Source organism: Pseudomonas sp. NUPR-001, assembly GCF_052147955.1.
GTDB lineage: Bacteria > Pseudomonadota > Gammaproteobacteria > Pseudomonadales > Pseudomonadaceae > Aquipseudomonas.
The window spans coordinates 56,505-112,038 of sequence record NZ_CP197353.1; the positions used below are offsets into that span (position 1 = coordinate 56,505).

Here is a 55,534-nt window from a genome sequence, read left to right on the forward strand (position 1 = left end):
CAGCCCCCAAGGCGCGGCTACGGGCCATCCGGGTGTTGAGTGAGGCTGGTATTCCCGTCGGTGTTCTGTGCTCGCCGATGATCCCGATGATCAACGACAGCGAGTTGGAGCACTTGCTGGAGGCCGCCAAGGCCAATGGCGCCAGAACTGCGGCGTACATGTTGTTGCGCTTGCCGCTGGAAGTCGCGCCGTTGTTTGAACAGTGGCTGCAGGATCACTATCCGCAACGGGCTGGTCATGTAGTGAGCCTGATCCGCCAGAGCCGCGGCGGTGAGCTGTATGACAGCCGCTTTGGTGCGCGGATGCGCGGTGAAGGTGTTTTTGCCGAGTTGCTGGCGCAGCGCTTCAGCCGCGCCATTCGTCGTTTCGGGCTGAACCTGCGTGAAGGCTACGCGCTTGATTGCACTGCATTTTGTCCGCCGGGCCGACAAATGTCGTTGCTCTGATTTCCATAATGGGTATTGGCCACTGATGCTTTTTTGATACTATTTTGGCATCGCTTTGAATCGCTGAAATGCCCGTGCTAGAGCCTCGCAATTCAGTTTGAGTTAAGTTTTCCCGGGTAGCGTAGGAATTCAGTCAACAACTGATGTGATTGTTGGTGCGCGCAGGTCATCCAAGTGACATGCGCTGTTTGAATCATCAACCCGGTAGAATGGACTTAACCTAAAAACGTCAAAGAGGATGAATCATGCCCATCAAGGACCCATCCAAGGCCGTACCGGATGTACCCGCCGAAAGCGCTGATGCTGCCCTGAAGCATATCGTCGATGGCTTTCTGCGGTTTCACCACGACGTATTTCCTGAGCAGCAAGAGCTGTTCAAGAAACTGGCCACTGCACAAAAGCCTCGGGCAATGTTCATCACCTGTGCCGACTCGCGCATCGTGCCCGAGTTGATTACCCAGAGTTCTCCTGGCGACTTGTTCGTCACCCGTAACGTCGGCAACGTTGTGCCGCCCTACGGGCAAATGAACGGTGGTGTATCCACCGCCATCGAATATGCCGTGCTGGCCCTGGGCGTTCATCACATCATCGTTTGCGGCCACTCTGACTGTGGCGCCATGCGTGCAGTGCTCAACCCTCAGAGCCTGGAAAAGATGCCGACGGTCAAGGCCTGGCTGCGTCACGCCGAGGTTGCGCGCACGGTGGTTGAAGACAACTGCTCTTGCGGCAGCGAGCATGAAAGCATGCAAGTGCTGACCAAAGAAAACGTCATCGCGCAGTTGCAGCACCTGCGCACGCATCCTTCGGTTGCTTCGCGTCTGGCTGCTGGCCAGCTCCACATTCACGGCTGGATCTACGACATCGAAACCAGCCAGATCGAAGCCTATGACGCCGCGAGCGACAGCTTCCTGCCGCTGACTGCCGGTCAGCCAATCCCCAGCGCTACCCCGAAAGGCCGCTACTAAGCGTCCCTGAAACTCCCGCGACACGCTGATTGACGGCTGCACCCTCCGGGTGTGGCCTGGTCATCGGCTGCCTTGAATTTCCCTGACTGCCCTGCCGGCTCGCTGGCGGCCTGCGCCTGCGCGCGCGTCAGGGGTGTGTTATCGGCCATCGGAATGGCTGTGAACGTGAGAGAAGGAGTGACACGGTGAACAAAACACAGATCAAAGCGGCACTGCCGCGTGAATTACTGGCATCGGTAGTGGTTTTTCTGGTCGCCCTGCCCTTGTGCATGGGCATCGCCATTGCCTCGGGGATGCCACCGGCCAAAGGCCTGATCACCGGGATTATTGGCGGCATCGTGGTCGGCTGGCTGGCCGGCTCGCCACTGCAGGTCAGTGGCCCGGCGGCGGGGTTGGCCGTCTTGGTGTTCGAGTTGGTGCGCCAGCATGGCGTGGCGATGCTTGGCCCGATCCTGTTGCTCGCGGGCTTGCTGCAATTGCTGGCCGGGCGTTTGCGGCTGGGGTGCTGGTTCCGGGTGACGGCACCGGCCGTGGTGTACGGCATGCTGGCGGGGATCGGCGTGTTGATTGTCTTGTCTCAGGTGCATGTGCTGTTCGACAGCGCACCGCAGCCGTCCGGGTTGGCCAACTTGATAGCGTTTCCGGAAACGGTCAGTCAGGCGCTGCCAGTGGAGCACCAGGGCAACGGCTGGAAAGCCGCACTACTGGGGTTTGGCACCATTGCGCTGATGTGGGGCTGGGAGCGTTGGCGGCCGCAGTCGTTGCGTTTTGTGCCCGGTGCCTTGCTCGGCGTCGCGCTGATGACTGCCGTCAGTATCTGGCTGGCGCTGCCGGTCAATCGCGTTCAGGTACCAGCCGACCTGAGCGAGGCAATCGACTGGCTGCGCCCGGCCGACTTGCTCAACCTCGCTGACCCGAACCTGCTGGTTGCAGCCTTTGCCCTGGCCTTTATCGCCAGTGCTGAAACCTTGCTGTCGGCTGCCGCGGTAGACCGCATGCACAATGGTCAGCGTTCGGATTTCGATCGTGAGCTGTCGGCCCAAGGCTTGGGCAATATGCTTTGCGGAGTACTCGGCGCGCTACCGATGACCGGGGTGATCGTACGCAGCTCGGCCAACGTTCAGGCGGGTGCGCGGACGCGCCTGTCGGCGATCCTGCATGGCGTCTGGTTGCTGGCCTTTGTGGTGATGCTCAGCAGCGTGTTGCAACAGATTCCGGTGGCAAGCCTGGCGGGCGTGTTGGTGTATACCGGTATCAAGTTGGTGGATTTCAAAGCGTTCAAGGGCTTGGGCCGTTATGGCCGGATGCCGATGTTCACCTATGCCGCTACTGCGTTGGCGATCATCTTCACTGATCTGTTGACCGGGGTGCTGCTGGGCTTTGCCCTGACCCTGTTGAAGCTGGCGCTCAAGGCGGCGAGATTGAAGATCAGTGTGGTCAGTCGAGACGAGCCGGATCACTTGGAACTGCGCATGAGTGGTGCGGCGACCTTTCTCAAGGTTCCGGCGCTGGCACAGGCTCTGGAGGGGATCCCGGTGGGCACCACGCTGCATGTGCCGTTGGCCAACCTAAGCTATATCGACCATTCCTGTCTTGAGTTGCTTGAGGATTGGGGGCGAGCTAATGCGGGCAACGGCTCCCGTCTGGTGATCGAGCAGCACCGGCTAAAACGCCGGGTTGAAGGGCGGGTGCGTACGACGGTTGGTTTGGGGGCTTAGTGTTATCGCGGGGCAAGCCCGCTCCTACAGGGAATGTGTGATTCCGGTGGGAGCGGGCTTGCCCGCGATGTGTTTACTGTCAGGCCGGCTGATCCAGCCCCACGCCTAGTTGGCGCGACAGGCACGGCCAGCGCTTCCAGGCTGCGCCAGTGTCCGGGCTGCTGAGTTTTTCCCGGTATTGCTCTACCGACTCCAGGGCAAAGCTCTCGTCATTGAGCATCTCATCGACCGAGTGGTGCACCACTTCATCCAGCTGGTTGGCAAATTCTTCGCCGATCAGTTGGTGAGCAATCAAGTTGGCCACGGTGGTGTCCAGCGGGATCAGTGGCTGATTGAAGTGCTTGATGTACAGGTCATTCACTTCTTCCACCAGGCGGTGTGCCAGGTAGGCTTCGTCCAGCAGGCAACCCAGGCCCAGATGAGCGTTGGTGATGGCGGGTGGTTGCAGGAAATACTGTTCGGCGATTTTCAGCACCGGCTTGATCTGCGATTCGATGCCAGCTTCGCGGGCCACTTCATTGGCCGCCTCGAGCATTTCCGGAACCTGTTCAATGTAAGCGCCGACGAAGCGGGCCAAGGCATCTTCGGCGTTGATTGCCGGCAACTGGATCGATGGATGCAGGTGCGGTAGTTGCTTGGTGAGTTGTTCTTTCAGTTGGCCGGTTTCGGTCTCATGTTGATGGGCACGGCTAATCTGCGCGCGCAAAGCGGCGATGTTCATGACAACTCCAGGGTAAAGACGTGACAAACGGAAGACATAAGGTAGCTTGGTTCTGAAAAGCGCTAAGACGCATTTTGCATAACCCTGATCCGTTTATAGTTACTAATTATATCGAAATGCCATCATTGTGCTTCTATCCTAGTTAAACCGGGGCTTTGCGCGCAAACGTTCAACTGTCAGGCGGTTGAATTTTTTATCGCGTTGCGTGGTCGAGGTCGCTGTCTATACTCCGGTTTGAAGGTGATTCGCTGATGAGGCCCGACTGCAGTTCGCAGGGGCTCGGTCGTCGAAGTTCGCAGTCTTGGCCGCCGTACCCTTAGCCGTAGGTCCACGCCTCCGGGATAACAAGAACGATAAGGGGAACCCGCAATGATGCGACATCCACACGTCTGGATGGGCCTCCTGTTGTGGTCGGTATTCGGTCAGGCCAACGCCGCCTGGACCGTGAACATGGCGCCAGGGGCGACTGAAGTCAGCAACGCAGTGTTCGACCTGCACATGACCATCTTCTGGATCTGCGTGATCATTGGCCTGGTGGTCTTTGGCGCAATGTTCTGGTCGATGATCATCCACCGTCGTTCCACCGGGCAGCAGCCTGCGCATTTCCACGAGCACACCTGGGTCGAGATCATGTGGACGGTGGTGCCGTTCCTGATCCTGGTGGCGATGGCCATTCCCGCAACCAAAACCCTGATCGACATCTACGATGCCAGTGAGTCGGACGTCGATATCCAGGTCACCGGTTACCAGTGGAAGTGGCACTACAAATACCTGGGCCAGGACGTTGAGTTCTTCAGCAACCTGGCCACGCCCGCCGATCAGATCCACAACAAAGCCCCGAAAGACGAGCATTACCTGCTCGAAGTCGACCAGCCATTGGTGCTGCCGGTCGGGGCTAAAGTGCGCTTTCTGGTGACCGCCGCCGACGTCATTCACTCCTGGTGGGTGCCGGCCTTTGCGGTCAAGCGCGATGCCATCCCCGGCTTCGTCAACGAAGCCTGGACCCGGGTCGAGAAGCCGGGCATCTACCGCGGTCAGTGCACTGAGCTGTGCGGCAAAGATCACGGCTTCATGCCTGTGGTGGTCGAGGTCAAATCGAAGGCCGACTACGAAACCTGGCTGGCCGAGCGCAAAGCCGAAGCGGCCAAGCTCAAAGAGCTGACCAGCAAGGAATGGACGCTGCAAGAGCTGGTGGAGCGTGGCGACAAGGTTTACCACACCACCTGCGTGGCCTGTCACCAGGCTGAGGGTCAGGGCCTGCCGCCGATGTTCCCGGCACTCAAAGGTTCGAAAATTGCCACCGGTCCCAAGGAAGATCACCTGAGCATTGTCTTCCACGGCAAGCCTGGCACGGCCATGGCGGCGTTCGGCAAGCAACTGTCGGAAGTCGATATCGCTGCGGTAGTGACCTACGAGCGCAACGCCTGGGGCAACAACAAGGGCGACATGGTCACGCCAAAAGATGTGCTGGCGATGAAGCAGGCAGAAAGCAAATGAGCCGGCCTGACCGCAATTCCCGCACCAGTCACCGGACTGCAGGAGACAGGACATGAGCGCAGTGATCGACGACCACAGCCACGGTCATGAGCACGCCCACGGACCGGCCAAGGGCCTGATGCGCTGGGTGCTGACCACCAACCACAAAGACATCGGCACCATGTACCTGTGGTTCAGCTTTATCGCCTTCCTGCTCGGTGGCTCTTTTGCCATGGTGATCCGCGCCGAGCTGTTCCAGCCCGGGTTGCAGATTGTCCAGCCGGAGTTCTTCAACCAGATGACCACCATGCATGGCCTGGTGATGGTCTTCGGTGCGGTGATGCCGGCCTTCGTTGGCCTGGCCAACTGGATGATCCCGCTGATGATCGGCGCGCCAGACATGGCCCTGCCACGGATGAACAACTTCAGTTTCTGGCTGTTGCCAGCGGCATTCCTGTTGCTGGTTTCAACCCTGTTCATGCCCGGCGGCGGGCCGAACTTCGGCTGGACCTTCTATGCCCCGCTCTCGACCACCTACGCCCCGGAAAGCGTGACGTTCTTCATTTTCGCCATCCACCTCATGGGTATCAGCTCGATCATGGGCGCGATCAACGTGATCGCTACCATTCTTAACCTGCGTGCGCCGGGCATGACCCTGATGAAGATGCCGTTGTTTGTCTGGACCTGGCTGATCACCGCCTTCCTGCTGATCGCGGTGATGCCGGTACTGGCAGGTGTGGTCACCATGATGCTGATGGACATTCACTTCGGCACCAGCTTTTTCAGCGCTGCCGGTGGCGGTGACCCGGTGCTGTTCCAGCATGTGTTCTGGTTCTTCGGGCATCCTGAGGTGTACATCATGATCCTGCCGGCGTTCGGCGCGGTCAGCTCGATCATTCCGGCGTTCTCGCGCAAGCCGCTGTTCGGCTACACCTCGATGGTTTACGCCACCGGGGCGATTGCCTTTCTGTCCTTTATTGTCTGGGCACACCACATGTTCGTGGTTGGCATTCCAGTGGTCGGCGAGCTGTTCTTCATGTACGCCACCATGCTGATCGCCGTGCCGACCGGGGTGAAGGTGTTCAACTGGGTCAGCACCATGTGGGAGGGTTCGCTGACCTTCGAAACGCCGATGCTGTTCGCCATCGCCTTCGTCATTCTATTTACCATCGGCGGCTTTTCCGGGCTGATGCTGGCCATCGCCCCGGCCGACTTCCAGTACCACGATACCTATTTCGTGGTGGCCCACTTCCATTACGTGCTGGTGCCGGGGGCGATCTTCGGGATCTTTGCATCGGCCTATTACTGGCTGCCGAAATGGACCGGGCACATGTATGACGAAACCCTCGGCAAGCTGCATTTCTGGCTGTCGTTCGTTGGTATGAACATGGCCTTCTTCCCGATGCATTTCGTGGGCCTTGCTGGCATGCCGCGGCGGATTCCCGACTACAACCTGCAGTTTGCCGACTTCAACATGGTCTCCTCGATCGGGGCGTTTACCTTCGGTGCTACGCAGATCTTCTTCCTGTTCATTGTCATCAAGTGCATTCGTGGTGGAGCCCCGGCTCCGGCCAAACCCTGGGATGGCGCTGAAGGGCTGGAGTGGTCCGTGCCGTCGCCAGCGCCCTATCACACCTTCCAGACACCACCGGAAGTGAAATGAACCCGCAACGCCGGAGGATGAGCCATGAGTGAAGGGACCTCGCTCAAACGCCTGGTAGTGAGGCTGATGCTGCTGACCGTGGTGATGTTCGCCTTCGGCTTTGCCCTGGTGCCGATTTACGACGTGATGTGCAAAGCCTTCGGTATCAACGGCAAGACCGGCGGGCAGTATGCCGGTACCCAGGTCAGCGACCCGAACCGCAGTGTGAAAGTGCAGTTCATGTCGACCAATGCCAGTGACATGGTCTGGGAGTTCTATTCCACTGCCGATCAGATCGACGTCAATCCCGGTGCGGTCAATCAGATGGTGTTCATTGCCCGCAACCCGACCGACAAGCCGATGAGTGCCCAGGCCATTCCCAGCATTACCCCGGCCGAAGCGGCGGCGTACTTCCACAAGACCGAATGCTTTTGCTTTACCCAGCAGGTGCTGCAGCCGGGTGAGCGCATCGAAATGCCAGTGCGTTTCATCGTTGACCGTGACCTGCCCAAGGATGTGAAACACCTGACGCTGGCTTACACGCTGTTCGATATCACCGCTCGCCACCCGCCGGTTGCACACCTGGCGGGCCCGGCCACACAGGGCGCCCGATAAGGAGAACACTCCATGGCTTCGCATGAGCACTACTACGTACCGGCGCAAAGCAAGTGGCCGATCATTGCCACGGTCGGCATGTTCATCACGGTGTTCGGCCTGGGCACCTGGTTCAACGACCTCAAGGCCGGGCGCCCGGAATCTCATGGGCCATGGATCTTTTTCTTCGGTGCGCTGTGCCTGGTCTACATGTTCTTCGGCTGGTTCGGGGCGGTGGTCAAGGAAAGCCGGGCCGGGCTCTACAGCCCACAACTGGATCGCTCATTCCGTTGGGGCATGTCCTGGTTCATTTTTTCCGAGGTGATGTTCTTCATCGCCTTCTTCGGCGCCCTGTTTTATGTGCGTAACCTGGCTGGGCCCTGGCTCGGAGGGGAAGGCGCCAAAGGCGTAGCGCACATGCTGTGGCCGAATTTCGAATTTTCCTGGCCCCTGCTGAACACACCTGATCCCAAGTTGTTTCCGCCCCCCAGAGACATTATCGACCCCTGGCACTTGCCGTTGATCAACACCATTTTGCTGGTGAGTTCCAGTGTCACCGTGACCATCGCGCACCATGCCTTGCGCAAGGATCACCGCGGTGCCCTGAAGTTCTGGCTGGGGCTGACCATTGCGCTGGGCATCGCCTTTCTGATCCTGCAAGCCTACGAGTATCACGAGGCCTATACCCAACTGGGCCTGACCCTCGGCTCGGGCATCTATGGCGCCACCTTCTTCATGCTCACCGGGTTTCATGGCGCCCACGTGACCATGGGCACAATCATTCTGATTGTGATGCTGGTGCGGATCATGCGCGGGCATTTCAACGCCGATAAACACTTCGGCTTCGAGGCCGCCAGTTGGTACTGGCACTTCGTCGATGTGGTGTGGGTGGGGCTGTTTATCTTCGTTTACGTGCTGTGAGCCGGCTCAGAACGGCGCATGGGAGACCAGTTGGCCGCTGTAGAAGCCCCAGGTGATTAGCGCCAGGGTTAGCGCAGCGAGTGTGACCCGAACGGTCAGGGCTTTGAGCAGACGCGTGGAGTGTCCGTCGTCCTTGACCAGAAAGATCAGGCCACTGAACAGGCTAGCGATGGTGGCCAGCAGCATCAGGACAATCGCGGCTTTGAGCATGGCGAAACTCCGGGGGGATGCATCGATGACTTTAAGTATAGCGACTGACCATGGGGTGATCGGGTGAAGCCATTTCGCCCAGGCTGGGTGCCGACCCTGGTGGTACTGCTGCTGTTGCCCGGGCTGATTGCCCTGGGCTGCTGGCAGCTCACGCGTGCCCAGGAAAAGCGCGAGCTGCTTGCCCGCTACGCTGAGCGCCAGGCCGGTGAAGCCATCGCCGCCGGGCAACTGCCGCAGCTGCCGGATCCGGCGTATCAGCGGGTGCACCTGTACGGTCATTTCGATGCCGCGCACAGCCTGTTGCTCGACAATCGCCTGCGTGATGGTCGGGTCGGCGTCGAACTGCTGCAACCGTTTCTCGACCAGAACAGCGGCCTCTGGCTGCTGATCAATCGTGGCTGGTTGCCTTGGCCAGACCGGCGCACCCCCGTGCAGTTCACTACCCCGGAGCAGCCGCTGAGCCTGGATGCCTGGGTGTATGTCGCCCCCGGCGCGGCCTTTCAGCTGCATGCCGACCCGCAAGGCGGCAGTTGGCCGCGGCTGCTGACGGCGATTGATGCCCGTCACCTCTGGCCACAGCTGGCTCGCGAAGGCTTCCCTTACGAATTACGTCTGCAAGCAGGCCCGGCCAGCTACCGCCTGGACTGGCCGGTGGTTGCCATGGGCCCGGAAAAACACCTGGGCTATGCCGTGCAGTGGTTTGCCCTGGCCTTGGCGTTGGTTCTGCTCTACCTCTACTTCGGCTGGCATAACAACAAGGAGAAACAGCATGGGAGCCGTCACGAGTCCACTCAACATGTCTGAAGGCAAGACGCCGTCTAGTCGCGCCCGTGGACGCCTGCAACTGATCTTGATCCTGCTGGTGGTCATCGGCCCGATGCTGCTGGCCACGGCCATGTACAAACTGCAGTTCTGGGTGCCCGACAGCCGCAGCTATCACGGCGAAATGATCGGCAACGGGCAAAGCCGTGCCGACCTTGGCGTCAACGCTGATGTGCAGCGCTGGCAGTTGCTGGTCAGTGCCCCCAAAGAATGCGGGCTGGACTGCCAGCAGTTGGTGTACCTGGCCCGGCAGATCCAGATCGGCCTGGGGCGTGATGCCAGCCGTGCCAGTCATGCGCTGGCCGTGACCCAGCCACTGAGTGCGGACTTCCAGGCTCGACTGGAACGTGAATACCCACAGCTGCAACGCTACCCACTGGACCTGAGCAAGTACGAGACGGTCAGCCAGGGCAAGCAGGATGCCCAGCTGTGGATCGTCGACCCACACGGCAACCTGGTGCTGCGCTACGACGCCAGGGTCAAGGGCAAGGATTTGCTCAATGACCTGCGCCACCTGCTGAAGCTGTCCAACATCGGCTAGGACACCCTCATGGCCAGACCCGGATTCCGCCTCGCTGTGTTCGCCACCCTGCTGGCACTGGTTGTTGTCTTGCTCGGTGCCTATACCCGTCTCACCCACGCCGGCCTTGGCTGTCCGGACTGGCCAGGCTGTTACGGTTTCATCAGCGTGCCGAAAACCGAAGCGCAGTTGGCGCACGCCGAGCGACATTTTCCGGATACGCCGGTGGAGCACCATAAAGGCCGCAACGAGATGGTCCATCGCTACTTTGCCGGCACCCTGGCCTTGGTGATCACCCTGCTCGCAGTGCAAGCCTGGCGGCGTCATGGGCGTGATGGTCAGCCTTATCGTTTGCCGTTGCTGCTGCTCGGCGTGGTGTTCGCCCAAGCTGCCTTTGGCATGTGGACGGTGACCCTCAAGCTGTGGCCGCAGGTGGTGACCGCGCACCTGCTCGGCGGTTTCGCTACTTTGAGCCTGTTGTTCTTGCTGAGCCTGCGCTTGTCGCGCGCGTTCGCGCCGTTGCCCAAGCTGCCGTTGAGTGTGCGGCGGGTAGCGGCCCTGGCGTTGCTGGTGGTAATCGGCCAAATCGCCCTGGGCGGCTGGGTCAGTGCCAACTACGCGGCGGTGGCCTGTGTTGATTTGCCCACCTGTCATGGCCAGTGGTGGCCGCAGGCGGACTTCGCCAATGGCTTTCATCTCACCCAGCACATCGGCCCCAACTACCTCGGCGGGCAGTTGGACAGTGATGCCCGCACCGCTATCCATCTCAGTCACCGACTGGGCGCGTTGCTGGTCACCGGCGTGCTGTTACTGCTGAGCTGGAAGCTCTACCGCCACGGACTTGCCAGGCTCGCACGCCTGGTGCTGCTGGCGTTGGCGGTGCAGGTCGGCCTGGGCATCAGCAACGTTCTGTTCCACCTGCCACTGCCAGTGGCTGTAGCCCACAACGCTGGCGGGGCCATGCTGTTGCTGTGCATGGTGCTGGTCAATTACCGCATTCGCCTGGTGGCCAAGGCTCGCCGGGTCAGCCAGGGCTGGCGCCTGACACCGTTGAGCAGTGGCGGTGTCGTACATTATCTGGGAGACAACTCATGGCGACGCTTCTGAGCGAACGCAAACTCCAGGCGGGTTGGCGCGACTACCTGGAATTGACCAAGCCGAAGGTCGTTGTGCTGATGCTGATCACGTCGCTGGTGGGGATGTTTCTCGCCACGCGCGCAGGCGTGCCGTGGACGGTGCTGTTATTTGGCAACCTCGGAATCGCCTGCTGTGCCGGTGGCGCCGCGGCGATTAACCATGTACTCGACCGACGCATCGATGCGCTGATGGCCCGCACCCACAAACGCCCGGTGGTTGAAGGGCGGGTAGCACCGTCCGCTGCGGTGACCTTTGCCCTGTTACTGTCGCTGTTGGGCATGGCCTTGCTGCTGGTGTTCACCAACGCCCTCACCGCCTGGCTGACCCTGGCCTCGCTGCTGGGGTACGCGGTGATTTACACCGGCTTTCTCAAACGCGCGACACCGCAGAACATCGTGATCGGCGGGTTGGCAGGTGCAGCGCCGCCGCTGTTGGGCTGGGTCGCGGTGAGCGGCCACATCAGCGCTGAACCGCTGCTGCTGGTGCTGATCATTTTTGCCTGGACCCCGCCGCACTTCTGGGCCTTGGCCATTCACCGCAAGCAAGAGTACGCCAAGGCGGATATTCCGATGTTGCCGGTGACCCATGGCGAGCAGTACACCAAGGTGCACATCCTGCTTTACACCTTGGTATTGCTGGCGGTCAGCCTGCTGCCGTATGTCATTCACATGAGTGGGCCGCTGTACCTGCTGAGCGCCGTGCTGCTGGGCGCGCGCTTCCTGCAATGGGCCTGGGTGTTGTACCGTGGCAGTCGGCCGCACGCGGCGATCAAGACCTTCAAGTACTCTGTCTGGTACCTGTTGCTGCTGTTCATCGCGCTGCTTGTAGACCACTACTTACTGTTGAACTTATGACTCGAACCCAGAAAACCGTCTTTATCCTCGTTGCCCTGGTCGCCGTGTTTCTTGGGCTGGCTGTCAACAAGGTGCTCAATGGCCGCAGCGAAGGCAACCCGACCGAGCTGATCGATGCCGGCATTATTCTGTTGCCGCAAAGCCGTACCGTGCCGGCGCTGGAGATGACCGACGAGAACGGCCAGACGCTGCAAATGGATGAGCTCAAAGGTAAGTGGTCGCTGCTGTTCTTCGGCTACACCTTCTGCCCGGACATCTGTCCGACCACCCTGGCGCAACTGCGTCAGGTGAAAAGCGAGCTGCCTAAAGAAGCTGTGGAGCGGCTGCAGGTGGTGTTGGTCAGCGTTGACCCGAACCGCGACACGCCGGCGCAGCTGAAACAGTATCTGGGGTACTTCGACAAAGACTTCCGCGGCGTGACCGGCTCACTGGATAACCTGCAGAAGCTGGCCAATGCGGTGAGCATTCCGTTCATTCCAGCCGATACCAGCAAGCCGAATTACACGGTGGATCACAGCGGCAACCTGGCGCTGCTGGGGCCGGATGGCAAGCAGCGTGGTTTTATTCGTGCGCCGTTCAACAACCAAAAGCTGGTGGCGCAGTTGCCGGGGTTGGTTAAGCGGGACTGAAATGCATCGCGGGGCAAGCCCGCTCCCACAGGCGATCTCCTGTAGGAGCGGGCTTGCCCCGCGATAGATTACCGAATCAGAACGCTGGCTTAACCGCGCCCTTGTACTTCTCTTCGATGAACTTCTTCACTTCCGGGGTGTGCAGGGCTGCAACCAGCTTCTTCACCGCGTCGGCGTCTTTGTTGTCTTCACGGGTCACCAGGATATTCACGTAAGGCGAGTCAGCACCCTCGATAACCAGGGCATCGCTTTCCGGGTTCAGCTTGGCTTCCAGCGCGTAGTTGGTGTTGATCAGCGCCAGGTCGACCTGGGTCAGCACACGCGGAATGGTGGCCGCTTCCAGTTCACGGAACTTCAGGTTCTTGCTGTTCTCGGCAATGTCTTTGACGGTCGAGAGGATGTTGGTGTTGTCCTTGAGCTTGATCACACCGGCCTTGTCCAGCAGCAGCAAGGCACGGCCGCCGTTAGTGGCGTCGTTAGGGATAACCACGGTGGCAGTCGATGGCAGCTCGTCGAGCTTCTTGTACTTGCTGGAATAAGCGCCCAGTGGCTCCAGGTGCACACCGGCAACGCTGACCAGTTTGGTGCCCTTGGCCTTGTTGAATTCATCCAGGTACGGCTGGTGCTGGAAGAAGTTGGCGTCCAGGCGCTTTTCGGCCACCTGAACGTTCGGCTGGATGTAGTCGGTGAAGACCTTCACTTTCAGGTCCACACCTTCTTTGGCCAGCGCCGGTTTGACGAACTCGAGGATTTCGGCGTGCGGCACCGGGGTGGCGGCGACGGTCAGGGTCTCGGCCTGGGCGGAGAAGGCCGCAACGGCGGCAACAACAGCAAGCAGCTTTTTCATCAAATCACTCCTTGTGAGGGCCGAGCCGGCCCCCGGTGCGTCGGCAGCGCCGACCCATGGGGTTACTTACGGGAAAAATGCACAACCAGTTTGTCGCCCACACTCTGCAGCACTTGAACCAGTATCAGCAGCAGGACCACGGTGACGACCATCACATCGGTCTGGAAACGCTGGTAACCGAAGCGGATCGCCAGGTCACCGAGGCCGCCAGCACCCACCACACCAGCCATCGCGGTGTACGACACCAGGGTAATGGCGGTCACGGTGATGGCCGCGAAGATGCCCGGACGGGCCTCAGGCAGCAAGGCGTTCATGATGATCTGCCGGGTCGTGGCGCCCATCGACTGGGTGGCTTCGATAATGCCGCGATCGACCTCGCGCAGCGCAGTTTCCACCAGGCGTGCGAAGAACGGCGTTGCCCCCACCACCAGTGGTGGAATGGCCCCGGCGACGCCCAGCGAAGTGCCGGTGATCAGCACCGTGAACGGAATCATCACAATCAGCAAGATGATGAACGGCAGCGAACGCAGCACGTTAACCACGAACGACAGCAGCGCATACACGCCTTTCTGCTCGAACATCTGCCGCGGGCCGCAGAGGAACAGCAGCACGCCCAAGGGCAGGCCCAGCAGCACGGTGAACAGCAGCGAGCCGAACAGCATGACCATGGTGTCGATGGTGGCGAGCCAGATTTCGGCCCAGTCGACGTTGGCAAAGAAACTCAAAGCGTCCATTAACGCAGTACCTCCATATGAACATCAGCCGCCGTGAAGCGGGCAAAGGCCGCCTCCATGTCGCCGCCAGTGACGGCCAGGGTCAGCTGCCCATACGGGGTGTCTTTGATGCGGTCGATGCGACCGGCAAGGATGCTGTAGTCCACGCCTGTTTCGCGGGCTACTGTGCCCAGCAGCGGCGCGTAGGTGGAATCGCCCTGGAAGGTCAGGCGCACGATGCGGCCCGGCACATGGGCGAAGTCGTCGCGCTGCTCGTCTTCGTCGATCTGCTCGTCTTCCTGGACGAAGCGCTTGGTGGTCGGGTGCTGCGGATGCAGGAACACATCGGCCACCGGCCCGTGCTCGACGATCTGCCCGGCGTCCATCACCGCAACCCGGTCACAGACCCGGCGGATCACGTCCATTTCATGGGTGATCAGCACGATGGTCAGCTTCAGTTCGCGGTTGATCTCGGCCAGCAGTTGCAGCACCGAGGCTGTGGTTTGCGGGTCGAGCGCACTGGTGGCTTCATCGCAGAGCAGAATTTTCGGCTTGGTGGCCAGGGCGCGGGCAATCCCGACGCGCTGCTTCTGGCCGCCGGACAGCTGTGCCGGATACTTCTTCGCGTGCTCTGACAGCCCGACACGGGCCAGCAGCTCGCTGACACGGGCGTCGATGTCCTTGCGCGACAGCTCGCCGGCCAGGGTCAGTGGCAGCGCGACGTTGTCGGCTACGGTCTTGGATGCCAGCAGGTTGAAGTGCTGGAAGATCATCCCGACTTGCTGGCGGAAGCGCCGCAGGTCGTTGGCGTTGAACGCGGTGACATCTTCACCGTCAACGATGATCTTGCCGCCGCTTGGCGCTTCCAGACGGTTGATCAGGCGCAGCAGGGTACTTTTGCCGGCGCCGGAATGGCCGATCAGTCCGAACACCTGGCCGTTTTCAACGCTCAGGCTGGTCGGGTGCAGCGCGGGGATGTCCCTACCGGCAACGCGGTAGGTTTTATGCACATTTTGAAACTCGATCACGTAGCGAACCTTGTGGGGCGCATGGAATTTGGGTCAGCGGTTAGCCGGGGCGCGCATTTTAGCCTGTTCGTATAGAGGTTCTTAGCATTTATTTCGCAATTGACCAATGCTACGGGAATAACGCGATCAGTGGTCAATCCGAATGAACGCTCGCCGAGCCCGGCCAGTCACTACTGAAAGGGCCCGCCGTGGGGCCGAACCAAGACTGATCGAGGAGAGCGTTCCAATGCCCAGCAAGAAGAATCCGCCCAAGGAAAGTCAACTGGCCGGCACCCAGACACCGGACCGGGCCAATACCAACGCCAAGCTGCAAAGCCTGGAAACCTTCCGCAGTGATGCCACCGGCCAGGCCTTGCGTACCAACCAAGGGGTGAAGATAGCTGACAATCAGAACACCTTGCGCGCAGGTGCACGCGGGCCGTCATTGCTGGAAGACTTCATCATGCGTGAAAAAATCACGCACTTTGACCACGAGCGCATCCCTGAGCGTATTGTCCATGCCCGTGGCTGCGGTGCCCATGGCTACTTCCAGGCATACGAATGCCATGCCGCGCTGAGCAAAGCCGGATTTCTCCAGGACCCGGAGAAAATCACCCCGGTCTTCGTACGCTTCTCCACCGTACAAGGGCCGCGTGGTTCGGGTGACACGGTGCGCGACGTGCGGGGCTTTGCGGTGAAATTTTTCACCGACGAGGGCAATTTCGATCTGGTTGGCAACAACATGCCGGTGTTCTTCATCCAGGACGCCATCAAGTTTCCTGACTTCGTCCATGCCGTCAAACCCGAACCGCACAACGAGATGCCCACCGGCGGCTCCGCGCACGACACCTTCTGGGACTTTGTTTCACTGGTGCCGGAGTCGGCGCACATGGTGATCTGGGCGATGTCTGACCGGGCGATTCCGAAGAGTTTGCGCAGCATGCAAGGCTTTGGCGTGCATACCTTCAGATTGATCAACGCCGAAGGCAAATCGAGCCTGGTGAAATTCCACTGGAAGCCTAAAGCGGGTGTGTGTTCGCTGCTGTGGGACGAAGCGCAGAAGCTGGCAGGCAAAGACACCGACTTCCATCGCCGTGACCTCTGGGAGGCGATTGAAACCGGGAATTATCCCGAGTGGGAGTTCGGTGTGCAGATCGTTGCTGAAGAGGATGAACATAACTTCGATTTCGACCTGCTCGACCCGACCAAGCTCATCCCCGAGGAACTGGTGCCGGTGACACCGCTGGGCAAGATGGTGCTCAACCGCAACCCGGACAACTTTTTCGCCGAAACCGAACAGGTCGCGTTCTGCCCGGGGCACATCGTCCCGGGTATCGATTTTTCCAATGATCCGCTGCTGCAGGGGCGATTGTTTTCCTACACCGATACCCAGATCAGCCGTCTGGGTGGGCCGAACTTCCACGAAATCCCGATCAACCGGCCGTTGGCGTCCAACCATAACGGCCAACGCGATGCCCAGCATCGCGTCACGCTGGATAAAGGCCGGGCCTCGTATGAGCCAAACTCCATCGACGGCGGCTGGCCGCAGGAAACGCCGCCAGCCGCCAGCGAGGGTGGCTTCGAGTCGTATCCGGAGCGGATCGAAGCGCACAAAGTGCGCCAGCGCAGCCCGTCGTTTGCTGATCATTTCTCCCAGGCGCGGTTGTTCTTCCACAGCATGAGCCCGACCGAGCAAGCGCACATCATCAGCGCCTACAGCTTCGAGCTGGGCAAGGTTGAGCGGGCTGAGATCCGCACGCGCGTAGTCAACGAGATCCTCGCCAACATCGACCTCAAGCTGGCCGCGCAGGTGGCGGCGAACCTTGGTTTGCCAGCGCCGAAAAAAGGCACGGCCGAGGTGCCTGAACTTGGCCTCAAGCATTCACCCGCCCTTAGCCAGATGAACCTGTTGGGCGAAGGCATCCGCGGCCACAAAGTGGCGGTGCTGGTGGCCAATGGTGTGGATGGAGAACGTGTCGATGCGCTGGTCAAGGCGCTGGAGGCAGAAAGCGCGCAGATCAACCTGTTGGGGCCGACCTCGGCACCGGTGAAGACGGCTCAAGGCAAGTCGCTGGCGGTGGATGCTTCGCTGGATGGCATGCCGTCGGTGATGTTCGATGCCGTGTGGGTCGCTGCTGGCAAAGCGTCTACCCAAGCCTTGCTGGCAAGTGGCGCAGCCCTGCATTTTTTGCTGGAAGCCTACAAGCACCTCAAGCCCATGGGGCTGGCCAGCGAGGCACAGCCGTTGCTCGACAGCACGGGCCTGAAGGTCGATGAAGGCTTGCTGGTGGGCGACGACGGGAAAACCTACCAGGCCTTTATCACGGCCATCGGCAAGCATCGGGTGTGGGCGCGGGAGGCTGCGGCCCAGGCGATTCCCGCGTAGGCGCAGCAGGCGGGTGCTCGTTCGAGCACCCGCTCAGTCAAGGACGGCGGGGAATCAGAACCGCCTGGGCGGGCTGATTACGGTGGATCTCGTGGGACTGCTGCAGGGCGAATTCGCTGTCGAGCTTCTGCACGCGTTTGCCCAGCAGGGTTTTCAGCCACGGGGCGTCATCTTTGCGCGGCACCTGGAACACCACGTCGCACTGGTAATTCACTACGTCGGTGGCAATGTCATCCAGTTGCCGGCGCATTTCCCGAATATTCGTGGTTTTCAACGCCACGACGGTGCTCGGCGCGGTCGGGTCGATGAGCTTGGCCGCAGGGCGCGCTTCGGCTGCCTTGAGGGCGGCCTCGGCCTTTTCCAGTTCGGCTTTGCGTGCCTGGGCGATGGCGCCGTTGACCCCGCCAGTCAGTGCCGGTGCCTTGGGCATCAGCGCGCGGGCGCGGCTCAGGGCCGTAGCCGCCGCATTGACGTCACCCTTTTGCAGCACGATCTGGCTGCGTTGCAAGTAGGCTTCGGCCAACTGTCGTTGGTACTGCTCGACGCGAGGGTCGTTGGGCGCCTGGGCTTGCAGTGCGGTCAGCTGGTCTTCGGCGGTGGCCAGCTCGCTGCTGGCGATGCTTTGCTCCAGTTGCTGCCAGGCATCGGCCTGTGCAGGCGTACCGGCGTTATCGGTCGGGGTGCTGGAGCACGCAGCCAGGAACAGCGAAAACGCGGCAAGGAGCAGATAACGGGAGGCGAACGGCTTCATTCCTGCGTCTCTCTAAGTTTGCGCAAAAAGCGAGCAAGTCTACACCCAGTCCGCAGACTCGAAAATAAATCTTCAGGGCCCGGCGTGATTTAAATGTCGCAGGGTGCAACCTCGGGGCTGCACCCTGTGAGTCAGCGCCGCGGCAAGGCCAGGCTCAGCAAGAATAGCACTGCGGCGCAGACCACGATCGAGGGACCGGCCGGGGTGTCTTTGAACCAGGACAGTGCCAGGCCTGCGCACACCGCCGTAACCCCCAGCAGACTGGCACCCAGCGCCATTTGCTCAGGCGAACGCGCGTGACGTTGCGCCGCAGCCGCCGGGATGATCAGCAGCGAGGTGATCAGCAACACACCGACGATTTTCATCGCCACGGCAATCACCACGGCAATCAACAGCATCAAGGCCATGCGCAGCGCTGCTACCGGCAGGCCTTCGACCATCGCCAGCTCTTCATGTACCGTCACTGCCAACAACGGGCGCCAGAGCATGACCAGCAACAGCAATACCACGGCGCTGCCGCCGAGAATCCAGGCGAGGTCGCCCGGGCTGATAGCCAGTAGGTCGCCGAACAGATAGGCCATCAGGTCGATGCGCACATCGTGCATGAAGCTCAGCACCACCAAGCCGAGTGACAGGGTACTCGGCGCAAGAATCCCCAACAGCGTGTCGGAGGCCAGCGGTTGGCGCTGTTGCAGGGTCACCAGGAGCATCGCCAGCAACAGACAGCCGACAGTGACCGCCAGCGCCGGGCTGATGTCCAGCACAAAGCCTAGGGCTACTCCCAACAGCGCCGCGTGAGACAGGGTGTCACCGAAGTAGGCCATGCGCCGCCACACCACGAATGACCCCAGAGGGCCGGCAACCACCGCCAGGGCCAGGCCTGCGAGCAGGGCGTAAAGCAGAAAATCAGCCATGCTTGCAGTGTTCTCCGTGTACATGCCCGCCTTGGGCGGGTGCAACCACCGAACCATGCAGGTCATGGGCGTGGTCGTGATGATGGTGATAGATCGCCAGGCTTGGCGCATTGCTGCCGAACAGTTCGACGAAGGCCGGATCGCCGCTGACCTGCTCCGGATGGCCGGAACAGCAGACATGACGATTCAGGCAGACCACCTGATCGGTGGTGCTCATGACCAGGTGCAGGTCGTGAGAGACCATCAGTACGCCGCAACCGTGGCGGTCGCGCAGTCGGGTGATCAGGCTGTACAGCTCGGCCTGGCCAGCCACATCGACGCCTTGCACCGGCTCATCCAGTACCAGCAGCTCAGGCTCGCGCAACAGTGCCCGCGCCAGCAGCACGCGCTGCATTTCGCCGCCGGAAATCGTCTGGATCGGGCTATCGATCACTTGCTCTGCACCGACTTCGTTCAGCGCACTCAGGGCCGCCGCACGGTCAACGCCCGGCACCAGGCGCAGAAAACGCAGTACCGAGAGCGGCAAGGTGGCGTCTACCTGCAGCTTTTGCGGCATGTAGCCCACTCGCAGGCGCGGCTTGCGCCACACCTTGCCGGTATGCGGTTTGAGCAAGCCAAGCACGGCACGCACCAGGGTGGTTTTGCCAGCGCCGTTGGGGCCGATCAGGGTGACGATTTGCCCAGGCTCGACGGCCAGGTCGATGCTGTCGAGCACCGCTTGCCCAGAGAACGTTACGCCTACTTGTTCGAGGCGAATCAGCGTATTGCTCATCAGGCGCTCCGGCAGTTGCCGCACAAGCCGACCACTTCGACGGTTTGCGCTTCGACGCTGAAGCCGACGTCATTGGCACTGGCGACAATGGCATTGCTGATGCTGGTTTGTTCCAGCTCGATCGCCACGTGGCACGCCCGGCAGATCAGGAACTGGCCTTGGTGGGTATGCTCAGGGTGACTGCAGCCGATGAACGCGTTGAGCGACGCAATGCGGTGCACCAGACCATTCTCCAGCAGGAAGTCCAGGGCCCGATACACGGTTGGAGGCGCGGCCCGACGACCATCCTGCTCGCTCAAAACGGCCAGGATGTCATAGGCACCCAGAGGCTTATGGCTCTGCCAGACCAGCTCCAGCACGCGTCGGCGCAAGGCGGTCAGGCGCAGGCCCTTGCGTGCACACAGCACGTCGGCCTCGGCCAGGGCGCTGTGTACGCAATGGGAGTGATCGTGGGGACGGTTGGCCAGCGGGGTTTTAGGCATGAGCGGCGACGGTTCCGATTAGAGACGTTATTATGTTACCTGTTCCTGCCCCTGTGAGTGGTCATCGTGTCCCGATTTTTTGCCCTTTTTGTCGCTTTTATCGCCACCATGGTGATGGCCCAGGCACAGGCCGAGGTGCGTGTCCTGACCAGCATCAAGCCCCTGCAACTGATCGCTGCTGCAGTGCAGGACGGTGTGGGTAGCCCCGAAGTGTTGCTGCCACCGGGTGCTTCGCCGCACCACTACGCCCTGCGTCCTTCCGATGTGCGCCGCGTCGGTGATGTCGAGCTGCTGTACTGGATCGGACCCGATATGGAAGGTTTCCTGCCGCGAGTGCTCAAGGGCCGTAGCAAGCCCACAGTGGCCATTCAGGACTTGCCTGGCCTGCACCTGCGTCACTTCGGTGAGGACAGCCATTCCCATGACCATGACGATGATGCCGACGAACATGATCACGACCATCGTCCCGGCAGCCTCGATGCGCATTTGTGGCTATCGTCGGCCAATGCCCGGGTGATCGCGGCGAAAATGGCGGCTGACCTCAGCGCTGCCGACCCTGCCAATGCCGCACGCTACCAGAGCAACCTCAAGGCCTTTGGCGAGCGTTTGGATGCGCTGGATGCACGCTTGAAGAAACGTCTGGCTGGGATTAGCGGCAAGCCGTTCTTTGTGTTCCATGAGGCGTTCGACTATTTCGAGTCGGCGTATGGCCTTAAGCACACTGGCGTGTTCAGTGTGGCTGCCGAAGTGCAGCCGGGCGCCCAGCATGTAGCAGCGATGCGCAAGCGCCTGCAGGATGTCGGCAAGACTTGTGTGTTCAGTGAGCCGCCATTGCGTCCGCGCCTGGCCGAGACCCTGACGGCAGGGTTGCCGGTTACCTTGGCGGAGCTGGATGCGTTGGGCGGGACTACGCCGGCCGGTGCTCAGGGGTATGAGCAACTGCTGGAGAAGCTGGGAAATGATTTGGCGGGGTGTCTGGAGAAGCTTTAGGGACTTTATCGCGGGGCAAGCCCGCTCCTACAGGTAGGAGCGGGCTTGCCCCGCGATCACTCACAAAGCAAACGGCAAAGCAATTTCTACCTGCTGACGCGCAACCAGGCGCACCTCAAAATCCGCCGGATCGTGAATCAACACGTCCATCCCGGCAAACGACTCGGCGGCGATCAGGCGCGACAGCCAGAAGCGCACACAGGCGATGCGCAGCATCACCGGCCACAGATGCGCCTCTGCCGAGGTGAACGGCCGCAGCGCGGCGTAAGCACCCAGGAATGCCCGTGCCCGCGGGCCATCGATCTGCCCGGCGTCATCACAGCACCAGTCGTTGAGGGTAATCGCCAGGTCGTAGAGCATTGGCCCTGAGCAGGCGTTGTAGAAGTCGATCAGGCCGGTCAGGTGGGTGCCTTCGAACAGCACGTTGTCACGGAACAGGTCGGCGTGCAGGTTGGCGCGCGGCAGGGCCATGATCTGCGCTTTATGTTCAGCGATCTCGTCCAGGCAACCTTGCAGCAACTGGCGCTGCTCCGCGCTCAGGCGTGGCATCAACTCGGCACCGGTTTCCAGCATCCAGTCCAGGCCACGGTCAGTCTTGCGCTCCAGCACCTTGTCACGGGTCGCCAGGTGCAGGTGGCCGAGCAGTTCGCCGATCTGTACGCAGTGCTGGTTGTTGACGTTCTTCACGTGCTTACCGGGCAGCCGCGGCTGCAGCAACGCCGGCTTGCCAGCCAGCTCCCGCAGGGCCACACCGTCGTTGCCACGCAATGCGTACGGCACGGGCAGATCGGCATCGTGCAGCACATCCAGCAGCTCGATGAAGAACGGCAGGTCCTGGATCGGCCCGCGCTCGACCAGCGTCAGCACGTACTCGCCCTGTTCCAGACTGACAAAGAAGTTACTGTTCTCGGTGCCAGCGGCAATGCCCTGGAAGTCCCGCAGGCGGCCCAGGCCGTACGGCGCCAGAAAGGTTTCCAGCTCAGGCCGGGTCAGGGGGGTGAAGACTGACATGATCAAAAATTGCCCATACGGGCACTTCTGCAGGGAAGTGCCAGGTTGATGTAAAGGGTACGGCTTACTTCCACTCGAAGATTTTCCACGAGGGGATCAGCATGTCGGGTTGGTCGGAGCGAACGAAGTTCGCGTCCGTGCCGTCAGCACGTACCAGGAAATAAGGTTTGCCGCCTTTCGGGGTGACCTTGATTGCATACAGGAAACCATTCTGACGGTATTCCTGAATGGTTTTGTCGCCTTCCGTGCGAATGGTTACTTCCGGGTCAGCCGATGGCGCGTCATCCGCAGCCAGGGCGACAACCGGCGCGACTGCAAACAGGCTGAGCAGCAACAGGCGATTTAGTGTACGCATGATAACCTTGTCCCTTTGTCGTCAATGTTCCGGACATTCTAGCGCCGGGCCCGTCGAAAAGGTTGATTCTGCTCATGAGCCAAGCCCCCCTCGTCCTGGTGGACGGTTCCTCATACCTCTACCGCGCCTTTCACGCGCTGCCGCCGCTGACCACGTCCAAAGGCATGCCGACCGGTGCGGTCAAAGGCGTGCTGAACATGCTCAAGAGCCTGCGCAGGCAGTACCCTGACAGCTTGTTTGCAGTGGTGTTCGACGCCAAAGGCGGCACGTTCCGCGACGAAATGTACGCCGAGTACAAAGCCAACCGACCGAGCATGCCGGATGATCTGCGCGTGCAGATCGAACCGCTGCATGCCAGTGTCCGTGCCTTGGGCTACCCGTTGTTGTGCGTCGAAGGCGTGGAAGCCGACGATGTGATCGGTACCTTGGCACGCAGCAGCGCCGCAGCGGGTCGTCCGGTGATTATCTCCACCGGTGACAAGGACATGGCGCAGCTGGTGGACGGCCACATTACGCTGGTCAACACCATGACCGGTAGCGTTCTCGATGTGCCTGGCGTACACGAGAAATTCGGTGTCGGTCCTGAGCACATCATCGATTTTCTCGCCTTGATGGGCGACAAAGTCGACAACATTCCCGGCGTGCCGGGCGTCGGCGAGAAAACTGCAGTGGGTTTGCTCACCGGTATCGGTGGCGGCCTGCGCGACCTCTACGAAAACCTCGACAAGGTCCCAGGCCTAGCCATTCGCGGTGCGAAAACCCTGCCCGCCAAGCTGGAAGAACACCGTGACGCGGCGTTCCTGTCCTATGAACTGGCGACCATCAAAGTTGATGTGCCGCTGGACGTTGAAGTGGATGCCCTGGTGTGCTGCGAGCCAGACCGCGAGGCGCTGCTCGAGCTGTACACCGAGATGGAATTCAAGAGCTGGATCGACGAGGTGCAACGCGACGCCAAGCGCGCCGGCCAGGAGATCGTTGCCGAGGCGCCTGAAGAAGTAGTCGAGGCGAAATACGAAACCATCCTCGATCAGGCCCGCTTCGATGTCTGGTTGGAAAAACTGCGCAACGCGCCGCTGTTCGCCTTTGACACCGAAACCACCGGCCTGGATGCGCAGCAGGCGCAGCTGGTAGGGCTGTCGTTTGCGGTGCAGGCACATGAAGCAGCGTATGTGCCGTTGGCCCACAGCTACATGGGCGCCCCTGAGCAACTGGACCGCGATCGCGTGTTGCTGGCGCTCAAGCCACTGCTGGAAGACCCGAAAAAGCTCAAGGTCGGACAGAACGCCAAGTACGACATGAACATCCTGGCCAATTGCGCCATCGGTGGTGATATCACTCAGGGCATCCAGATGCAGGGCGTGGCCTACGACACCATGCTTGAGTCTTATGTGCTCGACTCAACGGCCACCCGCCACGACATGGACAGCCTGGCGCTCAAGTACCTGAATCACACCACCATCGGTTTTACCGACATCGCCGGCAAAGGCGCCAAGCAGCTGACCTTCGACCAGATCAATCTGGAGCAGGCCGGGCCGTACGCCGCTGAAGACGCCGATGTCACCCTGCGCCTGCACCAGGCGTTGCAGCAGAAGCTGGCGAAGACACCAAGCGTGTTGCCGGTGCTCACCGATATCGAAATGCCGCTGGTGCCGGTACTGGCGAAAATCGAGCGCCAAGGCGCGCTGGTCGACGCCAACCTGCTGGGTATCCAGAGTGTCGAGCTGGGCGAGAAGCTGGTGCAGCTGGAGCGCGAAGCGTTCGAAATTGCCGGTGAGGAGTTCAATCTCGGCTCACCCAAGCAGTTGGGGGTGATCCTGTACGACAAGCTGGGTATGCCGGTGCTCAACAAAACCGCCAAGGGCCAGGCGTCGACCGCCGAAGCGGTGCTCGCCGAACTGGCCGAGATGGACTTCCCGCTGCCCAAGGTGCTCATGCAGTACCGCTCGCTGAGCAAGCTCAAAAGCACCTACACCGACCGTTTGCCGGAGCAGATCAACCCGCGCACCGGGCGGATCCATACCTCCTACCAGCAGGCGGTGGCGGCTACTGGCCGCTTGTCGTCCAGCGATCCGAACTTGCAGAACATTCCGATCCGCACCGCCGAAGGGCGCCGCATCCGTCAGGCGTTCATCGCCGCACCAGGTTACAAACTGCTGGCAGCGGACTACTCGCAGATCGAGCTGCGAATCATGGCGCACTTGGCTAAAGACGAGGGCTTGCTGCATGCCTTCCGCAATGACCTGGACGTGCACCGGGCTACCGCTGCCGAGGTATTTGGCGTCGATCTGGCCGAGGTCACCACGGACCAGCGGCGCAGTGCCAAGGCGATCAACTTCGGCTTGATCTATGGCATGAGTGCGTTTGGTCTGGCCAAGCAGATTGGCGTTGATCGTAAGCAGTCACAGGCCTACATCGATCGTTATTTCGCCCGCTATCCCGGCGTTCTGGCGTACATGGAGCGCACCCGTGCGCAGGCCGCCGAGCAAGGTTTTGTCGAGACCCTGTTCGGTCGCCGCCTGTACCTGCCGGAGATCAACGCGAAAAACCCCGCCTTGCGTAAAGGCGCCGAACGTACGGCGATCAACGCGCCGATGCAGGGTACTGCAGCCGATATCATCAAACGGGCAATGGTCGCTGTGGATAACTGGCTGACTGACTCGGGGATCGATGCCCGGGTGATCCTGCAGGTACACGACGAACTGGTGCTGGAGGTACGCGAAGACCTGGTTGAGCAGGTTCGCGAACAAATTCGTCCGCATATGAGCAACGCGGCAACACTCGATGTCCCGCTGCTGGTTGAGGTAGGAACAGGGGCAAACTGGGACGAAGCGCACTAAAAATGCGGCTAAATGCGCGGAAAAGCTGCGGCATATCGTCGCGGCTTTTTTGCCGCAAAAGGCATTGGTAGTAAAAAAATGCGGCGCTATCGCAAATAGTTGCAAACGCTTCGGAACTAAACCGGTGAACCACGACTCAGAGTAACTGAATGGCTGGTGAAGCCCTTCGATGCTCCTATGTTGTGTTAAGTGTTGGCAGATATCTGGACCCCGCCCTAGCGGTCCGGAACTTGAACCCCGAACTTCCCCCTCCCCATACGAAGTCCGGGGTTTTTTTTGCCCGGCGTTTGCCGGGCAGCCCTTATTCTGCGGGCTTGTCAGCCAGTTCCATCCAGTTCGCCAATACGCCGTAGGCTTCTTCCAGGCCCTGGCGCTTGGGCGCCGAGAACAACTGGATAGTGACCGCATCGCCCCAGCCTTTGCGGATTTCCGACTGCACCTTGAGTAGGGTGTTTTTCGCCGCACCAAAGGTCAATTTGTCGGCTTTTGTCAGCAAGATGTGCATCGGCATGCCCGCAGCCTGCGACCAGTCGAGCATCATTTTGTCGAAGTCGGTCATCGGATGGCGCACGTCCATCATCAAGATCAAACCCTTCAGACACTCACGGCTGCCCAGGTAGGCCTCAAGGTGTTTTTGCCAGTGTTGCTTGAGTGGAATCGGTACTTTTGCATAACCGTAGCCTGGCAAGTCGACCAAACGCCGTTCATCGTCCAGACTGAAGAAATTCAGCAGCTGGGTACGCCCTGGGGTTTTCGAGGTGCGGGCCAGGCTGGCGTGGGTCAAGGTGTTCAGCGCGCTGGACTTGCCGGCGTTGGAGCGGCCAGCGAAGGCCACTTCATAGCCCTGGTCGTCCGGGCACTGGTCGACCTTGGCAGCGCTGAGGGCGAATTTGGCCTGTTGGCAGAGACCGAGGATGGGGTTTTTGACTTGCATGGTTTATCCGGTTGGGCGTTGCGCGAGGGGGTCTCGGCAAGCGGTGTCGTTTCCGTTTCAGTAACGGGAGTATATAATGCCCCAGTTTTTGTGTGCGCATTATCCCGGCGTAGGAGGATGTGCACGAGGGCGGTTGATTCAAGCTTGCGCAGTAGAACGCAGTGCAACCCCCAACCCTGAAAGGTCGTTCGTATGACGAAATGGCTGCTTGCTGCAGGTGTCTTGATACCGTTGTTCAGCGCTCAGGCTACACAGGATCCCCAGGCAGTGTACAAGCGAGCATGTGCCGCTTGCCATGCCGGACAGCTACCGCAGGCACCGCAACCAGGTGACCAGGCAGCTTGGGAGCCACGGCTGGCGCAGGGGATGGAGACGCTGGTGAAGCATGTCACCCAGGGTTTTAAGGCTATGCCGCCGCGTGGATTGTGCATGGACTGCAGTGCCGAGGACTACCAGGCGATCATCCAGTGGATGAGCCGGAGTCCCGATACATAACTCTTTCACCCTTAGCCGTAGTTGGATTAGCTGATGAACAAACTACTCGTGAGTCTGCTGTTGACCTTGGGCGTCACTGGTGCAGCCAATGCCGCAGAGCCTATCAAAGGGGATGCCGCTGCTGGTCAGGCCAAAACTGCTGTATGTGGCGCCTGTCACAATCCGGACGGCAACAGCCTGGCGCCGAACTTCCCGAAACTTGCAGGCCAGGGTGAGAAGTACCTGGAAAAACAATTGCACGACATCAAGTCGGGCAAGCGCACCGTGCTGGAAATGACCGGCATGCTCGCCAACTTCAACGACCAGGACATGGCTGACATCGCCGCTTATTTCTCCAGCCAGAAAGGCAGCGTGGGTGCCGCCGATCCGAAGCTGGTCGAGCGTGGTCGTGCCCTGTTCAACGGCGGTGATGTCGAAAAAGGCCTGCCTGCCTGCACCGGCTGCCATTCGCCAAACGGCGCGGGCCTCGCATTGGCCGGCTTCCCACACCTGAGTGGCCAGCACTCGCAATACGTTGCCAAGCAACTGACCGACTTCCGCGAGGGCAACCGCACCAACGACGGCGATGCCACCACCATGCGTACCATCGCGTCGAAGCTCAGCAACAAGGACATCGAAGCGCTGTCCAGCTACATCCAGGGTCTGCACTGATCCGCGTTTTAACGCTGGGTTAATACTGCAGCGCAAAGATGAAAAGGGTGGCCGAGGCCGCCCTTTTTTGTGCCCGCTGCCGTTACACTAACGAACTCGGGCCCGCTTCGACCTGTCTTACTGCAGGTCGTGTCGAGGCGACCAAATAGATTGCTCAGGAGTGAAGCATGCGTAATTTGATTCTCAGCGCCACGCTGGTCGCCGCCAGCGTATTCGGTATGACTGCCCAGGCTGCAGAGCCTGTAGCAGGTAAGGAGTATGTCGAGCTGAGCAACGCGGTACCGGTGTCGGTGCCCGGCAAAATCGAAGTGGTTGAGCTGTTCTGGTATGGCTGCCCACACTGCTACAGCTTCGAGCCAGTGGTTAATCCTTGGGCTGCGCAGTTGCCTGCCGACGTCAATTTCAAACGCGTTCCTGCCATGTTTGGCGGTCCATGGGATGCCCATGGTCAGATGTTCCTGACCCTCGAAGCCATGGGCGTCGAGCACAAGGTCCATGCTGCGGTGTTCGAAGCCATTCAGGTGCAGCGCAAAAAGCTGACCGACCCTGAAGAAATGGCCGAGTTCCTCGCGACCCAAGGCGTCGACAAGGACAAGTTCCTGGCCACCTTCAACTCCTTTGCCATCAAAGGTCAGGTGCAGAAAGCCAAAGAACTGGCGAAAAAATACGAAATCACCGGCGTTCCTAGCATGGTCGTCAACGGCAAATACCGCTTTGACCTCGGTACCGCCCAAGGCCCGCAAGGTGTCCTGAATGTTGCCGACTTCCTGGTCGAAAAGGAGCGCGGCGCCAAGTAAGCGTCGCCCACCATGCGCCGTTGGAGAGCTGAGCGAAGCGTTGGCCTGCACGATCCGCGGGTCAACGAACATCACCTGCAGGCTAATGGCCTGCCAGAGGATGGGCGCCTGCGCCTGCTCAGTTTCAACATCCAGGTGGGGATCAACACTGAGCGTTACCGGCACTACCTGACCAAGAGCTGGCAGCATTTGCTGCCGCACACAGGGCGTGCCGGTAACCTGCAGAAGATCGGCGACCTGCTTGGCGACTTCGACCTGGTAGCCCTGCAGGAAGCCGATGGCGGCAGCCTGCGCTCCGGCTACATCAATCAGGTCGAGCATCTGGCGCAACTCGGTGCCTTTCCTTATTGGTACCAGCAGCTCAATCGCAACCTCGGGCGTCTAGCCCAGCACAGCAACGGCGTGCTTAGCCGGCTCAAACCTCAATTGATCGAAGACCATCCCCTGCCCGGCCCAGCTGGACGCGGGGCAATCCTGGTGCGTTTCGGCGAGGGTGAAGACGCCCTGGTGGTGGTCATGATGCACCTGGCACTGGGTGCCAAGACCCGTGTCCGGCAGTTGGCCTACATCCGCGAGCTGATTGGCGGTTATCGTCATCAGGTGTTGATGGGCGACATGAACACCCATGCCAACGACCTGTTGGAACACTCTCCCCTGCGTGATCTGGGGCTGGTTGCGCCGCAAGTGCAAGCGACCTTCCCGAGTTGGCGCCCGCAGCGCTGCCTTGATCATATTTTGCTCAGCCCAAGCCTGACCCTGGAGCGGGTCGAGGTGTTGGCGCAACCCATTTCCGATCATCTTCCGGTCGCGGTTGAGATTCGTTTGCCTGATGCCCTCGCTGTGGATACGCTGCCCGCTTTGAGCTAATTGCCATCACCCCTCTGCGGACCCAGGCATGACCGACGAAGCCCAGCGCTGGAAAGAAAAGTACCTCAAGAGTATCGAACAGCAAGAGAAGCTCGAGCGCCGTTGGGATGCCCGCCTCGACTTGCTGCGCCGTGGTCTGGTGCGTAGCACCCTGGCTGCCGAAGGCAGTGACCGGGCGGTGGATCAGTGCATGAAGGAGATGCGTGAAGTCATCCGCACCGACAACATGGACGCCGCCCTGGCAGGGCTGATCCCGCGCCTGGAAAAGGCTGTTCTCGACTCCGAGCAGCGCCGGGAAACCCGGATTGGCCAGGTCAGCACGGCGTTGAATGCACTGGTCAGCCAGTTGCAAACCCTGCCCCTGCCCAGTGACGTCAGCCGGCCTCTGAAGAAGTTCGCCAAGCAGGTTGAGGCCCGCGCCAGCCAATCACGCGAAGTACCTTTGCTGCTGGGGGAACTGAGCACCCTGCAGGGGCAGGCACTGTCGGCGCTTGAACGCCCTGAAGAAGCCCAGCGTCCCGGCTTTTTGCAGCGCCTGTTCGGTAATCGTGAAGCCGAGGCGCAAGCGCTACAACCCGCCATGGCCGGGGCAGGAGCGATTGCGTCCGAGGCCTTTGAGGCGCCTGTAGCGGTGCCGCAGGTCCGTGAAGCTGAAGCGCCTCAAGCGCAAACACCGGGCGATGTTGACGAACTGCAGCCGCTGGAGGCCAGCGCTGAGGACGTTGCTCAAGCCGTAGAGCAAGTAGCGGTTGCGCAGGAAATGCCTGAAGAGCCGGTGCCTGAGGTCGGCGTTCTCGACGATCCAGCGCCTGTGCTTGAAGCACAAGCGCCAGCACCCATCGACCAGCCCGAAGCCGAGCAACTGGAGCAAGTGCAGGACGAATCAGAGCCCGTCGAGACTGAAGTCGCGCAAACACTGGCAGAAGATCCTCACTACGCCCTGCCCGACGGTACTGAACCCACCTACAGTTCGGTCGCCGCGCACATTGAGGAGACCTTGCTGGGCCTGCTGGATGACCTGACCTTACCTGAGCGCTACAAGGCCCAGGCCGAGTCCCTGCGTGCACGTCTGGAGCATGGCCTGAACTGGTATGAGCTGTTGCCGGTGCTGGATGACCTGGCGGTGTTGATGTTGGCGATCAACGACAGCGGCCAGCACGAGTTCGAGGCTTACCTGCAGCAACTCAACGAGCGCCTGGAGTCGTTTCAGAGCCACTTGCACGAAGCCAGTGAAGGCCATGCCGACAATACATCGGCGGCTCGTGATCTGGACAACCAGCTGCGTGAGCAGGTCGATGGCCTGCAAAGCAGCGTGCAGGGCGCAGCTGATCTGGATAGCCTCAAGCACATCCTGGAAAACCGCCTCGAAGGTTTGCTCGGTACCATGGACGAGCATCAGCACAAACGTGACCAGCGCGAACAAGACATGGCAAACCGCCTGCAGGGCCTGGCCGAGCGCGTCGCCAGCATGGAACAGGAGGCCATGGGCTATCGCGAGCATCTGGAGGAGCAGCGGCAAAAAGCCCTGATCGACCCCCTCACCGGTTTACCGAACCGGGCTGCCTGGTCTGAGCGCGTGGATCAGGAAGTGTTGGAGTGGCAAGAAAACGGTGGCCATCTGCTGATGGCGATACTCGACCTTGATCATTTCAAGCGTATCAATGACAGCTACGGGCACCAGGCGGGCGACAAAGTACTGAAGATTGTTGCCAGCGTGCTGCGCAAACGCCTGCGCAGCCGTGATTTCATTGCCCGTTTTGGCGGTGAAGAGTTTGTCTTGTTGATCCCGCAGACGGCCATGGCCGCGGGCTGCCAGTTAGCGGAAAGTCTGCGCGCAGCCATCGAGGCGTGTCCGTTCCACTTCAAAGGTGAGCGGGTGACGATTACCCTGTCGATTGGGATCAGTGCGTTTCGCAGTGGTGAGCGTAGTGAGGTCGTACTCAAGCGTGCTGATGAAGCACTGTATCGGGCGAAACATCTCGGTAGAAATAGAGTAGAACAGGGCTGAGTGGCGCCCGCGAGGATACGTTATGCTATTGCATTACAAGTCATCACATGTGCCCTTTTTCATGAAAGCCATACTCACTGCGCTCCTGCTGCTAACCCTGGCAGGTTGCAGCAGCGGCTTGCGGATTGACCGCAGCCACACGTCGGTCAACCAGGACGGCCGTATCCAGTTCGTCGTTTTGCACTACACCAACGCCTCACTGGAGCGTTCCCTCAAGCTGCTGACCCATGGCGAAGTCAGCAGCCATTACCTGATCGGCGATTCACCGGCCACCGTTTATCAGTTGGTCGATGAAAGTCGCCGCGCCTGGCACGCCGGCGATAGCCAATGGGATGGCCGAACCTGGCTCAACTCCAGCTCGATTGGCATCGAGATCGTCAACCCAGGCTTTACCGATACCCCGACCGGGCGGGTCTGGCATCCGTACACCGAAGCGCAGATCGAAGCATTGATTGCTTTGCTCAAGGACATCGTCAAACGTAATAACATCCAGCCTCGCTACATCATCGGGCACAGCGACATTGCCCCCTCGCGCAAGCTCGACCCGGGCCCACTGTTCCCCTGGAAGCGCCTGGCCGATGCCGGTTTAGGCGTCTGGCCGGATGCACGGGCGGTGGCGCAGCAGCAGGCGCGCTTCAACGTCAATCCGCCGAGCATCACCTGGTATCAGCAGCAACTGAAGCGCTTCGGTTATGCCATTGAGCAGACTGGGGTCTACGACGTCAGCACCAAACATGTGCTGGCCGCGTTCCAGATGCGCTTCCGTCCACAGCGTTTTGATGGCGTGGCGGATGCGCAAACTGCAGCCATGCTGCAGGTGCTCAACAGCCGTTAAGGCACGGCGCCGCCAAACGGGCAGGCTGACTTGACCGGCAGTTGCTATACCTCTTGGTATTCAACTGGATGCTTCTTGATGTCAGCTGCCCTCTCCGTGCTGCGCCACTTGCTGTATCGCCCCTGGTTACTGGCCACACTTGCGGCTGCGGCCAGCGCAGTGCTGTTGCTGGTTGCCAGCATCGGTGTCGCGATGCACCAGATGCAGCAAAGTGAAAGCGAGCAGATGAACGCCAAGGGCGAGCGCTTTCTCGAGCGTCTGGAGCAGATTTTCGGGCAGTTGCGTGAGGGCGTTGATGAGCTTCAGGCTCAGCCGTTGCGCGGCTGTGATGGGGCGATGCTGAACATCCTGCAGCAGATTGGCTTCAGATACCGCTTCGTCTATGAGGCTGCCTATGTGGATGGCACGGTTGCCTGCTCCAACCGCATTGGCGAGCGCACTATCAATCCGTTACGGGCCCCGGATATCCAGGGACCGACGTACAGTTACTGGCTCAATACCACCAGCGAACCGGATGACAACATTGCCGCGCTGATGCTGGGCCGCGGCAAATTCCTGGTAGCGACCTCTCGCGGCCATTTGACCGATGTGGTCGACTTGCCCCCGGACGGCAGTTTGCTGGTGGTGCTGGACAACGGTGAGCGTGCAGTGCCGGTGCTGGGGCCGCCGCAGGCCTGGCCGCCTTCGGCCAATTGGCCACCGAAATCCATGGACGCCCTGCTCGAATTGCCCGACCAGTTGATTTACCGCATGCCGACCAAGTCGCCCGACTACCAATTGGTATTGATCGCCCCGCGCGCCAGCCTGCCGTTGAAGATGAATGGCGTGCTCTGGTTGTTGTTTCCCGGCAGCCTGGTACTGGCATGGTGCATCGGTTGGTTGGTGTTGCAATTGGTGCGTCAGCGCCGCTCGATGAGTTCCGAGTTGCAGGGGGCGTTACGCCGTGGGGAATTGCAGGTGCTGTACCAGCCAATTTTTGAGCTCAACAGTCGCCGCTGTGTGGGGGCTGAAGCCTTGGTACGCTGGCGTCGGCCTGATGGCACCCTGACTAGCCCGGATCTGTTTATTCCGTTGGCGGAAAATACCGGCCAGATCCGCCAGATCACCGATTTTGTTCTGCAGCGTGTGCTTGAACAGTTGGGGCAGTTGCTGCGCTCCAACAAGCACCTTTATATCTCGGTCAACCTGGCGGCCTGTGATGTGATGGTTCCAAGGATTGGCCGGGTGGCGGCACGGTTACTGGCCTTGCACCATGTCGCGGCCAGTCAGATCGCATTCGAAGTCACCGAGCGTGGCCTGATCGACGTGGTGGTTGCCCGCGACAACCTGCAAGCGCTGCGCGAAGTAGGCCACCAAGTGTTGATCGATGACTTCGGCACCGGTTATTGCAGCCTGGCCTACCTGCAAACCCTGCCTGTGGACTGCCTGAAAATCGACAAGGCCTTCATCGACGCGCTGGGGCACGATGCCGCCAGCAGCGGTGTGGCACCGCATATCATCCGTATGGCCCACGCCCTGCAGCTGCGGGTGATTGCCGAAGGTGTCGAGTACGAGGACCAGGCCATGCTGCTTAACAGCGAAGGGGTGAATTACGGCCAGGGTTGGCTTTTTGCCCATCCGCTGAGTGCTCGCCAATTCGTCGAGCTGGTTACCCGTGGTCGGCGTACCGTCTCACGACGGATCGATGATGAAGCCTGATTCAGACAGGTAGGGCCATGTAGAACTGGGTGCCTTGGCCTGGACGAGAGTAAACGCCCATGCGCCCGCCATGTAGTTGCACGATTTCCTTGCACAGCGCCAAGCCCAATCCCGCGCCGCCCTTCTTGCGCCCGACCTGCACGAACGGTTCGAAGATCCGCCCCTGTTGGCTGTAAGCAATGCCTTCGCCGCTGTCTTCAATACTTATGATCACCCGCTCGGCATGACGTCTGGCATGCAGGCGAATGCTGCCGGCCACCGGAGTGTGGCGCACGGCATTGTCCAGCAGGTTGTCCATGACGCGGTCCAGTTGCACGCTGTCGGCCTGGATATGCGGTAGTGGCGCTGCCAGCTCCACCTGTAGCTCGATCTGCTTGTCACCCGCTGGGCCGGCAAAACGTTCACAGGCCCTGGCGAGTAATTCATCGATCGCACAGGGCATCAGCTCGAGTTTTTGCTGGCCGCTCTGGTAGCGGGAGAAGTTCAGCAGGTCGTTGATCAATTGGGTCAGGCGTTGCATCTCTTCGCCGATGGTTTCGAGCAGGTCAGCCTCTCGCCCTTGTGGGGGGAAGCTCAGGCGCTCGCGTAGCAGTCCGAAGGCCATGTGCATGCCGGTTACCGGCGTGCGCAATTCATGGGAAGCACGCAGGACAAACTCACTGCGCACCCGCTCGAACGCACGCTGTTCGGTGACGTCGCGCAGTACCATGACCGCACCGAGAATCTGCCCGTCGGGATGACACACCGGGGTCAGCCTGTAGGCCAGCAGGCGAGGTTCCTCTTCAACATCAAAGCTCAGGTCGTCCGGTACCCGCTCAAGGTTGGCGCCGCGCAGCACCAGGCGCAGTTGCTCATCCAGCTCCGGCCGTTGCAGCGCTTCACCCAGGCCCTTGCCCAGGTGGCTGTCATTCCAGCTCAGTTGCCGTTGGGCAACAGGGTTGATGTGCTCCAGGTGGCCCTGGTGGTCGATTATCAGCAGGCCATCATCGATGCTGTCGAGCACGGCTTGCAGGCGCTGCTTGCCGGCAAGCAGTTCGTCGATGTTGGTTGCCTGATGTTTGCTCAGGGCTTCGGCCATCAAGCCAAAGCGCCGGGTCAGCTGGTTCATCTCAATGGACTGGGACACCGGTAAGGTGACTTTGAAATCACCCTGACCTATTTGATCGGCTGCTTTAGCCAGTGCTTCGATCGGCTGACCAAAGCGGCGGGCAATGCCATGGGCAGTGACAAAACCAAGGATCAGCACGCTCAAGCCCACCAGGCCAAGCAAGCTGGAAATCAACAACGCCCGATCGTAGGTGACCTGCTCACTGTGGTTGATGTGATCAACTGCGCGTTTATGGGCGTCGAGCAGATCGTTGCGCAGCAAGCCGAAGGCTTTGCCCAGTGGTTGTTCGCTGCCCAGGCCTTGAGCTGGCACTGCCGTGTTCTGGAATGCCTGCAGGTAGCGTTGGAAGTGATTGTTGGTGTCGGCAAAGTTTTTCCCGGCATCACCACGCTGTTCCTGTTGGATACCTTCGTTGAGCAGGTGCTGGAACTGGGTCTGCAGACGCGCGATCGCGTTTCGGTCCACCGATTCGGTAAGCATCAGTGTCAGTTGCTCGCCGAGGTTTTGCCGTAGTTTCAGGCCAAGGTCCAGGGTTGCCGTATTCTCCCGGATCAGCGCCTGCTGCGAGCTGGCCATCTGCAGCACGCTGACCAACCCCAGCAATAAACCCAGCAAGGCGACGGTGATCAGCGCCGAAATACTGAGAAAAAGCCGCGTACGCAGCTTCATCATCGCCCATTTCATAGGTTGTACTGCTTGCGTTTGCGATACAGGGTGGAGGCATCGATGCCCAGTGTTTTCGCTGCCTGGTCGAGGGTCTCACTGGTGGCCAGCACCGCTTCGATGTGGGCGCGCTCCAGTTCATCAAGGCTCAGTGCTGCACCGATGCGCGGAGCATTGGTGGTGGCCTGTTCACCCATGCCCAGGTGGCTGAGTTCAACGCGCTCCTGAGGGCAGATAATGCTGGCGCGCTCCACCACGTTGCGTAGTTCACGAATGTTCCCCGGCCAGCGGTAATTGAGCAAAGCGGCTTTTGCCTCGTCGCTGAAACCACGGGCAGGCCGCGCATATTCTTTGACGAAGCGGGCCAGGAAGCGGTCGGCTAGGGTCTGGATGTCTTCGCTGCGCTCACGCAGGGGTGGCAGGTGCAAGGTGATGACATTCAGGCGATACAGCAAGTCTTCACGGAAGCGTCCGTCGCGGACCATGTCTTCAAGGATGAGGTTGGTGGCGGCCAGAATGCGAACATCGGCCAGTCGCGTTACTGGGTCACCGACCCGCTCGTACTCTTTATCCTGGATAAAGCGCAGTAACTTGGGCTGAAGTGTCAGGGGGAAATCGCCGATCTCGTCGAGGAACAACGTGCCGCCATCGGCCTGGTTGACTCGGCCCAAGGTGCTTTCACTGGCGCCGGTAAAGGCACCGCGGCTATGGCCGAACAGTTCGCTTTCCATGAGTTCGGCGGTAAGCGAGGGGCAGTTGATGGTGACGCAGGCCTTGCGCGCGCGCTTGCTCCAACCGTGAATGGCCCTGGCCAGTTCACCCTTACCAGTGCCCGACTCGCCGAGGATCAGGATATTGGCATCGGTGCTGGCCACCTGGCGTGCAGTTTCCAGCACCGCCATCATCGCCGGGCTGTGCGAGTCCAGGCCGTCCTTGGGTTTTTTTACTTCGCCTTCCAGTGCTTCCAGGCGGGCAGAGAGTTGGCGTATTTCCAGCTGTTTGGCTGCTGCCAGGCGCAGTTGGTCGGGACTGCAGGGTTTCACCAGATAGTCGGCGGCCCCCGCCTGAATCGCATCAACTGCCGTATCGACGGCCGAGTGAGCGGTAACGATGACGATGCGCATCCACGGCGCTTGAATGCGCATCTGCGCCAGCACATCCAGGCCGTTGTCTTCACCCAGGCGCAGGTCGAGGAAACACAAGTCGAAGACCTGACGCTGCAGCAGGGTTTCGGCCTGAGCGGCACTGTTGGCAGTCGCTACGCTGTAGCCTTCATCTTCCAGGCAGTAACGGAAGGTGCGCAGGATGGCTGATTCGTCGTCGACCAACAGGATACGGCCTTGATGTTCCTGGGTTGACTCCATTTCCTACGCTCCTTTTAAGAATGTTCTCTATTAGTGCCGGAGAAATCGGGCAAGTTGCATGCTTTTTTCTGATTTATTGCATTCTCTGCATGGTAGCCGTTGGCCTACGACATATCTAACCCGGCAAAAGGCTGCGATCGGCGCCTTTAAAAGGCCTTTGCTGTACGGCGGTCGGGATGAGCGTGTCATGCAAATCGCACGACCCTACAGCAGGCATCGTGCAGGATACGTACTGCAAGCACGCATGCTCGTCGTTATCTCTTTGATTTTGTTAGTTATTTATTTTTGCGAAAGTCTGGCATGCACAGTGCAACATCCCCTGCAGACACCAATGAATGCGGCAGGAGGAATTCAGCATGATCAGGCACCCCGCCACCCTTGCGCAGGTTTCCCCACTTCAGCTGCGCCAGGGACTGATCCTTAGCCTGGCCTTGCTGCTGACGCTCATTGCCGGTCAGCTCTTCCACAACTGGCAGCACACTCAGGCGGTTCGAGAGGTATCTGAGCGCGCGGCCCTGCTGGGCAAGGCATCCCACTCGGCTCCCAGGGCGGTGATGCAGTCGCGGCCTGCAGCGGTCAGCAGCACGTCTGATGAGGTCACCACCGCGCAGCAACGCTGGGTGTTCTGAGGCCAGTAGAAGGTTTCTTCCAAGAACGGTAAGGAGAATCACCATGTTAAGTTGGGCTATCACCTTTCTGATTATTGCGATCATTGCCGCTGTGCTGGGCTTCGGTGGTATTGCCGGCGCAGCTACCGGTATCGCGAAGATCCTTTTCATCATCTTCCTGGTGCTGTTCGTGGCGTCCTTCTTCTTCGGTCGTCGCGGCAGAGGCTGAACGTGAACAGGTACTGGGTGCGACTGGACACCCATGTACATATATAGAAGCTGAACCTTTTTTCATTTCAGGCTTCTATGTTGTGCCCGCCTGAGGAAGGCCGGCACATGACCAGGGGGCCGGGCTGCTCTGATTGTTGCAGGATCGGAGGGGCCTAGGGGTACAAGGAGTGCCTCCGATGAGGGCCGGGTCGGGTGAAGCGGTCACGGAAGTTTCAGGTCTGGCAGCTCCCTGTTGAAGGGACTGTTCGAACTGGCTTCCGTAACGCTTTAGCAATTCTTCGCTCCCTATCGATTTTTTTGATTGTTCCCGCCAACGGCGTACACGCATATTTCCATGCGACCGTACATCGATATTTTTTCACCCCGCCAAGGTGCTCGATCCGAGGTGATTTCACGCATTCGGATTGTCGAACAACACCCTTTCACACTCAGCTGGATACGTCTAAATCTGCCGGATTGTGGCGCTTTGGCCATCGTCGGAATTCCGAACGCCCCTTGAGCAACCCTCTGGGACGCTCGTTTTGACCTGAAAAGATCATGCCGATTCGGCATAGGGTAGTCGCTTACGGCATTAGACGCCCCCCCTTCTCGTGGGAATAGTTGCGCCTTTTTTCGCTGGCCTGAGCGTTCAAACGCTCGCTTGCGGTGACCTTCTACGGAGTCGCCTGGCAATAGCCTTCAACGACCAGATACCGCTGTTAACAGCTCTGGATCGCGGTTTTTAGCCAAGTGCCCGTGGCCACTTGAAGAAAAGGTAATGATATGAAGAAGGCAAAGCTAAGCCTCGCCTGGCAGATCCTCATCGGTCTGGTATTGGGGATTGCAATCGGCGCTTTACTGAATCATTTCAGTGCAGAAAAGGCATGGTGGATCAGTAACGTCCTGCAACCTGCCGGTGACATCTTCATTCGCCTGATCAAGATGATCGTCATCCCGATCGTGATTTCGTCGCTGATCGTGGGTATCGCCGGAGTTGGCGATGCGAAAAAACTGGGCAGTATCGGCCTGAAGACCATCATCTACTTTGAGGTGGTGACCACCATCGCCATCGTGGTGGGTCTGGTTCTGGCCAACCTGTTCCACCCGGGTGCCGGTATCGACATGAGCACCTTGGGCACTGTCGATATTTCCAAGTACCAAGCTACCGCCGCTGAGGTTCAGCATGAGCATGCGTTTATCGAAACCATCCTCAACCTGATCCCGTCGAACATCTTCGCAGCGCTGATGCGTGGCGAAATGCTGCCGATCATCTTCTTCTCGGTACTGTTCGGCCTGGGCTTGTCGAGCCTGCAGGCAGACATTCGCGATCCGTTGGTGAAAACCTTCCAGGGCGTCTCCGAAGCCATGTTCAAGGTCACTCACATGATCATGAACTACGCGCCAATCGGTGTGTTCGCGCTGATCGCGGTGACCGTCGCCAACTTCGGCTTCGCCTCGCTGCTGCCATTGGCCAAGCTGGTGCTGCTGGTGTACTTCGCCATCGCCTTCTTCGGCTTCATGGTGCTGGGTCTGATTGCTCGCTTGTTTGGTTTCTCGATCCTGAAGATCATGCGCATCTTCAAGGACGAGCTGGTTCTGGCTTACTCCACCGCCAGCTCGGAAACCGTACTGCCGCGTGTTATCGAGAAGATGGAAGCCTACGGTGCGCCGAAAGCGATCTGCAGCTTCGTGGTACCGACCGGCTACTCGTTCAACCTTGACGGTTCGACCCTGTACCAGAGCATCGCGGCCATCTTCATCGCCCAGTTGTACGGTATCGATTTGTCGATCAGCCAACAGCTGCTGCTGGTGCTGACCTTGATGGTGACCTCCAAAGGTATCGCCGGCGTGCCGGGCGTGTCCTTCGTGGTGTTGCTGGCTACCCTGGGCAGCGTTGGTATCCCGCTGGAAGGCCTGGCCTTCATCGCCGGTGTCGACCGCATCATGGACATGGCCCGTACTGCCCTGAACGTTATCGGTAACGCCCTAGCCGTGCTGGTTATCGCACGCTGGGAAGGCATGTACGACGACGCCAAAGGCCAGCGCTACTGGAACTCGCTGCCGCACTGGCGCAGCAAAGAAGCTGCCCCGGCTGGCAAGACTGCCAACCACTAAGTTGCAGCTTGGCTGAACGAAGAGCCCCGACCCTGTCGGGGCTTTTTCGTTCTGGTAGGAGCGGGCTTGCCCCGCGATAGCGATCTGCCAGGCACACCGCATCGCGGGGCAAGCCCGCTCCAACCCACCTCCGGCGGTGCATTGGTTGGCGGCTGCCGCTATCATTCGTCGCAACTGTGTGGGGGAACAACGGATGCTCAACGGCCTTTGGCTTGGTTTTTTTGTGGTCGCGGCCATCTCCGCGCTGGCGCAATGGCTGGTCGGTGGCAATGCCGGGGTGTTTGCCGCGATGGTCGAAAGCATCTTCGCCATGGCCAAGCTCTCGGTCGAGGTGATGGTCCTGCTGTTCGGTACGCTGACCCTGTGGCTGGGCTTTCTGAAGATCGCCGAACAGGCCGGTATCGTTGAATGGTTGGCCAAGGTCCTCGGCCCGCTGTTTGCCCGTCTGATGCCGGAGGTGCCACCCGGCCACCCGGCGCTTGGCCTGATCACCCTGAACTTCGCCGCCAACGGCCTGGGCCTGGACAACGCCGCCACCCCCATTGGCCTCAAGGCGATGCGGGCGCTGCAGGAGCTGAACCCCAGCTCGACCACCGCCAGTAACGCGCAGATCCTCTTCCTGGTGCTGAACGCGTCGTCGTTGACCCTGCTGCCCGTGACCATCTTCATGTACCGCGCCCAACAAGGCGCCACGGACCCGACCCTGGTGTTCCTGCCGATCTTGCTGGCGACCAGTGCTTCGACCCTGGTTGGCCTGCTGTCGGTAGCGGTGATGCAGCGCTTGCGCCTATGGGACCCGGTCGTGCTCGCCTACCTGGTGCCCGGCGCCCTGCTGCTGGGCGGCTTCATGGCGTTTCTGGGAACGCTGTCGGCCACCGCGTTGGCCGGGCTTTCGTCGATTCTCGGCAACCTCACCCTGTTCGGCCTGATCATCCTGTTTTTGCTGGTGGGGGCGTTCAAGCGGGTGAAGGTCTATGAAACCTTCGTGGAAGGCGCCAAGGAGGGCTTTGACGTCGCCAAGAGCCTGCTGCCCTATCTGGTTGCCATGCTCTGCGCAGTCGGCGTGCTGCGCGCCTCAGGCGCGCTGGAGCTAAGCCTGGACGGTATCCGCCATGTGGTGGAGTGGCTGGGTATGGATACGCGCTTTGTCGAGGGCCTGCCTACCGCCCTGGTCAAACCGTTCTCGGGCAGTGCTGCACGGGCGATGTTGATCGAAACCATGCAGACCCACGGGGTCGACAGCTTCCCGGCATTGATCGCTGCGACGATTCAGGGCAGTACCGAAACCACCTTCTATGTACTGGCCGTGTATTTCGGTGCGGTGGGCATTCAGCGCGCTCGCCATGCCGTGGGTTGCGCGCTGCTCGCTGAACTGGCCGGGGTGATTGCGGCGATTTTCGTCTGCTACTGGTTCTTTGCCTGAAGCTGCGCCTGATTGGCCTGGGCCAAGGTCCAGGCCAGCAGTTGCGCCATTAACTGGTCGCTGGCGCTGCCGAAACCGTTGACCACCGCCGGCACTTGCTTGTCACTCAACGGTTGGCGCACTTCAAAGCGGCGGCTGGCGAGAATGCGCTGGCTGCGCCCTTGCACCAGGCGTGCGTCATAGCGGACCACCACCGCCAGGCCGCTGGCACTGTATTCACTCTGAAAGGCCTGTAGTTCGCCTGCCAGCTCGTAGTCAGCCTGCAGGTTGCTGTCATCGGCGCTCAGCCGTGGCACCCGGCCATCGCGCTGGAAGGCATCGAGCATGCGGTTGCGCAGCAGCAAGGGGGCCGGATCGCTCCAGCGCGCGCCTTTGTAATTGCTGATGAGATTACCGTCGGGCACCACCGCGATTTTAGGACTGTTGAGGGCATCACTGGCCAGCGGCTTGTTGATCCGCAGTGACCAACTGACTGCAGTGCTCGCAGCGGCTGGCTGACTGGTTGCGGCCGAAGGTAGGAGGTAGACATCGGCAGGCTCAGCCTTGGGCAGGATCGAACAGGCACTGCTCAGGCTCAGCGCCATCGTCAGAACCAGAAAGCGGCAGGTACGGCTCATGGCGTGAACTCCTTGTTGTTGTCACGGCCGAGCAGATAGCCGCTGGGGTTGGCTTCCAGACGCTGGGAGATGGCCTTCAGCGAATTCAGGGTTTCGCGCAGCTCGCGTATGGCCGGGGCCAGTTGATTCAGGCCTTGCGCACCCTCGTCGAGGGCTTCGCGGTTGTCGTTGAGCAGGCTGTTGATGGTCGCGGTGCTCTGCGCCAGTGACTGCATGGCCTGCTCGGCGCTGCCAAAGGCCTGCTTGCCCTGGTTGTTGAGCAAGCCGCTGGCATTGCGCATCAGTGCGCTGGTTTGCTCCAGCATGCTGCTGGCCTGGTTACCGACCTGGGTCAGTTGCTGGAGCGCGGTGCGGATATCGCCGCGTTGTTCGCTGAATGCGGCCGTGGTCTGCTCCAGATGATTGAGGGTTTTGCTCAGGCTGGCGGCGTTGTCTTCGGAGAACAACAGGTTGGCGTTGTTGACCAGCAGGTTGATGTTGGTCAGCAGGTCACTGCCGTTATCGAGCAAGCGGGCAATCGGTGAGGGTGAGGCAACGATCACTGGCAGCTTGCCATTTTTGCCTTTGAGCTCCGGGCTTTGCGGTGTGCCGCCACTGAGCTGGATGAACGAGGTGCCGGTGATGCCGGTCAAGGTCAGCTTGGCCCGGGTGTCTTCCTTGATTGGCGTATCGGCGCTCAAGCGTATCCTGGCCAGCACCCGGCGTGGATCTTCCGGGTCCAGGCGCAAGCTGGTGACATCCCCGACCTTGATGCCGCTGTACTGCACCGAGCTGCCGCGGGACAAGCCAGACACCGCTTCATTGAACACCACTTCGTAGTCTTTGAAGGTGCTGTCGACGCTGGACTTGGTCAGCCACAGGCCGAACAGCATGGCGCCAGCGACCACAATGACAGTAATCAGGCCGATCAGCACATGATGTGCACGGGTTTCCATCTCAACGCTCCTTTGCCGCAGTGGCGGCCTGATACGCCGCACGGCCACGCGGGCCGTGAAAGTATTCATGAATCCAGGCGTCGTCGGTGTCTTCGACCTGGGCTATCGGGCCCGCCACCAGGACTTTCTTCTGCGAGAGTACGGCCACCCGGTCGGTGATGGTGTAGAGCGTATCCAGGTCGTGGGTGATCAGGAATACGCTCAGGCCCAAGGCATCGCGCAGGGTCAGAATCAATTGGTCAAAGGCTGCTGCGCCAATCGGGTCCAGGCCAGCGGTGGGCTCATCGAGAAACAGAATGTCCGGATCAAGGGCCAACGCCCGGGCCAGCGCGGCGCGTTTGATCATGCCGCCGGACAACGACGCCGGGTATTTGTCGGCGGCGGAGATCGGCAAGCCAGCCAGGGCCAGTTTGACCCCGGCCAGGTGTTCGGCATCGGCGCGCGACAGGCCGGCGTGTTCGATCAGCGGCAAGGCGACGTTCTCGGTGACGGTCAGCGATGAGAACAGCGCGCCCTTCTGGAACAACACACCAAAGCGGCGTTCGACCTTCGAGCGCTGTTCGTCATTCAGGCCACTGAGGTCCTGGCCGAACACTTTGACCTGACCTTCGTTAGGCCTACGCAGGCCAACGATGCTGCGCAGCAATACCGACTTGCCGCTGCCAGAGCCACCCACCACGGCCAGGATTTCACCGCGATACAGGTCCAGGTCCAGTTGTTCATGCACGCTCTGGGTACCGAAGCGGTTGCAGATCCCACGGGCTTCGATCACTGCCTCGCGGCTGCTGGGGGTTATCTGGCTCACCAGCCCATCTCCATGAAGAACAACGCCGCCACCGCATCCAGAACAATCACCACAAAGATCGATTGCACCACGCTGGAGGTGGTATGAGCCCCCACCGACTCGGCGCTGCCACTGACTTTGAAGCCTTCCAGGCAACCAATGGCGGCAATCAGGAAGGCAAAGAACGGCGCCTTGGCCAGGCCGACGAGGAAATGCTGGACGCCGATGTCGCTCTGCAGCAGCGACAGGAACATCGCCGGTGAGATATCCAGCGACAGGGCGCACACCACCGCCCCGCCGATGATGCCGCAGAGCATTGCGACGAACGTCAGCAGCGGCAGGGCAATCAGCAGCGCCAGGACCCGGGGCACCACCAGCAACTCGACCGGGTCCAGACCCAAGGTACGAATGGCGTCGATTTCTTCGTTGGCTTTCATTGAGCCGATTTGCGCGGTAAAGGCACTGGCGGTGCGACCGGCCATGAGAATGGCAGTCAGCAGTACGCCGAACTCGCGCAGGAAGGAGAACGCCACCAGATCGACGGTGAAGATACTGGCGCCAAACCCGGCCAGAACCGTGGCACCAAGAAACGCCACCACTGCGCCGACCAGAAAGGTCAGCAGGGCAACAATCGGTGCGGCATCCAGGCCAGTCTGTTCGATATGTGCGACCACCGAAGTGACTCGCCAACGCTGCGGCTGGAACAGGCGTAGCACCAGGGTTTGCAGGATCAGGCCGACGAAGCCCAGTACCTGCAAAGTGTCTTGCCAGAGGATGTCTACCGCGCAGCCAATGCGGGTGAGCAACTGAATCAGCACCGATTTTTCGGGCTGCTTTTCCGGAATGCAGAAGTCTTGCACAGAGCAGTAGACGGTTTGCAGCAGCGCTCGGCTCGCTTCTGGCAGTTGGCTGCTCTGGGCCAGGCGCGATAACCGCTCAGGTCCGAGCAAGTCGACCAGCAGTGCGGCACCTGCGGTGTCCAGGTGACCGAGCTGGTCGAGATCGACTTCGGCGCTCTGATCGTACTGGCCGATCAGGCCCTCACTGTTGCGCTTGAGGCTGGCGTAGTTGGCCAGGGTCCAGTCACCGACAATGCGCAAGCGTGCGGGGCTGCTTGTGGTGTCCAGGGTTGCGCTGGCTGGTGTAGTCATAGGCTCCATGCAGTTCGACCGACAGTTCGCAGCTTCAGAGCATAGCGTTACTCAGCCTTTGCCGCTTGACCATCGTCAACCACCTTGAAGCGCAGCACGCCGATGACCTGGCCATCTTCGGTCAGCACCCTGACCTGCCAGCGCCCCACCGGGTTGGCCGGGAAGTTCTGCTTGTGCGTCCAGGCGCGGTAGCCTTCCTTGCGTCCACCGTGGATGTCGAGGGCGATGCGGTCGACTTCTTTGCCGTTGAATTGCCACACATGGTAGATCCGCTCGTTGAGCCCACGCGGTGCATTGATGGCGGTAAAGGCATAGAGCCCGGCGCGGATCTCACTGGCGTTGATCTGCTTCAGGCTTTTGCCGGGGGTGCGATTTTCCACCTGGGTGCTGACCGCCACTTCGGTCATCCACAGCGTCGCCGGTGGTACCCACGAGCGCAGCATCCAGCCGCTGGCGCCGACAGCGAGGGTAATCACCACCAGCATCACGCCGCGTCGCCAGTGAATGATCGAGAAGCTGCTGGCCAGGCTTGGGAATGACAGCAGCATGGCAATCCCCAAGGCCAGCTTGAAGCTCTGCGAGGTGGTCAGGTGCAGAATGATCGGTAATGCGGTGAGCAACGCGGCGAACAGCGTCAGGGTATGCAGGGCGAGAAACAGCCAGCGCCGTGGCGCCAGCCACTTGTAGTACAGCGGGTCGATGATCGAAATCAGCCCGGCCGCGCCGAGCAGGCCGGTAAACACCAGCTGGCCGCTGTTCCAGGTGGTGGTGACGAAAAAGAATGGCAGGACGAAAAACAGGCTTTCCTGATGGATCATCTGTGTGGCGTAGCGCAGCAGCGGCTGCGGGATCTCACGCTTGAACACCTTGGCGAACAGTTGCGTGAAGGTGTTCTCCAGCATCAGCCAGATCCAGCTGATCAGCATGACAATGGCGATCCAGCTGGCCAGGCCTTCCTGGCGATCGACCAGGATGAAGCTGGCGATACCGGAGATAAAGCCGCCAAGGGCGATGACGCCGGGGTAGCGTTTGATCAGCTCGATCAGACGCTGGACATAGTGAGGCATGAAGGTGTTCGCAGAGTGAGGTTCAAACCCGAACAGGATACGCTGGTTTGTAGGAGCGGGCTTGCCCCGCGATTGCGGTGTGTCAGTTAAATTGGAATCGCGGGGCAAGCCCGCTCCTACAGGGGCGTCAGCGTCGGCGCCAGATCAGCCCGCCAATAATCAGAATTCCCAGCCCCAGCGCGATGAGCCCATACAACCCGTCATAACTGATCAACGGCTGTTCGATGCGCACATAGCCGGGTTTGGCCAGCAGCCGCTGCAGCGCCTGGTTGGCATCCTTCAGGCTGACCCGGCGCAGGGTACGCACCGGATCGGCAAAGTGCCCGTCGAGGTAGTCGTTCAAGGCCCCCCAGTAATAGTCCGCCAAGGCGGCATTGCCTTGGGTGGTCCAGGCTTCGCGATCAATCGTGGCTTGTTTGACCCGCTCGAAGATGACCGGGTCCAGGCCATTTTTGCGCAGTTGCTCGAGCATATCGCGCAAGGCCTGTTCGGCTTCCTCGACGTCCGTGCGGTCGAGATCGGCATTCAGGCTCATCAAGCCCGTGTCGCCGAAGCTTTCGCGTTGAGTGAAAGGCCCGTACGACAAGCCGCGCTTGAGCCTGAGCTCTTCATACAGCGTCCAGTCCAGATAACGCTGTAGCAGGTCGTAGGTGTGGCCATGGTCGTTGTCCAACACCGGTTCCAGAAAAAACCAGTGCAAACGAGCGCTGTCGCCAAGCCAGCCGCGGGTCAGCACTCGATGCGCTTCGGCCTTTTGGCTGACACCCTCCAATGTCCGCCGCTCACCGGGCTCGGCCGGTGGCAACAGCGCATAGGTGCGTTCCAGATAAGCCGGCAGCACGCGATCCAGTCCACCGACCACGATCAGGCTCATGTTGTTGGCCGCATACCAGTGTTCGCGCACGTTATTGACCTGTTCGACGGTCATGTCGGCAACTGCGGAGCGTTCAGGGCACTTGAGCCCTAACTCCACCGCCAGCTGATCGCCGGCACGGTGGCCGAGGTCCTGGCGGTCCAGCCAGCGCTGCAGATGTGTGTAATGGCCGCCGTCTTCACGCTCGACGATTTGCTTGGACAGGGCCAATGCCTTCTCGTCGATCTTGGTGTCTTTGATCACGGACAACAGCAGGTCGAGCACTTTGCGCAGGTTGCGTGCAGGTGCTTCGATGACAAAGGTGGTGTCGGCACTGCTGGTGTAGGCATTCCACTCACCGCCAAGGGCTTGCATGCGCGCCTCAAGACCGCCCTCACCTGTTTCGTCGATACCACTGAACAGCACGTGTTCCAGCAGGTGCGGCAGCTCTTGCTGCTCACAGGGGAAATCGTCGAAGCCGACCCCGACCACCAGGCGAATCGACACATGGTTGCGTTCATAGCCTGATTTGAGCAGCACCTGCAGACCATTGGGCAGCAGGTAGCCTTCGACCTGCGAACGGTCGAGGGCAAAACTGGGCACGGCGCCCAGCAGCAGGCACAGGAACATCAGGCAACGCATGGCGAGCTTCCTTGCGGGAGTTCTGGGGTAGCGCTCAAGGTGAATGGGCATCGTCCGGCACACTGTCGAGCAGCAGACCACCGGTATCGGAGCCACCCAATACCACATAGGCACTGCTACAGAACAAGGAGTTCAGTCGTTTCATATCGGCAATCAGCTCCAGGTGCAAGGCGCTGGTCTCGATACTTTGCAACACTTTACGTTGCAGTCGGCTGACATGGGCATGGGCCAAACGCCTTTCCTGCGCACGAAAACGGCGTTTCTCCCGGAGTAATTGGCGCGCGCTCTCCGGGTCGGCACTAAGGAACACCGACAGACCCAGGCGCAGGTTGGCGAGCAACTGGCTGTGCAGCCCGGTCAGCTCTTCCAGGCCGACCTCGGAAAACTCGCGGCGCTGCGAGGTTTTTTGCTGCTGCACCTTGCGCAGCATGCGTTCGATCAGGTCGCTGGCCAGCTTGAGGTTGATCGCCAGCTCGATGATTTCAGCCCAGCGCTTGCTGTCCTGGGTGCTGAGGTCTTCGCGGGGCATCTGCGCCAGGTACAGTTTGATCGCGTTGTTCAGCGCTTCAACGTCTTCGCCCAGGCTGCGTACTTGCTGAGTCATTGCGGTTTGTGTGCCCAACAGCACGCTGTGCATGGCGTCGAGCATGTTGTCGATCAGATCGCCGACCCGCAACGTTTCGCGCACAGCGTTGGCCAAGGCCAGGCTGGGCGTGCTCAAGGCAGCGGGGTCCAGATGGCGCGGGCGGGCGCGGCCGTTGACCTCTGCCCGTTCCGGCAGCAACCAGCAGCAGATACGCGCCATGGGCGTGACGGTCGGTAGCATGATCAGGCAGCGCAGGCTGTTGTAGAGCAGGTGAAAGCCAATGACCAGTTCCTGGGCGCTGAAACTCAAGGAGTCCATCCAGTGCACCAGTGGGTCGAGCACCGGGATGATCAGCACCAGACCAATCAACTTGTATAGCAGGCTGCCCAAGGCCACCTGGCGTCCCGCCGCGTTCTGCATGCTGGTGCTGAGGAACGCCAACAGGCCGCTGCCGATGTTGGCGCCAATCACCAGGCCGATGGCCACTGGCAGGCTGATCAATTCAGCGCCGGCCAGCGTGGCCGTCAGCAGTACCGCAGCCAGGCTTGAATAGGAAATCAGCGCAAACAGGGCACCCACCAGAGCATCGAGGAGGATGTCGCCGGTCAGCGAGGCGAACAGGACTTTTACACCTTGCGCCTGAGTAATAGGCGCGGCGGCTTCGACGATCAATTGCAAGGCAAGGATGATCAGGCCCAGGCCGATACCAACACGTCCCAGTTGCCCAGCACGCGTTTGCTTGCGGGACAGAAAGAAGATCACCCCGAGGAAGATCAGCAGCGGTGACAGCCAGGACAGGTCAAAGGTCAGCACTCGCGCCATCAGCGCCGTACCGACATCGGCGCCGAGCATGATTGCCAGCGCCGGGGTCAGGGTCATCAGCCCCTGGCCAACAAAAGAGGTCACCAGCATGGCCGTCGCGTTACTGCTCTGGACCATGGCCGTTACCAGGATCCCGGCAATGAACGCCAGCGGACGCTTGCCCATGTTCTGGCTCAGCACACGCCGCAGGTTGGAGCCGTAAACCCGCAAGATCCCGGTACGCACAATGTGCGTGCCCCAAATCAACAGCGCCACGGCGGAGAGTAGATTGAGCAGGGTCAGCATTGAAATGGCCCCCTGTTGATCGCGCCCCAGTGGGGCAAATGGATGGTGCCGTGAGCCTGGCCTGATGACAGGCGATTTTTACCAGTGCTCACTTAAGCTGTAGTCGGCCCTAAGGCTTGGCGCCAGCATCGCATAGCCAGTGCAGGCTTTGAAACAAAAGCGTCATGAAAACAAATGAAAAAGGGCCCCGCAGGGCCCTTTTTAGCAGACGCTCCGGATTACTGACCCGGAATGTCCTTGCGAAGTTTCACTGGCTCGCCTTGTTCCTGGTTTTTCTTCCGGGCAATCGCGGTGCGCATCTTGATGTTGATGGCCTCGACTGCCAGGGAGAATGCCATGGCGAAGTACACGTAGCCTTTTGGTACATGCACATCGAAGGCCTCAGCGATCAGCACCGTACCCACCACGATCAGGAACGACAGCGCGAGCATCTTCAGCGAAGGATGCTTGTCGATGAAGTTACTGATGGCACCAGCGCAGAGCATCATCACCAGTACGGCGACAACGATCGCGGCGATCATCACCGGCACATGGGAAACCATACCGACTGCGGTGATCACCGAGTCCAGCGAGAACACGATATCGATGATGGCAATCTGGATGATGGTGTACAGGAACTTGCCGCCTGCACCGCTCGGCCCTTCATGGGTTTCATCCTCGCCTTCCAGGCCGTGGTAGATCTCCTGGGAGCTTTTCCACAGCAGGAACAGGCCACCGAAGAACAGGATCAGGTCGCGCCCGGAAATGCCCTGGTCGAACACCACGAACAGGTCGGCGGTCAGGCGCATGACCCAGGTGATCGACAGCAACAGCAGAATACGCGTGACCATGGCCAGGGCCAGGCCGAAAATCCGGGTGCGTTGCTGCATATGCTTGGGCATACGGCTGACCAGGATCGAGATCATGATGATGTTGTCGATGCCGAGAACGATCTCAAGAGCCGTCAAGGTAAAAAAGGCAACCCAGATTTCTGGGCTGGTCAGCCATTCCATGTGTATTCCTTCGCGCAATCAGTGCAGAGCGCCCGGGCAAAGGGCGCCGCTGCGGTTGGATGAAACCGTAGTTTTATAGGCTGCTGAACAGTGGGAAAATTCCCATCATCAGCGCGGCGAACATTATGCACAGGCAGACCAGTACTGCCCACTTCAGGGTGAAGCGTTGATGATCGCCGAAGTCGATACCAGCCAAGGCCACTAACAGATACGTAGAGGGTACCAGCGGGCTGAGCAGGTGTACGGGTTGGCCGACGATCGACGCCCGGGCCATTTCCACTGGCGAAATACCGTAATGGCTGGCCGCTTCGGACAACACAGGCAGCACGCCGTAGTAGAAGGCATCGTTGGACATAAAGAAGGTAAACGGCATGCTGACGATTGCAGTGATCACCGCCAGGTAAGGGCCCAGGGCTTCAGGAATCACCGCCAGCAGGCTCTTGGACATGGCCTCGACCATGCCGGTACCGGAGAGAATACCGGTGAAGATACCCGCCGCGAAAATCAGCCCGACGACCGCCAGAACGTTGCCGGAGTGGGCGGCAACGCGCTCTTTCTGCATTTGCAGGCACGGGTAGTTGACGATCATGGCGATACTGAACGCGACCATGAACAGCACCGGCAGTGGCAGCAGGCCTGCGACCAGGGCAACCATCAATGCTGCAGTCAGGGCGCCGTTGAACCAGATCATTTTCGGGCGACGCGCATCGGGGAACTGCGAAACGCTGATCTCGCTGTGGTTGATCTCGTCACCCGGCAGGTGCAACTCGCCCAGGCGAGCGCGTTCACGCTTACCGTACATGTAGGCGATGGCAAGAATTGCCAGCACGCCCGCCAGCATCGCCGGGATCATCGGTACGAAAACATCCGACGGGTCGACATGCAGGGCACTGGCCGCACGGGCCGTTGGGCCGCCCCACGGGGTCATGTTCATCACCCCGCCCGCCAGAATGATCAGGCCGGCCATGATTCGCGGGCTCATGCCCAGGCGGCTGTACAGCGGCAGCATGGCGGCCACGCAGATCATGTAGGTGGTGGCGCCATCACCGTCCATCGAGACCACCAGCGCCAGCACAGCGGTGCCTACCGACACCTTCAGCGGGTCGCCTTTGACCATCTTGAGGATCTTGCGCACGGCCGGGTCGAACAGACCGGAGTCGATCATCAGGCCGAAGTACAGGATGGCGAACATCAACATCACCCCGGTTGGGGCCAGTTTGGTGATGCCTTGCAGCATCATTGGGCCGATATCGCCCGAAAAGCCGCCGAACAGGGCGAACAGGATCGGTACCAGAATCAGGGCGATCAAGGCCGACAGGCGCTTGGTCATGATCAGGTACATGAAGGTGATGACCATGGCAAAGCCGAGGAAGGTCAGCATGGGAGTACTCCAGGCGTTTCGCGTCGAATTGAGAACGGGTCGGGCGGATCAGCGCGCGAGGCGCGGCGCATGGAATAACGGAGGGCGTGCAGCGAGGAGGCGGTTGTAGGCAAACATCAGAATCACCATTGTTGTTGTTAATTGGGCCGGGCGCTGTACAAGAAGTCAGGTGCCCTGGCTGACCGGTCTGTGCCGGTAGTGGCGGTAATCCTAAGGTGGCAAGCTTTCAGCCAGCTTTCGCTGGCCCTAAGGCGACGAGAGGTGCATTGTTATTGTTCGGCAACGTGGCAGGAGGGGCATGCCATGCATCAGACGTACGAAGGCGGCTGCCATTGCGGCGCCTTGAGATACCGGGTTCGTGGGCCTCTGACAGACGTCGCGCACTGTCATTGCTCAGTGTGCCGACGTGTCAGTGGTGGTCTGCTGGTGACTTGGGCCACCCTGCCCTGCAGTGACTTCCAGTGGCTGAGCGGTACGCCGCAATGCTACGACTCGTCGCCCAGTTGCGTGCGTTACTTCTGCAGTCGCTGTGGCAGCCACCTGGCGCTGACCACAGACCTGAGCCCGGAAACCATCGACATCACCATTACCACCCTGGATCAGCCGGAAGTGGCCCAGCCGCAAAAACACATCTGGACTAGCAGCCGTTTGCCTTGGTTGCACCTGGATGAACACCTGCCAGGCGAGGACGAAGAAGCGCTTTAACGCAGCAGCTTCAAGGCAGTTGCAGGCCGCCGGCTGCTTTGTGCAGGGCGCGCAGGTGCTCGCCGACCTGCTTGATATTGGCCTCGACTGCGTTGATTTCCGCTGCCCGGGCTGGGCCCAGCAGTGCCCGCACTTCTTTGTCCAGGTCAGTGGTGAGTAGCTGCAGCTGTTGTTGGCGCTGGGTGGACTCGCTGATCAACAGTTGTTGTTCACTGGCCTGTGGCAAGCCGTAGCCGCTGTTGCCCAGCAGTTCCGCTGGCCGACTGAGGAAGCCGCTGTTGGCAAGAATTTGCTGCAGGGTGCCGTTGGCCTTGGCGACGCTGGCGTCGTTCGCATCCCGCCCGCTCAGATAGCGCTGCTTGACCTCGTCCTGAGCCAGCAGCAATTGCTGGCGCAAGCTGGCCTGTTCCAGCAGCAGCAAGGCCGCACTGGTGCGCAGGTCGGCACGTTCAAACCATTGCTGGCGTTGCTTGGCAGGCTGCTCAAGCCAGGCTTCAACAGTGTCCTGAGGGATCGGCAGCTGCTTCTTCAGCACCATGAACATGGCTTGATAGCGGTCACGGTAGGAGTCGAAGCGGTAGCCCAGGCGCAGCGCTTCGCGTGGGTCATCAAGCACGCTGGTATCGGCCAGGCCACGCCCTTGCAGCACTTCGAGCAAACCGTTGGGCATGATGTTGTCCAGGTCTGTCAGGCGCGGGTTGGCGGTGCCGCTGCGCAGCAGTTTGAGGGTCTCTACCGCGCAGTTGTTGGACAGGAAGTAGTAGTTGCCGTCGTAGCTCCAATGCATCTCGGCGGCCTGGCGCACCAGGTTTTCCAGCTCGTCGCGGTTCAGCTTGAGGGGGATCGAGGCAAGGCTACGCAGCTCGGTCTTGGTGTATTCATCGATGACCTGAGCCAATGGCAGTACAAACAGGCGTGAGGGATACGCACCTGTCAGCCCGTCCCAGCTCGACAGCTGCACATCGTTGACGAAGGCGCGGTACGACAGCACCAAGTGCTGGTCGAGGTCGAGACGGCAATCAGGGCCACGTGGCCGCCCCGGTGCACAGATGACCAGGCGCAACATGCTGTGCCCCCAGCGGCTGACCAGATTCTGGTTGGCCTCGGCCAGCAGGTAATCGACGGCATACACCCGTTCTGGATCGATTTCACCCAGGGGGGCCTTGGCAAAATCGTTGCCGGCATTGAGGAACGGCAACGCCTTGGCACAGGCCGGATGCTCAGGTGCCCAGTCGAAGTGGGCTTTCAGATAACTGTGCAGGGCTGGCCGACGGCACGCGAAGCTCGGGTCTAGGAGGAAATACTCCATGTTGACCGCAATGAATTCCTTGGGGCTGCTCAGCTCATAACTGTCGGGGCTGCGGGCCACCTGACGGTTATGCTGCTCGCGCTCCCCTCGCCTGCCGACATATTGCGGCCAGCCAGCAAGGTCGAGCAGGCGTGGATCATCGCTGAGGGTGAAGCGCCGTTCGGTTTGGCCACGGCATTCTTCGGGCAGGCCAACCTTGCCCTGGCTGCTCAACAGCCGGGTGCAACGAGTGATCAGGTGACGTTCGGTGCCTTGCCAGAGGCGTGCGCGATCATAAATGTGGGTCAGCTCATGCAGCACCGTAGCCAGTAGCTCTTGGCGCACAGTGCCATGCGGGCGGCCAGTCTTGCTGGTGGCAGCGCTGCCATCGGTGAGTGCGGGCAGCAGCCGACGGTTGAGCTCCAGGGTGGATACCAGCGATGCCTGGCCATAGGCATCTTCTGGCATCTTGGTGCCCCAGCTCACGCGGATACGGCGATCAAGCCGGGTTTTGAAGCCAGGCGGCAACGCCTGCATGGCTTCGTCCAGCAGCGCCTGACTGGCACGCTGCTGTGCAGGGTTCAGACCTTCAGTCTGAAGTTGCAGCTGCAGATCGGCCAGTACAGGGCCACCCAATAGCGTCAGGAAGCTACCGAGCAGCCAGGCGCGCAGGGCTTTCACAGGGCGAGAATGGCTTCAGCCAGGACCTGATCGCTGGCCTCGCGTGCTTCAGGCACACGCTGGCGCAGGGTGTTGAACGCGGACTCTAGCTGCGAACCACGAATTTCACCGTTGCTGGCAACGTAGCTGGCGGCGTCGTCACGGGCTTCACGCACGACTTTGGAGTCACGGATGGAGGTGGTGGTGTCGGAGGTGAAGTCGATCGAGCGGCCGAAAGCGCGAACGATGATATTGCTGGTGGCCACCAGGGTTTGTGCCTGGGCTACATCGGCCAGCAACATAAGGCCAAGGGTGGCGGCAATCAGCGGGTTACGCATGGAGCATCTCCGGAAGAACAAGGGTAATCATTGGACGAGAATTGCCTGCGCCAGTTCAAGGTCGCTGGCATGAAGTTTGAGGTTGGCCTGACGAACCTGGCTCAAGGCTGCCTGTAACCGGGCGCCGCGCAGTTGGCCATCGGTTGCGACAAACACCGCAGCGTCATCCTGGGCATCGTGCAGCAGTTTGCGATCGAAGGGTGCTGAAGTCACCTTGCTGGTGACGTAGCCACTGACGACAAGGTTGTTGGTGGTGAGGTCCAGGGCCTGAGCGGCACTGCTCCAGCAAAGCACAAGCAACAGCAATGACAGATAACGCATGGGTCTCGTTAGGCTGGTGAATCAGGCAGCAAAGGCTATCCCAATGCGCTGGCGAGGGCCAGCGCAGGGTACCCGGCTTCATTGCATGTTGTTACATGTTCGAAGCCGGATTCAGGCAGTGTTACAGCGCCAGGATAGCCTGAGCCAGTTGCGCGTCGCTGGCCTGCAGGCTTGGGGCCTGCTGACGAATGTGAGCGAAAGCGCTTTCGAGTTTCACACCGCGGATATCGCCTTGGCTGGCAACGAAGCTGGCGGCGTCGTCGCGGGCAGCGCGGACGATTTTGTCGTCACGGAACGAAGAAGAAACGTCGGATGTCGCATCGGTAGAGGCAGCAACACCGCGGACGATGGTGTCAGTGGTTACGACGAAGCTGGTGGCGTTGGCAGTGGAAGCCAGGGTGAGCACCAGTGCGGCGCCAAACAAGCGGGTACGGAACATGGTCGATCTCCTGATTGGACGGGCTCTTTGTGTCAGACGCACGCTCAGCTGGTTTCGCTACTTTTACCAAGCTGGGTGCTGTAAGGGTATCACGCGGTGAGCGTCTGCGAGTTGGACAAGGTAACGGCGATATTTATCAACTGTACCTATAAAAAATAACTCTTTGGAAACT

The 55,534-nt window shown here is 60.3% G+C and carries 54 protein-coding genes (1 of these 54 running past the window's edge); 27 read left to right on the plus strand and 27 right to left on the minus strand.

Annotation, left to right across the window (positions count from 1 at the left end):
* From ACP6KB_RS00265 to ACP6KB_RS00275, 3 genes are all read left to right on the plus strand, one after another.
* Positions 1-446: the end of a PA0069 family radical SAM protein gene (locus ACP6KB_RS00265; RefSeq protein WP_442111166.1), read on the plus strand. Its footprint begins 613 nt before the window's first position; 446 of the gene's 1,059 nt are visible here — the last part of the coding sequence; its start codon lies off the left edge, out of view; the stop codon is at positions 444-446.
* Positions 447-691: 245 nt separating this feature from the next.
* Positions 692-1,411, plus strand: coding sequence for a carbonic anhydrase (locus tag ACP6KB_RS00270; RefSeq protein ID WP_442111168.1), 720 nt, complete (start codon positions 692-694; stop codon positions 1,409-1,411).
* A 185-nt stretch (positions 1,412-1,596) separates the two neighbouring features.
* Positions 1,597-3,129: a SulP family inorganic anion transporter gene (locus tag ACP6KB_RS00275; protein WP_442111170.1), complete on the plus strand. Its 1,533-nt coding sequence runs from the start codon at positions 1,597-1,599 to the stop codon at positions 3,127-3,129.
* A gap of 79 nt (positions 3,130-3,208) precedes the next feature.
* On the opposite strand, the gene ACP6KB_RS00280 is transcribed toward ACP6KB_RS00275, so the two are convergent.
* Positions 3,209-3,850, minus strand: a complete 642-nt coding sequence (locus tag ACP6KB_RS00280; protein WP_442111172.1) for a hypothetical protein — start codon at positions 3,848-3,850, stop codon at positions 3,209-3,211.
* A gap of 369 nt (positions 3,851-4,219) precedes the next feature.
* On the opposite strand from ACP6KB_RS00280, the gene coxB reads away from it, so the two are divergent.
* From coxB to ACP6KB_RS00300, 4 genes are read left to right on the plus strand one after another with little or no spacing between them, the layout of a single operon-like run.
* Positions 4,220-5,347: a cytochrome c oxidase subunit II gene (coxB, locus tag ACP6KB_RS00285; RefSeq protein WP_442111174.1), complete on the plus strand. Its 1,128-nt coding sequence runs from the start codon at positions 4,220-4,222 to the stop codon at positions 5,345-5,347.
* A 52-nt stretch (positions 5,348-5,399) separates the two neighbouring features.
* Positions 5,400-6,989 (plus strand): cytochrome c oxidase subunit I, encoded by a 1,590-nt coding sequence (ctaD, locus tag ACP6KB_RS00290; RefSeq protein WP_400174007.1) that lies wholly within the window; start codon positions 5,400-5,402, stop codon positions 6,987-6,989.
* A gap of 24 nt (positions 6,990-7,013) precedes the next feature.
* Positions 7,014-7,583: a cytochrome c oxidase assembly protein gene (locus ACP6KB_RS00295; RefSeq protein ID WP_133213462.1), complete on the plus strand. Its 570-nt coding sequence runs from the start codon at positions 7,014-7,016 to the stop codon at positions 7,581-7,583.
* Positions 7,584-7,595: 12 nt separating this feature from the next.
* Positions 7,596-8,483: a cytochrome c oxidase subunit 3 gene (locus ACP6KB_RS00300; protein WP_442111176.1), complete on the plus strand. Its 888-nt coding sequence runs from the start codon at positions 7,596-7,598 to the stop codon at positions 8,481-8,483.
* A gap of 6 nt (positions 8,484-8,489) precedes the next feature.
* On the opposite strand, the gene ACP6KB_RS00305 is transcribed toward ACP6KB_RS00300, so the two are convergent.
* On the minus strand, positions 8,490-8,693 hold the full coding sequence (locus ACP6KB_RS00305) for a twin transmembrane helix small protein (RefSeq protein WP_442111178.1): 204 nt from the start codon (positions 8,691-8,693) through the stop codon (positions 8,490-8,492).
* Between the two features lie 63 nt (positions 8,694-8,756).
* Here ACP6KB_RS00305 and ACP6KB_RS00310 point away from each other — a divergent pair, with 63 nt between their 5' ends.
* From ACP6KB_RS00310 to ACP6KB_RS00330, 5 genes are read left to right on the plus strand one after another with little or no spacing between them, the layout of a single operon-like run.
* Entirely contained in the window at positions 8,757-9,497 is a 741-nt protein-coding gene (locus tag ACP6KB_RS00310) for an SURF1 family protein (protein ID WP_442111180.1), read from the plus strand.
* Complete coding sequence (locus tag ACP6KB_RS00315; protein ID WP_442111182.1) at positions 9,463-10,056, plus strand: hypothetical protein; 594 nt, start codon at positions 9,463-9,465, stop codon at positions 10,054-10,056. Before ACP6KB_RS00310 ends, ACP6KB_RS00315 begins: the two co-directional genes overlap by 35 nt.
* Before the next feature lie 9 nt (positions 10,057-10,065).
* Positions 10,066-11,142 carry a COX15/CtaA family protein gene (locus tag ACP6KB_RS00320; protein WP_442111184.1) on the plus strand — a complete coding sequence of 359 codons (1,077 nt, stop codon included), beginning with the start codon at positions 10,066-10,068 and terminating at the stop codon, positions 11,140-11,142.
* A complete protein-coding gene (gene cyoE / locus ACP6KB_RS00325) occupies positions 11,127-12,026 on the plus strand; it encodes a heme o synthase (protein WP_442111186.1) in 900 nt (299 codons plus the stop codon). The genes ACP6KB_RS00320 and cyoE overlap by 16 nt, the downstream gene beginning before the upstream one ends.
* The gene (locus ACP6KB_RS00330) at positions 12,023-12,655 is read left to right on the plus strand and encodes an SCO family protein (protein WP_442111188.1); all 633 of its coding nucleotides are present in this window, start codon (positions 12,023-12,025) and stop codon (positions 12,653-12,655) included. Before cyoE ends, ACP6KB_RS00330 begins: the two co-directional genes overlap by 4 nt.
* Positions 12,656-12,731: 76 nt before the next feature.
* Here ACP6KB_RS00330 and ACP6KB_RS00335 read toward each other — a convergent pair whose 3' ends face one another.
* From ACP6KB_RS00335 to ACP6KB_RS00345, 3 genes are all read right to left on the minus strand, one after another.
* Positions 12,732-13,502 carry a MetQ/NlpA family ABC transporter substrate-binding protein gene (locus tag ACP6KB_RS00335; protein WP_442111190.1) on the minus strand — a complete coding sequence of 257 codons (771 nt, stop codon included), beginning with the start codon at positions 13,500-13,502 and terminating at the stop codon, positions 12,732-12,734.
* 62 nt (positions 13,503-13,564) lie between these two features.
* Entirely contained in the window at positions 13,565-14,236 is a 672-nt protein-coding gene (locus ACP6KB_RS00340; protein ID WP_442111192.1) for a methionine ABC transporter permease, read from the minus strand.
* Positions 14,236-15,243 (minus strand): methionine ABC transporter ATP-binding protein, encoded by a 1,008-nt coding sequence (locus tag ACP6KB_RS00345; RefSeq protein ID WP_442111194.1) that lies wholly within the window; start codon positions 15,241-15,243, stop codon positions 14,236-14,238. The genes ACP6KB_RS00340 and ACP6KB_RS00345 overlap by 1 nt, the downstream gene beginning before the upstream one ends.
* Before the next feature lie 142 nt (positions 15,244-15,385).
* Here ACP6KB_RS00345 and katE point away from each other — a divergent pair, with 142 nt between their 5' ends.
* Positions 15,386-17,608 (plus strand): catalase HPII, encoded by a 2,223-nt coding sequence (gene katE / locus ACP6KB_RS00350; protein ID WP_442111196.1) that lies wholly within the window; start codon positions 15,386-15,388, stop codon positions 17,606-17,608.
* A gap of 37 nt (positions 17,609-17,645) precedes the next feature.
* Here katE and ACP6KB_RS00355 read toward each other — a convergent pair whose 3' ends face one another.
* From ACP6KB_RS00355 to zur, 4 genes are all read right to left on the minus strand, one after another.
* Entirely contained in the window at positions 17,646-18,359 is a 714-nt protein-coding gene (locus ACP6KB_RS00355) for a PA5502 family lipoprotein (RefSeq protein WP_442111198.1), read from the minus strand.
* A gap of 131 nt (positions 18,360-18,490) precedes the next feature.
* Positions 18,491-19,273 (minus strand): zinc ABC transporter permease subunit ZnuB, encoded by a 783-nt coding sequence (znuB, locus tag ACP6KB_RS00360; protein WP_442111200.1) that lies wholly within the window; start codon positions 19,271-19,273, stop codon positions 18,491-18,493.
* Positions 19,266-20,045, minus strand: a complete 780-nt coding sequence (gene znuC / locus ACP6KB_RS00365; protein ID WP_133213435.1) for a zinc ABC transporter ATP-binding protein ZnuC — start codon at positions 20,043-20,045, stop codon at positions 19,266-19,268. The genes znuB and znuC overlap by 8 nt, the downstream gene beginning before the upstream one ends.
* Entirely contained in the window at positions 20,045-20,527 is a 483-nt protein-coding gene (gene zur / locus ACP6KB_RS00370) for a zinc uptake transcriptional repressor Zur (protein WP_442111203.1), read from the minus strand. Before zur ends, znuC begins: the two co-directional genes overlap by 1 nt.
* A 66-nt stretch (positions 20,528-20,593) precedes the next feature.
* On the opposite strand from zur, the gene znuA reads away from it, so the two are divergent.
* Positions 20,594-21,517 (plus strand): zinc ABC transporter substrate-binding protein ZnuA, encoded by a 924-nt coding sequence (znuA, locus tag ACP6KB_RS00375; protein WP_442111205.1) that lies wholly within the window; start codon positions 20,594-20,596, stop codon positions 21,515-21,517.
* A gap of 60 nt (positions 21,518-21,577) precedes the next feature.
* Here the strand turns inward: znuA and ACP6KB_RS00380 are convergent, their stop codons facing one another.
* On the minus strand, positions 21,578-22,528 hold the full coding sequence (locus ACP6KB_RS00380; RefSeq protein ID WP_442111207.1) for a homoserine kinase: 951 nt from the start codon (positions 22,526-22,528) through the stop codon (positions 21,578-21,580).
* 64 nt (positions 22,529-22,592) lie between these two features.
* On the minus strand, positions 22,593-22,883 hold the full coding sequence (locus tag ACP6KB_RS00385) for a DUF2782 domain-containing protein (protein WP_442111209.1): 291 nt from the start codon (positions 22,881-22,883) through the stop codon (positions 22,593-22,595).
* A 74-nt stretch (positions 22,884-22,957) separates the two neighbouring features.
* Here ACP6KB_RS00385 and polA point away from each other — a divergent pair, with 74 nt between their 5' ends.
* Positions 22,958-25,720: a DNA polymerase I gene (gene polA / locus ACP6KB_RS00390; protein WP_442111211.1), complete on the plus strand. Its 2,763-nt coding sequence runs from the start codon at positions 22,958-22,960 to the stop codon at positions 25,718-25,720.
* Positions 25,721-26,021: 301 nt separating this feature from the next.
* Here the strand turns inward: polA and yihA are convergent, their stop codons facing one another.
* Positions 26,022-26,654 carry a ribosome biogenesis GTP-binding protein YihA/YsxC gene (gene yihA / locus ACP6KB_RS00395; protein ID WP_133213423.1) on the minus strand — a complete coding sequence of 211 codons (633 nt, stop codon included), beginning with the start codon at positions 26,652-26,654 and terminating at the stop codon, positions 26,022-26,024.
* Between the two features lie 192 nt (positions 26,655-26,846).
* On the opposite strand from yihA, the gene ACP6KB_RS00400 reads away from it, so the two are divergent.
* The 7 genes from ACP6KB_RS00400 (at position 26,847) to ACP6KB_RS00430 (ending at position 34,005) form a co-directional block, all read left to right on the plus strand.
* Positions 26,847-27,149 carry a c-type cytochrome gene (locus ACP6KB_RS00400; RefSeq protein ID WP_442111213.1) on the plus strand — a complete coding sequence of 101 codons (303 nt, stop codon included), beginning with the start codon at positions 26,847-26,849 and terminating at the stop codon, positions 27,147-27,149.
* A 33-nt stretch (positions 27,150-27,182) separates the two neighbouring features.
* Positions 27,183-27,800, plus strand: coding sequence for a c-type cytochrome (locus ACP6KB_RS00405; protein WP_442111215.1), 618 nt, complete (start codon positions 27,183-27,185; stop codon positions 27,798-27,800).
* 167 nt (positions 27,801-27,967) lie between these two features.
* Positions 27,968-28,597 (plus strand): thiol:disulfide interchange protein DsbA, encoded by a 630-nt coding sequence (dsbA, locus tag ACP6KB_RS00410; RefSeq protein WP_442111217.1) that lies wholly within the window; start codon positions 27,968-27,970, stop codon positions 28,595-28,597.
* A gap of 12 nt (positions 28,598-28,609) precedes the next feature.
* Positions 28,610-29,464 (plus strand): endonuclease/exonuclease/phosphatase family protein, encoded by an 855-nt coding sequence (locus ACP6KB_RS00415; protein WP_442111219.1) that lies wholly within the window; start codon positions 28,610-28,612, stop codon positions 29,462-29,464.
* A gap of 28 nt (positions 29,465-29,492) precedes the next feature.
* The gene (locus tag ACP6KB_RS00420) at positions 29,493-31,472 is read left to right on the plus strand and encodes a diguanylate cyclase (RefSeq protein WP_442111221.1); all 1,980 of its coding nucleotides are present in this window, start codon (positions 29,493-29,495) and stop codon (positions 31,470-31,472) included.
* Positions 31,473-31,533: 61 nt separating this feature from the next.
* A complete protein-coding gene (locus tag ACP6KB_RS00425; protein ID WP_442111223.1) occupies positions 31,534-32,307 on the plus strand; it encodes an N-acetylmuramoyl-L-alanine amidase in 774 nt (257 codons plus the stop codon).
* A gap of 78 nt (positions 32,308-32,385) precedes the next feature.
* Positions 32,386-34,005 (plus strand): EAL domain-containing protein, encoded by a 1,620-nt coding sequence (locus tag ACP6KB_RS00430; protein ID WP_442111225.1) that lies wholly within the window; start codon positions 32,386-32,388, stop codon positions 34,003-34,005.
* A gap of 1 nt (position 34,006) precedes the next feature.
* Here the strand turns inward: ACP6KB_RS00430 and ACP6KB_RS00435 are convergent, their stop codons facing one another.
* Positions 34,007-35,797: a KinB sensor domain-containing domain gene (locus ACP6KB_RS00435; protein ID WP_442111226.1), complete on the minus strand. Its 1,791-nt coding sequence runs from the start codon at positions 35,795-35,797 to the stop codon at positions 34,007-34,009.
* Positions 35,794-37,140: a sigma-54-dependent response regulator transcription factor AlgB gene (gene algB, locus ACP6KB_RS00440; RefSeq protein WP_442111228.1), complete on the minus strand. Its 1,347-nt coding sequence runs from the start codon at positions 37,138-37,140 to the stop codon at positions 35,794-35,796. Before algB ends, ACP6KB_RS00435 begins: the two co-directional genes overlap by 4 nt.
* Before the next feature lie 356 nt (positions 37,141-37,496).
* On the opposite strand from algB, the gene ACP6KB_RS00445 reads away from it, so the two are divergent.
* The 4 genes from ACP6KB_RS00445 (at position 37,497) to ACP6KB_RS00460 (ending at position 41,496) form a co-directional block, all read left to right on the plus strand.
* Positions 37,497-37,769 carry a hypothetical protein gene (locus tag ACP6KB_RS00445; RefSeq protein ID WP_442111230.1) on the plus strand — a complete coding sequence of 91 codons (273 nt, stop codon included), beginning with the start codon at positions 37,497-37,499 and terminating at the stop codon, positions 37,767-37,769.
* 43 nt (positions 37,770-37,812) lie between these two features.
* The gene (locus ACP6KB_RS00450; protein ID WP_197875236.1) at positions 37,813-37,977 is read left to right on the plus strand and encodes a DUF1328 domain-containing protein; all 165 of its coding nucleotides are present in this window, start codon (positions 37,813-37,815) and stop codon (positions 37,975-37,977) included.
* Positions 37,978-38,741: 764 nt separating this feature from the next.
* Positions 38,742-40,073: a glutamate/aspartate:proton symporter GltP gene (gene gltP / locus ACP6KB_RS00455; RefSeq protein ID WP_442111232.1), complete on the plus strand. Its 1,332-nt coding sequence runs from the start codon at positions 38,742-38,744 to the stop codon at positions 40,071-40,073.
* A gap of 193 nt (positions 40,074-40,266) precedes the next feature.
* Positions 40,267-41,496, plus strand: coding sequence for a nucleoside recognition domain-containing protein (locus ACP6KB_RS00460; RefSeq protein ID WP_442111234.1), 1,230 nt, complete (start codon positions 40,267-40,269; stop codon positions 41,494-41,496).
* Here ACP6KB_RS00460 and ACP6KB_RS00465 read toward each other — a convergent pair.
* The 9 genes from ACP6KB_RS00465 to ACP6KB_RS00505 all read right to left on the minus strand — a co-directional run bounded on the left by ACP6KB_RS00465 (position 41,478) and on the right by ACP6KB_RS00505 (position 51,611).
* On the minus strand, positions 41,478-42,113 hold the full coding sequence (locus ACP6KB_RS00465; protein ID WP_442111236.1) for an ABC-type transport auxiliary lipoprotein family protein: 636 nt from the start codon (positions 42,111-42,113) through the stop codon (positions 41,478-41,480). The two genes, ACP6KB_RS00460 and ACP6KB_RS00465, sit on opposite strands and share 19 nt — an antisense overlap.
* Positions 42,110-43,048, minus strand: coding sequence for an MlaD family protein (locus ACP6KB_RS00470; RefSeq protein ID WP_442111238.1), 939 nt, complete (start codon positions 43,046-43,048; stop codon positions 42,110-42,112). Before ACP6KB_RS00470 ends, ACP6KB_RS00465 begins: the two co-directional genes overlap by 4 nt.
* A gap of 1 nt (position 43,049) precedes the next feature.
* Positions 43,050-43,844: an ABC transporter ATP-binding protein gene (locus ACP6KB_RS00475; RefSeq protein ID WP_442114397.1), complete on the minus strand. Its 795-nt coding sequence runs from the start codon at positions 43,842-43,844 to the stop codon at positions 43,050-43,052.
* Positions 43,845-43,849: 5 nt separating this feature from the next.
* Complete coding sequence (locus tag ACP6KB_RS00480) at positions 43,850-44,992, minus strand: ABC transporter permease (protein ID WP_442111240.1); 1,143 nt, start codon at positions 44,990-44,992, stop codon at positions 43,850-43,852.
* A 38-nt stretch (positions 44,993-45,030) separates the two neighbouring features.
* Entirely contained in the window at positions 45,031-46,050 is a 1,020-nt protein-coding gene (locus ACP6KB_RS00485; protein WP_442111242.1) for a DUF5924 family protein, read from the minus strand.
* 127 nt (positions 46,051-46,177) lie between these two features.
* The gene (locus ACP6KB_RS00490) at positions 46,178-47,545 is read right to left on the minus strand and encodes a M16 family metallopeptidase (RefSeq protein WP_442111244.1); all 1,368 of its coding nucleotides are present in this window, start codon (positions 47,543-47,545) and stop codon (positions 46,178-46,180) included.
* Positions 47,546-47,579: 34 nt separating this feature from the next.
* The gene (locus tag ACP6KB_RS00495; protein WP_442111246.1) at positions 47,580-49,238 is read right to left on the minus strand and encodes a Na/Pi cotransporter family protein; all 1,659 of its coding nucleotides are present in this window, start codon (positions 49,236-49,238) and stop codon (positions 47,580-47,582) included.
* A 218-nt stretch (positions 49,239-49,456) separates the two neighbouring features.
* Entirely contained in the window at positions 49,457-50,230 is a 774-nt protein-coding gene (locus tag ACP6KB_RS00500) for a TerC family protein (RefSeq protein WP_442111248.1), read from the minus strand.
* Between the two features lie 73 nt (positions 50,231-50,303).
* Positions 50,304-51,611: a CitMHS family transporter gene (locus ACP6KB_RS00505; RefSeq protein WP_442111250.1), complete on the minus strand. Its 1,308-nt coding sequence runs from the start codon at positions 51,609-51,611 to the stop codon at positions 50,304-50,306.
* 303 nt (positions 51,612-51,914) lie between these two features.
* Between ACP6KB_RS00505 and ACP6KB_RS00510 the strand changes: the two genes are divergently transcribed.
* A complete protein-coding gene (locus tag ACP6KB_RS00510; RefSeq protein ID WP_442111251.1) occupies positions 51,915-52,316 on the plus strand; it encodes a GFA family protein in 402 nt (133 codons plus the stop codon).
* A 10-nt stretch (positions 52,317-52,326) separates the two neighbouring features.
* Here the strand turns inward: ACP6KB_RS00510 and ACP6KB_RS00515 are convergent, their stop codons facing one another.
* The 4 genes from ACP6KB_RS00515 to ACP6KB_RS00530 all read right to left on the minus strand — a co-directional run bounded on the left by ACP6KB_RS00515 (position 52,327) and on the right by ACP6KB_RS00530 (position 55,362).
* Positions 52,327-54,285 carry a DUF7844 domain-containing protein gene (locus tag ACP6KB_RS00515; protein ID WP_442111253.1) on the minus strand — a complete coding sequence of 653 codons (1,959 nt, stop codon included), beginning with the start codon at positions 54,283-54,285 and terminating at the stop codon, positions 52,327-52,329.
* Positions 54,282-54,602, minus strand: a complete 321-nt coding sequence (locus ACP6KB_RS00520) for a DUF2388 domain-containing protein (RefSeq protein WP_442111255.1) — start codon at positions 54,600-54,602, stop codon at positions 54,282-54,284. The genes ACP6KB_RS00515 and ACP6KB_RS00520 overlap by 4 nt, the downstream gene beginning before the upstream one ends.
* A 27-nt stretch (positions 54,603-54,629) precedes the next feature.
* On the minus strand, positions 54,630-54,923 hold the full coding sequence (locus tag ACP6KB_RS00525) for a DUF2388 domain-containing protein (protein ID WP_442111257.1): 294 nt from the start codon (positions 54,921-54,923) through the stop codon (positions 54,630-54,632).
* A gap of 121 nt (positions 54,924-55,044) precedes the next feature.
* A complete protein-coding gene (locus tag ACP6KB_RS00530; protein ID WP_442111259.1) occupies positions 55,045-55,362 on the minus strand; it encodes a DUF2388 domain-containing protein in 318 nt (105 codons plus the stop codon).
* Positions 55,363-55,534: the final 172 nt, after the last annotated feature.

What these genes read in the sequence shown, in the direction of transcription:
- cyoE (WP_442111186.1), top strand. Translation starts at nt 11,127, where the DNA reads ATGGCGACGCTTCTGAGCGAACGCAAACTCCAGGCGGGTTGGCGCGAC.
- ACP6KB_RS00270 (WP_442111168.1), top strand. Translation starts at nt 692, where the DNA reads ATGCCCATCAAGGACCCATCCAAGGCCGTACCGGATGTACCCGCCGAA.
- ACP6KB_RS00480 (WP_442111240.1), bottom strand. Translation starts at nt 44,992, where the DNA reads ATGGAGCCTATGACTACACCAGCCAGCGCAACCCTGGACACCACAAGC.
- ACP6KB_RS00380 (WP_442111207.1), bottom strand. Translation starts at nt 22,528, where the DNA reads ATGTCAGTCTTCACCCCCCTGACCCGGCCTGAGCTGGAAACCTTTCTG.
- ACP6KB_RS00495 (WP_442111246.1), bottom strand. Translation starts at nt 49,238, where the DNA reads ATGCTGACCCTGCTCAATCTACTCTCCGCCGTGGCGCTGTTGATTTGG.
- ACP6KB_RS00430 (WP_442111225.1), top strand. Translation starts at nt 32,386, where the DNA reads ATGTCAGCTGCCCTCTCCGTGCTGCGCCACTTGCTGTATCGCCCCTGG.
- ACP6KB_RS00305 (WP_442111178.1), bottom strand. Translation starts at nt 8,693, where the DNA reads ATGCTCAAAGCCGCGATTGTCCTGATGCTGCTGGCCACCATCGCTAGC.
- ACP6KB_RS00470 (WP_442111238.1), bottom strand. Translation starts at nt 43,048, where the DNA reads ATGGAAACCCGTGCACATCATGTGCTGATCGGCCTGATTACTGTCATT.
- ACP6KB_RS00520 (WP_442111255.1), bottom strand. Translation starts at nt 54,602, where the DNA reads ATGCGTAACCCGCTGATTGCCGCCACCCTTGGCCTTATGTTGCTGGCC.
- ACP6KB_RS00400 (WP_442111213.1), top strand. Translation starts at nt 26,847, where the DNA reads ATGACGAAATGGCTGCTTGCTGCAGGTGTCTTGATACCGTTGTTCAGC.
- znuB (WP_442111200.1), bottom strand. Translation starts at nt 19,273, where the DNA reads ATGGCTGATTTTCTGCTTTACGCCCTGCTCGCAGGCCTGGCCCTGGCG.
- gltP (WP_442111232.1), top strand. Translation starts at nt 38,742, where the DNA reads ATGAAGAAGGCAAAGCTAAGCCTCGCCTGGCAGATCCTCATCGGTCTG.
- ACP6KB_RS00405 (WP_442111215.1), top strand. Translation starts at nt 27,183, where the DNA reads ATGAACAAACTACTCGTGAGTCTGCTGTTGACCTTGGGCGTCACTGGT.
- katE (WP_442111196.1), top strand. Translation starts at nt 15,386, where the DNA reads ATGAACGCTCGCCGAGCCCGGCCAGTCACTACTGAAAGGGCCCGCCGT.
- ACP6KB_RS00450 (WP_197875236.1), top strand. Translation starts at nt 37,813, where the DNA reads ATGTTAAGTTGGGCTATCACCTTTCTGATTATTGCGATCATTGCCGCT.
- ACP6KB_RS00465 (WP_442111236.1), bottom strand. Translation starts at nt 42,113, where the DNA reads ATGAGCCGTACCTGCCGCTTTCTGGTTCTGACGATGGCGCTGAGCCTG.
- ACP6KB_RS00335 (WP_442111190.1), bottom strand. Translation starts at nt 13,502, where the DNA reads ATGAAAAAGCTGCTTGCTGTTGTTGCCGCCGTTGCGGCCTTCTCCGCC.
- yihA (WP_133213423.1), bottom strand. Translation starts at nt 26,654, where the DNA reads ATGCAAGTCAAAAACCCCATCCTCGGTCTCTGCCAACAGGCCAAATTC.
- polA (WP_442111211.1), top strand. Translation starts at nt 22,958, where the DNA reads ATGAGCCAAGCCCCCCTCGTCCTGGTGGACGGTTCCTCATACCTCTAC.
- ACP6KB_RS00510 (WP_442111251.1), top strand. Translation starts at nt 51,915, where the DNA reads ATGCATCAGACGTACGAAGGCGGCTGCCATTGCGGCGCCTTGAGATAC.
- ACP6KB_RS00445 (WP_442111230.1), top strand. Translation starts at nt 37,497, where the DNA reads ATGATCAGGCACCCCGCCACCCTTGCGCAGGTTTCCCCACTTCAGCTG.
- ACP6KB_RS00525 (WP_442111257.1), bottom strand. Translation starts at nt 54,923, where the DNA reads ATGCGTTATCTGTCATTGCTGTTGCTTGTGCTTTGCTGGAGCAGTGCC.
- ACP6KB_RS00280 (WP_442111172.1), bottom strand. Translation starts at nt 3,850, where the DNA reads ATGAACATCGCCGCTTTGCGCGCGCAGATTAGCCGTGCCCATCAACAT.
- ACP6KB_RS00505 (WP_442111250.1), bottom strand. Translation starts at nt 51,611, where the DNA reads ATGCTGACCTTCCTCGGCTTTGCCATGGTCATCACCTTCATGTACCTG.
- dsbA (WP_442111217.1), top strand. Translation starts at nt 27,968, where the DNA reads ATGCGTAATTTGATTCTCAGCGCCACGCTGGTCGCCGCCAGCGTATTC.
- ACP6KB_RS00500 (WP_442111248.1), bottom strand. Translation starts at nt 50,230, where the DNA reads ATGGAATGGCTGACCAGCCCAGAAATCTGGGTTGCCTTTTTTACCTTG.
- ACP6KB_RS00320 (WP_442111184.1), top strand. Translation starts at nt 10,066, where the DNA reads ATGGCCAGACCCGGATTCCGCCTCGCTGTGTTCGCCACCCTGCTGGCA.
- znuC (WP_133213435.1), bottom strand. Translation starts at nt 20,045, where the DNA reads ATGAGCAATACGCTGATTCGCCTCGAACAAGTAGGCGTAACGTTCTCT.
- algB (WP_442111228.1), bottom strand. Translation starts at nt 37,140, where the DNA reads ATGGAGTCAACCCAGGAACATCAAGGCCGTATCCTGTTGGTCGACGAC.
- ctaD (WP_400174007.1), top strand. Translation starts at nt 5,400, where the DNA reads ATGAGCGCAGTGATCGACGACCACAGCCACGGTCATGAGCACGCCCAC.
- ACP6KB_RS00490 (WP_442111244.1), bottom strand. Translation starts at nt 47,545, where the DNA reads ATGCGTTGCCTGATGTTCCTGTGCCTGCTGCTGGGCGCCGTGCCCAGT.
- ACP6KB_RS00300 (WP_442111176.1), top strand. Translation starts at nt 7,596, where the DNA reads ATGGCTTCGCATGAGCACTACTACGTACCGGCGCAAAGCAAGTGGCCG.
- ACP6KB_RS00425 (WP_442111223.1), top strand. Translation starts at nt 31,534, where the DNA reads ATGAAAGCCATACTCACTGCGCTCCTGCTGCTAACCCTGGCAGGTTGC.
- ACP6KB_RS00460 (WP_442111234.1), top strand. Translation starts at nt 40,267, where the DNA reads ATGCTCAACGGCCTTTGGCTTGGTTTTTTTGTGGTCGCGGCCATCTCC.
- zur (WP_442111203.1), bottom strand. Translation starts at nt 20,527, where the DNA reads ATGCCTAAAACCCCGCTGGCCAACCGTCCCCACGATCACTCCCATTGC.
- ACP6KB_RS00340 (WP_442111192.1), bottom strand. Translation starts at nt 14,236, where the DNA reads ATGGACGCTTTGAGTTTCTTTGCCAACGTCGACTGGGCCGAAATCTGG.
- ACP6KB_RS00485 (WP_442111242.1), bottom strand. Translation starts at nt 46,050, where the DNA reads ATGCCTCACTATGTCCAGCGTCTGATCGAGCTGATCAAACGCTACCCC.
- ACP6KB_RS00315 (WP_442111182.1), top strand. Translation starts at nt 9,463, where the DNA reads ATGGGAGCCGTCACGAGTCCACTCAACATGTCTGAAGGCAAGACGCCG.
- ACP6KB_RS00435 (WP_442111226.1), bottom strand. Translation starts at nt 35,797, where the DNA reads ATGAAATGGGCGATGATGAAGCTGCGTACGCGGCTTTTTCTCAGTATT.
- ACP6KB_RS00415 (WP_442111219.1), top strand. Translation starts at nt 28,610, where the DNA reads ATGCGCCGTTGGAGAGCTGAGCGAAGCGTTGGCCTGCACGATCCGCGG.
- ACP6KB_RS00355 (WP_442111198.1), bottom strand. Translation starts at nt 18,359, where the DNA reads ATGAAGCCGTTCGCCTCCCGTTATCTGCTCCTTGCCGCGTTTTCGCTG.
- ACP6KB_RS00295 (WP_133213462.1), top strand. Translation starts at nt 7,014, where the DNA reads ATGAGTGAAGGGACCTCGCTCAAACGCCTGGTAGTGAGGCTGATGCTG.
- ACP6KB_RS00530 (WP_442111259.1), bottom strand. Translation starts at nt 55,362, where the DNA reads ATGTTCCGTACCCGCTTGTTTGGCGCCGCACTGGTGCTCACCCTGGCT.
- ACP6KB_RS00385 (WP_442111209.1), bottom strand. Translation starts at nt 22,883, where the DNA reads ATGCGTACACTAAATCGCCTGTTGCTGCTCAGCCTGTTTGCAGTCGCG.
- coxB (WP_442111174.1), top strand. Translation starts at nt 4,220, where the DNA reads ATGATGCGACATCCACACGTCTGGATGGGCCTCCTGTTGTGGTCGGTA.
- ACP6KB_RS00420 (WP_442111221.1), top strand. Translation starts at nt 29,493, where the DNA reads ATGACCGACGAAGCCCAGCGCTGGAAAGAAAAGTACCTCAAGAGTATC.
- ACP6KB_RS00330 (WP_442111188.1), top strand. Translation starts at nt 12,023, where the DNA reads ATGACTCGAACCCAGAAAACCGTCTTTATCCTCGTTGCCCTGGTCGCC.